The sequence below is a fragment of the Kribbella sp. NPDC050124 genome (genome assembly GCF_044460355.1).
Lineage (GTDB): Bacteria > Actinomycetota > Actinomycetes > Propionibacteriales > Kribbellaceae > Kribbella.
On the sequence record NZ_JBITJU010000007.1, the window covers coordinates 285,766 to 341,690 of the forward strand.

55 protein-coding genes and 1 pseudogene (1 of these 56 running past the window's edge) are annotated in these 55,925 nt (G+C 69.4%); 21 read left to right on the forward strand and 35 right to left on the reverse strand.

What is annotated here, in order from left to right; genetic code table 11:
* Positions 1–491, reverse strand: the beginning of a protein-coding gene (locus ACIBL3_RS19460) for an alpha/beta hydrolase fold domain-containing protein (protein ID WP_396354803.1). The gene continues 724 nt to the left of window position 1, outside the view; the window shows 491 of its 1,215 coding nt (coding positions 1–491); the start codon lies at positions 489–491; its stop codon lies off the left edge, out of view.
* A 110-nt stretch (positions 492–601) separates the two neighbouring features.
* On the opposite strand from ACIBL3_RS19460, the gene ACIBL3_RS19465 reads away from it, so the two are divergent.
* Positions 602–1,033: an alpha/beta hydrolase gene (locus ACIBL3_RS19465; protein WP_396354804.1), complete on the forward strand. Its 432-nt coding sequence runs from the start codon at positions 602–604 to the stop codon at positions 1,031–1,033.
* Positions 1,030–2,508, forward strand: coding sequence for an MFS transporter (locus tag ACIBL3_RS19470; protein WP_396354805.1), 1,479 nt, complete (start codon positions 1,030–1,032; stop codon positions 2,506–2,508). Before ACIBL3_RS19465 ends, ACIBL3_RS19470 begins: the two co-directional genes overlap by 4 nt.
* A 9-nt stretch (positions 2,509–2,517) precedes the next feature.
* Here ACIBL3_RS19470 and ACIBL3_RS19475 read toward each other — a convergent pair whose 3' ends face one another.
* Together ACIBL3_RS19475 and ACIBL3_RS19480 are read right to left on the reverse strand one after the other, a co-directional pair.
* Positions 2,518–3,768: an RNA polymerase sigma factor gene (locus ACIBL3_RS19475; protein WP_396354806.1), complete on the reverse strand. Its 1,251-nt coding sequence runs from the start codon at positions 3,766–3,768 to the stop codon at positions 2,518–2,520.
* A 1-nt stretch (position 3,769) separates the two neighbouring features.
* A complete protein-coding gene (locus tag ACIBL3_RS19480) occupies positions 3,770–4,369 on the reverse strand; it encodes a TetR/AcrR family transcriptional regulator (protein WP_396354807.1) in 600 nt (199 codons plus the stop codon).
* Positions 4,370–4,464: 95 nt separating this feature from the next.
* On the opposite strand from ACIBL3_RS19480, the gene ACIBL3_RS19485 reads away from it, so the two are divergent.
* Positions 4,465–5,223 carry an ABC transporter transmembrane domain-containing protein gene (locus tag ACIBL3_RS19485; protein WP_396354808.1) on the forward strand — a complete coding sequence of 253 codons (759 nt, stop codon included), beginning with the start codon at positions 4,465–4,467 and terminating at the stop codon, positions 5,221–5,223.
* 46 nt (positions 5,224–5,269) lie between these two features.
* Here the strand turns inward: ACIBL3_RS19485 and ACIBL3_RS19490 are convergent, their stop codons facing one another.
* The 7 genes from ACIBL3_RS19490 to ACIBL3_RS19520 are packed head-to-tail and all read right to left on the reverse strand — an operon-like array spanning position 5,270 to position 13,463.
* Complete coding sequence (locus ACIBL3_RS19490; protein WP_396354809.1) at positions 5,270–5,677, reverse strand: TIGR03668 family PPOX class F420-dependent oxidoreductase; 408 nt, start codon at positions 5,675–5,677, stop codon at positions 5,270–5,272.
* A 1-nt stretch (position 5,678) separates the two neighbouring features.
* Positions 5,679–7,271, reverse strand: a complete 1,593-nt coding sequence (locus tag ACIBL3_RS19495; protein ID WP_396354810.1) for a phytoene desaturase family protein — start codon at positions 7,269–7,271, stop codon at positions 5,679–5,681.
* Between the two features lie 10 nt (positions 7,272–7,281).
* Positions 7,282–8,109, reverse strand: a complete 828-nt coding sequence (locus ACIBL3_RS19500; protein WP_396354811.1) for an HpcH/HpaI aldolase/citrate lyase family protein — start codon at positions 8,107–8,109, stop codon at positions 7,282–7,284.
* Positions 8,110–9,297: a CaiB/BaiF CoA transferase family protein gene (locus ACIBL3_RS19505; RefSeq protein WP_396354812.1), complete on the reverse strand. Its 1,188-nt coding sequence runs from the start codon at positions 9,295–9,297 to the stop codon at positions 8,110–8,112.
* The gene (locus ACIBL3_RS19510; protein ID WP_396354813.1) at positions 9,294–11,282 is read right to left on the reverse strand and encodes an SUMF1/EgtB/PvdO family nonheme iron enzyme; all 1,989 of its coding nucleotides are present in this window, start codon (positions 11,280–11,282) and stop codon (positions 9,294–9,296) included. Before ACIBL3_RS19510 ends, ACIBL3_RS19505 begins: the two co-directional genes overlap by 4 nt.
* Positions 11,279–12,181: a ribokinase gene (locus ACIBL3_RS19515; RefSeq protein ID WP_396354814.1), complete on the reverse strand. Its 903-nt coding sequence runs from the start codon at positions 12,179–12,181 to the stop codon at positions 11,279–11,281. The genes ACIBL3_RS19510 and ACIBL3_RS19515 overlap by 4 nt, the downstream gene beginning before the upstream one ends.
* Entirely contained in the window at positions 12,171–13,463 is a 1,293-nt protein-coding gene (locus ACIBL3_RS19520; protein ID WP_396354815.1) for an ADP-ribosylglycohydrolase family protein, read from the reverse strand. Before ACIBL3_RS19520 ends, ACIBL3_RS19515 begins: the two co-directional genes overlap by 11 nt.
* Before the next feature lie 80 nt (positions 13,464–13,543).
* Between ACIBL3_RS19520 and ACIBL3_RS19525 the strand changes: the two genes are divergently transcribed.
* From ACIBL3_RS19525 to ACIBL3_RS19535, 3 genes and pseudogenes are all read left to right on the forward strand, one after another.
* The gene (locus ACIBL3_RS19525; RefSeq protein WP_396354816.1) at positions 13,544–14,035 is read left to right on the forward strand and encodes an alkaline phosphatase D family protein; all 492 of its coding nucleotides are present in this window, start codon (positions 13,544–13,546) and stop codon (positions 14,033–14,035) included.
* A gap of 12 nt (positions 14,036–14,047) precedes the next feature.
* Positions 14,048–15,106: pseudogene (locus ACIBL3_RS19530) on the forward strand (alkaline phosphatase D family protein); the annotation flags it as partial.
* A 12-nt stretch (positions 15,107–15,118) separates the two neighbouring features.
* Entirely contained in the window at positions 15,119–15,931 is an 813-nt protein-coding gene (locus ACIBL3_RS19535) for a discoidin domain-containing protein (RefSeq protein ID WP_396354817.1), read from the forward strand.
* Positions 15,932–15,934: 3 nt separating this feature from the next.
* Here ACIBL3_RS19535 and ACIBL3_RS19540 read toward each other — a convergent pair whose 3' ends face one another.
* The 14 genes from ACIBL3_RS19540 to ACIBL3_RS19605 form a co-directional block, all read right to left on the reverse strand.
* Positions 15,935–17,068, reverse strand: coding sequence for an ADP-ribosylglycohydrolase family protein (locus ACIBL3_RS19540; RefSeq protein ID WP_396354818.1), 1,134 nt, complete (start codon positions 17,066–17,068; stop codon positions 15,935–15,937).
* Positions 17,068–18,354: an ABC transporter substrate-binding protein gene (locus ACIBL3_RS19545; RefSeq protein WP_396354819.1), complete on the reverse strand. Its 1,287-nt coding sequence runs from the start codon at positions 18,352–18,354 to the stop codon at positions 17,068–17,070. Before ACIBL3_RS19545 ends, ACIBL3_RS19540 begins: the two co-directional genes overlap by 1 nt.
* 20 nt (positions 18,355–18,374) lie before the next feature.
* The gene (locus tag ACIBL3_RS19550; RefSeq protein ID WP_396354820.1) at positions 18,375–19,208 is read right to left on the reverse strand and encodes a carbohydrate ABC transporter permease; all 834 of its coding nucleotides are present in this window, start codon (positions 19,206–19,208) and stop codon (positions 18,375–18,377) included.
* Positions 19,205–20,128 carry a carbohydrate ABC transporter permease gene (locus ACIBL3_RS19555; RefSeq protein WP_396354821.1) on the reverse strand — a complete coding sequence of 308 codons (924 nt, stop codon included), beginning with the start codon at positions 20,126–20,128 and terminating at the stop codon, positions 19,205–19,207. Before ACIBL3_RS19555 ends, ACIBL3_RS19550 begins: the two co-directional genes overlap by 4 nt.
* A complete protein-coding gene (locus ACIBL3_RS19560) occupies positions 20,125–21,114 on the reverse strand; it encodes a LacI family DNA-binding transcriptional regulator (protein ID WP_396354822.1) in 990 nt (329 codons plus the stop codon). The genes ACIBL3_RS19555 and ACIBL3_RS19560 overlap by 4 nt, the downstream gene beginning before the upstream one ends.
* A gap of 147 nt (positions 21,115–21,261) precedes the next feature.
* Positions 21,262–22,164, reverse strand: a complete 903-nt coding sequence (locus tag ACIBL3_RS19565; RefSeq protein WP_396354823.1) for a zinc metalloprotease — start codon at positions 22,162–22,164, stop codon at positions 21,262–21,264.
* 77 nt (positions 22,165–22,241) lie between these two features.
* Complete coding sequence (locus tag ACIBL3_RS19570) at positions 22,242–23,192, reverse strand: potassium channel family protein (protein ID WP_396354868.1); 951 nt, start codon at positions 23,190–23,192, stop codon at positions 22,242–22,244.
* Positions 23,164–24,279, reverse strand: a complete 1,116-nt coding sequence (locus tag ACIBL3_RS19575) for a GNAT family N-acetyltransferase (protein WP_396354824.1) — start codon at positions 24,277–24,279, stop codon at positions 23,164–23,166. Before ACIBL3_RS19575 ends, ACIBL3_RS19570 begins: the two co-directional genes overlap by 29 nt.
* Before the next feature lie 89 nt (positions 24,280–24,368).
* The gene (locus ACIBL3_RS19580; protein ID WP_396354825.1) at positions 24,369–24,773 is read right to left on the reverse strand and encodes a hypothetical protein; all 405 of its coding nucleotides are present in this window, start codon (positions 24,771–24,773) and stop codon (positions 24,369–24,371) included.
* A gap of 37 nt (positions 24,774–24,810) precedes the next feature.
* Complete coding sequence (locus ACIBL3_RS19585) at positions 24,811–25,866, reverse strand: LacI family DNA-binding transcriptional regulator (protein ID WP_396354826.1); 1,056 nt, start codon at positions 25,864–25,866, stop codon at positions 24,811–24,813.
* A gap of 9 nt (positions 25,867–25,875) precedes the next feature.
* A complete protein-coding gene (locus ACIBL3_RS19590) occupies positions 25,876–26,997 on the reverse strand; it encodes a glycoside hydrolase family 172 protein (protein WP_396354827.1) in 1,122 nt (373 codons plus the stop codon).
* 33 nt (positions 26,998–27,030) lie between these two features.
* Entirely contained in the window at positions 27,031–27,870 is an 840-nt protein-coding gene (locus ACIBL3_RS19595; RefSeq protein WP_396354828.1) for a carbohydrate ABC transporter permease, read from the reverse strand.
* Positions 27,867–28,757, reverse strand: coding sequence for a carbohydrate ABC transporter permease (locus ACIBL3_RS19600; protein WP_396354829.1), 891 nt, complete (start codon positions 28,755–28,757; stop codon positions 27,867–27,869). The genes ACIBL3_RS19595 and ACIBL3_RS19600 overlap by 4 nt, the downstream gene beginning before the upstream one ends.
* Positions 28,758–28,790: 33 nt before the next feature.
* Positions 28,791–30,101, reverse strand: a complete 1,311-nt coding sequence (locus ACIBL3_RS19605; protein ID WP_396354830.1) for an ABC transporter substrate-binding protein — start codon at positions 30,099–30,101, stop codon at positions 28,791–28,793.
* A gap of 129 nt (positions 30,102–30,230) precedes the next feature.
* Here ACIBL3_RS19605 and ACIBL3_RS19610 point away from each other — a divergent pair, with 129 nt between their 5' ends.
* Positions 30,231–30,599, forward strand: a complete 369-nt coding sequence (locus ACIBL3_RS19610; RefSeq protein WP_396354831.1) for a hypothetical protein — start codon at positions 30,231–30,233, stop codon at positions 30,597–30,599.
* The gene (locus tag ACIBL3_RS19615; RefSeq protein ID WP_396354832.1) at positions 30,587–31,201 is read left to right on the forward strand and encodes a hypothetical protein; all 615 of its coding nucleotides are present in this window, start codon (positions 30,587–30,589) and stop codon (positions 31,199–31,201) included. The genes ACIBL3_RS19610 and ACIBL3_RS19615 overlap by 13 nt, the downstream gene beginning before the upstream one ends.
* 243 nt (positions 31,202–31,444) lie before the next feature.
* Here ACIBL3_RS19615 and ACIBL3_RS19620 read toward each other — a convergent pair whose 3' ends face one another.
* A complete protein-coding gene (locus ACIBL3_RS19620) occupies positions 31,445–34,810 on the reverse strand; it encodes a S8 family peptidase (protein ID WP_396354833.1) in 3,366 nt (1,121 codons plus the stop codon).
* Positions 34,811–34,953: 143 nt separating this feature from the next.
* Here ACIBL3_RS19620 and ACIBL3_RS19625 point away from each other — a divergent pair, with 143 nt between their 5' ends.
* From ACIBL3_RS19625 to ACIBL3_RS19645, 5 genes are all read left to right on the forward strand, one after another.
* Positions 34,954–35,928: a hypothetical protein gene (locus ACIBL3_RS19625; RefSeq protein ID WP_396354834.1), complete on the forward strand. Its 975-nt coding sequence runs from the start codon at positions 34,954–34,956 to the stop codon at positions 35,926–35,928.
* A 75-nt stretch (positions 35,929–36,003) separates the two neighbouring features.
* On the forward strand, positions 36,004–36,768 hold the full coding sequence (locus ACIBL3_RS19630; RefSeq protein ID WP_396354835.1) for an ABC transporter ATP-binding protein: 765 nt from the start codon (positions 36,004–36,006) through the stop codon (positions 36,766–36,768).
* On the forward strand, positions 36,765–39,422 hold the full coding sequence (locus tag ACIBL3_RS19635) for an ABC transporter permease (RefSeq protein ID WP_396354836.1): 2,658 nt from the start codon (positions 36,765–36,767) through the stop codon (positions 39,420–39,422). Before ACIBL3_RS19630 ends, ACIBL3_RS19635 begins: the two co-directional genes overlap by 4 nt.
* A gap of 31 nt (positions 39,423–39,453) precedes the next feature.
* Complete coding sequence (locus tag ACIBL3_RS19640) at positions 39,454–39,594, forward strand: hypothetical protein (RefSeq protein WP_396354837.1); 141 nt, start codon at positions 39,454–39,456, stop codon at positions 39,592–39,594.
* A 207-nt stretch (positions 39,595–39,801) separates the two neighbouring features.
* Positions 39,802–41,580 carry a glycerophosphodiester phosphodiesterase family protein gene (locus ACIBL3_RS19645; protein ID WP_396354838.1) on the forward strand — a complete coding sequence of 593 codons (1,779 nt, stop codon included), beginning with the start codon at positions 39,802–39,804 and terminating at the stop codon, positions 41,578–41,580.
* Here ACIBL3_RS19645 and ACIBL3_RS19650 read toward each other — a convergent pair.
* Positions 41,577–42,632, reverse strand: a complete 1,056-nt coding sequence (locus ACIBL3_RS19650) for a glutamate--cysteine ligase (RefSeq protein ID WP_396354839.1) — start codon at positions 42,630–42,632, stop codon at positions 41,577–41,579. The two genes, ACIBL3_RS19645 and ACIBL3_RS19650, sit on opposite strands and share 4 nt — an antisense overlap.
* Positions 42,633–42,680: 48 nt before the next feature.
* Here ACIBL3_RS19650 and ACIBL3_RS19655 point away from each other — a divergent pair, with 48 nt between their 5' ends.
* Positions 42,681–43,418, forward strand: a complete 738-nt coding sequence (locus ACIBL3_RS19655) for a HipA family kinase (RefSeq protein ID WP_396354840.1) — start codon at positions 42,681–42,683, stop codon at positions 43,416–43,418.
* Positions 43,415–43,801, forward strand: coding sequence for a DUF3037 domain-containing protein (locus ACIBL3_RS19660; protein ID WP_396354841.1), 387 nt, complete (start codon positions 43,415–43,417; stop codon positions 43,799–43,801). Before ACIBL3_RS19655 ends, ACIBL3_RS19660 begins: the two co-directional genes overlap by 4 nt.
* On the opposite strand, the gene pgm is transcribed toward ACIBL3_RS19660, so the two are convergent.
* Together pgm and ACIBL3_RS19670 are read right to left on the reverse strand one after the other, a co-directional pair.
* Positions 43,798–45,420 carry a phosphoglucomutase (alpha-D-glucose-1,6-bisphosphate-dependent) gene (pgm, locus tag ACIBL3_RS19665; RefSeq protein ID WP_396354842.1) on the reverse strand — a complete coding sequence of 541 codons (1,623 nt, stop codon included), beginning with the start codon at positions 45,418–45,420 and terminating at the stop codon, positions 43,798–43,800. The two genes, ACIBL3_RS19660 and pgm, sit on opposite strands and share 4 nt — an antisense overlap.
* 42 nt (positions 45,421–45,462) lie before the next feature.
* Positions 45,463–46,908 (reverse strand): fused MFS/spermidine synthase, encoded by a 1,446-nt coding sequence (locus ACIBL3_RS19670; protein WP_396354843.1) that lies wholly within the window; start codon positions 46,906–46,908, stop codon positions 45,463–45,465.
* A 68-nt stretch (positions 46,909–46,976) separates the two neighbouring features.
* Between ACIBL3_RS19670 and ACIBL3_RS19675 the strand changes: the two genes are divergently transcribed.
* The 3 genes from ACIBL3_RS19675 to ACIBL3_RS19685 are packed head-to-tail and all read left to right on the forward strand — an operon-like array spanning position 46,977 to position 48,992.
* Positions 46,977–47,663 carry a maleylpyruvate isomerase family mycothiol-dependent enzyme gene (locus ACIBL3_RS19675; RefSeq protein WP_396354844.1) on the forward strand — a complete coding sequence of 229 codons (687 nt, stop codon included), beginning with the start codon at positions 46,977–46,979 and terminating at the stop codon, positions 47,661–47,663.
* Between the two features lie 34 nt (positions 47,664–47,697).
* A complete protein-coding gene (locus ACIBL3_RS19680; RefSeq protein ID WP_396354845.1) occupies positions 47,698–48,204 on the forward strand; it encodes a VOC family protein in 507 nt (168 codons plus the stop codon).
* Positions 48,201–48,992: a MerR family transcriptional regulator gene (locus tag ACIBL3_RS19685; protein ID WP_396354846.1), complete on the forward strand. Its 792-nt coding sequence runs from the start codon at positions 48,201–48,203 to the stop codon at positions 48,990–48,992. The genes ACIBL3_RS19680 and ACIBL3_RS19685 overlap by 4 nt, the downstream gene beginning before the upstream one ends.
* Here the strand turns inward: ACIBL3_RS19685 and ACIBL3_RS19690 are convergent.
* From ACIBL3_RS19690 to ACIBL3_RS19705, 4 genes are all read right to left on the reverse strand, one after another.
* Positions 48,989–49,348 (reverse strand): MmcQ/YjbR family DNA-binding protein, encoded by a 360-nt coding sequence (locus ACIBL3_RS19690; protein ID WP_396354847.1) that lies wholly within the window; start codon positions 49,346–49,348, stop codon positions 48,989–48,991. The two genes, ACIBL3_RS19685 and ACIBL3_RS19690, sit on opposite strands and share 4 nt — an antisense overlap.
* 10 nt (positions 49,349–49,358) lie before the next feature.
* Positions 49,359–50,021: a response regulator gene (locus tag ACIBL3_RS19695; RefSeq protein WP_396354848.1), complete on the reverse strand. Its 663-nt coding sequence runs from the start codon at positions 50,019–50,021 to the stop codon at positions 49,359–49,361.
* Complete coding sequence (locus ACIBL3_RS19700; protein ID WP_396354849.1) at positions 49,996–51,138, reverse strand: histidine kinase; 1,143 nt, start codon at positions 51,136–51,138, stop codon at positions 49,996–49,998. Before ACIBL3_RS19700 ends, ACIBL3_RS19695 begins: the two co-directional genes overlap by 26 nt.
* A gap of 85 nt (positions 51,139–51,223) precedes the next feature.
* Entirely contained in the window at positions 51,224–51,793 is a 570-nt protein-coding gene (locus tag ACIBL3_RS19705; protein ID WP_396354850.1) for a hypothetical protein, read from the reverse strand.
* A 251-nt stretch (positions 51,794–52,044) separates the two neighbouring features.
* Here ACIBL3_RS19705 and ACIBL3_RS19710 point away from each other — a divergent pair, with 251 nt between their 5' ends.
* Positions 52,045–52,590: a hypothetical protein gene (locus tag ACIBL3_RS19710; RefSeq protein WP_396354851.1), complete on the forward strand. Its 546-nt coding sequence runs from the start codon at positions 52,045–52,047 to the stop codon at positions 52,588–52,590.
* On the opposite strand, the gene ACIBL3_RS19715 is transcribed toward ACIBL3_RS19710, so the two are convergent.
* Both ACIBL3_RS19715 and ACIBL3_RS19720 read right to left on the reverse strand, forming a co-directional pair.
* Complete coding sequence (locus ACIBL3_RS19715) at positions 52,591–53,094, reverse strand: hypothetical protein (protein WP_396354852.1); 504 nt, start codon at positions 53,092–53,094, stop codon at positions 52,591–52,593.
* 161 nt (positions 53,095–53,255) lie between these two features.
* Positions 53,256–53,807 carry a YceI family protein gene (locus ACIBL3_RS19720; RefSeq protein ID WP_396354853.1) on the reverse strand — a complete coding sequence of 184 codons (552 nt, stop codon included), beginning with the start codon at positions 53,805–53,807 and terminating at the stop codon, positions 53,256–53,258.
* Between the two features lie 192 nt (positions 53,808–53,999).
* On the opposite strand from ACIBL3_RS19720, the gene ACIBL3_RS19725 reads away from it, so the two are divergent.
* Both ACIBL3_RS19725 and ACIBL3_RS19730 read left to right on the forward strand, forming a co-directional pair.
* Positions 54,000–54,488: an FBP domain-containing protein gene (locus tag ACIBL3_RS19725; RefSeq protein WP_396354854.1), complete on the forward strand. Its 489-nt coding sequence runs from the start codon at positions 54,000–54,002 to the stop codon at positions 54,486–54,488.
* 77 nt (positions 54,489–54,565) lie between these two features.
* A complete protein-coding gene (locus tag ACIBL3_RS19730; protein WP_396354855.1) occupies positions 54,566–54,826 on the forward strand; it encodes a hypothetical protein in 261 nt (86 codons plus the stop codon).
* Positions 54,827–55,189: 363 nt separating this feature from the next.
* On the opposite strand, the gene pyrE is transcribed toward ACIBL3_RS19730, so the two are convergent.
* Entirely contained in the window at positions 55,190–55,732 is a 543-nt protein-coding gene (gene pyrE / locus ACIBL3_RS19735; protein ID WP_396354856.1) for an orotate phosphoribosyltransferase, read from the reverse strand.
* Between the last annotated feature and the right edge of the window lie 193 nt (positions 55,733–55,925).

Consider the following 55,925-nt stretch of genomic DNA (forward strand, 5'->3'; position numbering starts at 1 on the left):
AAGGACGGAACGCCTCCGGCGGTCACCGGCACGACCGGAACGTCGTCCGGCGGCAGCACCTGCGCCAGCATCCCCTCGTACGCCGCCCGCATCCGGCCGAGCTCCCCTTCGAACCCCTCGTCGGCCAGCGGCGCCCACATCCGGTTCACCCGGTTGGTCAGTTCGCCGCCCACCGAGCGGGTGGTCGCGATCGCACTGTCCAGGTCACCGAGCAGGGTGCGGGCCCGGTCGAGGAACGCCTCGCCGGCGAGGGTGAGCTCCACCCGGTGGGTCGAGCGCCGGAGCAGCTCGCACCCAAGGAGCCGCTCGAGCGAGCGGATCTGCCGGCTCAACGCGGGCTGTGACAGGTACAGCCGGGTGGCCGCCCGGCCGAAGTTGAGCTCCTCGGCGACCGCGACGAACGCCCGCAGGTGCCGGAGCTCGATCGCATCCGGGGTCTGCGGCATCGCCAGTACGTCGGCTGTGCCCTCACCACGCCCGTTGTCACTCATGCCGTTCATTCTGGCCCCGATCGGCGGCAGATGGTGATGCCGATGGCGCACCACCGTCATGCACGATCGGCCTTTCCCTCCGAGGCGCCGCCGGTGCCAGCGTGTCAGCCATGACGACCGTACGAAGTGCCGCGGTTCAGCTCCGCGGAAGCAGCGGGCCGATCTGGGCCCGGGTCTACTGGCCACCGGCGAGCGGCACGAGCCCGCCGCTGCTGGTGTTCTTCCCCGGCGCCGACGAACCTGGCGCCGGCGATCCCGACACCGAGTGCCGGCAGCTGTGCCGGCGCGGCGGACTGGTGATCCTCGCCGGCCCGACCAGCCCGCAGTACGACGAGGCCGTCGCCGACGCCAGGGCGATCGTCGGCTGGTCCGCGGACCACGCCGTCGAACTGCAAGCCGACCCCGCCCGCCTGCTGGTCACCGGCACCGGCGACGGCGCCCGGGTCGCGGCGGCGGTCACCCAGCTCGCAGCCGGCGAGGGCTGGCCCGACCTGGTGCTGATGCCCGACCTGATCACGACTCTTGAAGGGACGAACCGATGAAGGCGACCAAACGAGAGTGGACGGGCCTGGCGGTCCTCGCCCTCCCGACGCTGTTGCTGTCGCTCGACGTGAGCGTGCTCTACCTGGCCCTGCCCAGTCTGAGCGCGGATCTCGGTGCGGACAGCACCGAGCAGCTGTGGATCCTGGACATCTACTCATTCCTGCTGGCCGGCTTCCTGGTCACGATGGGAACCCTCGGCGACCGGATCGGACGGCGGAAGCTGCTGCTGATCGGCGGCGCCGCGTTCACGGTCGCGTCCGTCCTCGCGGCGTACTCGACCAGTCCCGAGATGCTGATCGCGTCCCGGGCCCTGCTCGGCGTCGCCGGCGCGACCTTGATGCCGTCGACGATGGCGTTGATCCGCAACATGTTCCACGATCCGGCGCAACTCGCGCAGGCGATCGGCCTGTGGTTCAGCTGTTTCATGGTCGGCATGCTGATCGGCCCGGTGGTCGGCGGGTTGCTGCTGGAGCGGTTCTGGTGGGGTTCGGCGTTCTTGCTCGGCGTACCGGTGATGCTGCTGCTTCTGATCGCGGGTCCGCTGCTGCTTCCGGAGTACCGGGACACGGCGGCCGGCAAGCTCGATCTGCTCAGTGTGGGGTTGTCGCTGGCAACGACCCTGCCGGTGGTCTGGGGACTCAAGGAACTGGCTCGCCAGGGCTGGGCAACCGCCCCGGTCGCCGCCATCCTGGCCGGTCTGCTGATCGGCATCGGCTTCATCCGGCGCCAGCAGCAGCTGGAGCATCCGCTGCTCGACCTACAGCTGTTCCGGAAGGGGAAGTTCAGCGCCGCCCTCGGTATCTCCGTCGCCGCCGGTGTGGTGATGGCCGGGATCTCGCTCCAGGCTGCGCTCTTCCTTCAGGTCGTCGAGGAACTTACTCCATTCCAGGCCGGGCTCTGGTTGCTGCCGCAGAGCGTGGCGATGATCCTCGGCCTGTCGCTGGCGCCGCGGATCGCGCAACGGCTGCCGACGTCGGTGACCGCCGCGATCGGCCTGACGATCTCCGCGGCCGGCCTCGTGGTGGTCACCGGCGGTGGACTGGCCTTCCTGGTCACCGGCTTGACCCTGACCTCGTTCGGCATCGGGATGCCGATGGCTCTCATGATGAACCTCATGCTGGCCGCGGCTCCGCCGGAGCGCGCCGGATCGGTCGCCGCACTCGCCGAGACCAGCGGCGAAGGCGGCGTCGCCCTGGGGGTCGCGCTGCTCGGCAGCCTCGGGACGGTCGTCTACCGCAACCAACTCGACCTCCCTGCCGCGCTGCCCGACGACATCGCCCGTCAGGCAACGGAGAGCGCCGTCGCCGCCCATCAGCTCGGTTCCGACCTGGCGGTCGCCGCGAACACGGCCTTCGTCAGTGGCCTGAACGTCGTCGCTGTCGTCGGCGCGGTCGCCTTCCTCGCCTGCGCGCTGCTGGCCGCGGTCGCACTGAAGGAGGCTCCCGCCGAAGACAAGGTCACCGAGTCGGTGTGACCTCTCGCGTCAGCCGCCGGTCGTCTCGGACGGGATGCCGGCGGCTTTCGCGTTCAGGTAGCGCTGTTCGGGAAGGCTGGTGGTACGGCGGGCCGCGGCCAGGTAATGCTCTCGCGCCAACGCCCGCGACCCCGCCCGTTCGTAGAGATGCGCCCGGACGGCGTCCAGCCGGTGGGTCTCGGTCACGTTCTTGTCGTCGTCGAGAGTGGCCAGCAGGTCGAGACCGGCCTGCGGACCTTCGACCTGAGCCAGCGCGATCGCGCGGTTCAGCGTGACCATCGGGTTCGGCGCGAGCTTCTCCAGCAGCACGTAGAGGCCGAGGATCTCGCGCCAGTCGGTCTCCTCGGTACTCGGCGCCTCGGCATGAACCGCCGCGATCGCCGCCTGCACCTGGTACGGTCCGACCTCGCCCCGGGCCAGCGTCTCCAGGATCAGCGCGACGCCTTCCTCGATCTGCTTGCGGTCCCACCGGCTGCGGTCCTGCTCGTCGATCGGAACCAGGCCGCCGTCGGGCGTCGTCCGCGCCGTACGACGAGAATCCGTCAGCAGCATCAATGCGAGCAGGCCCGCCACCTCGCCGTCGCCGGGGAGCAGGTCATGCAGCATCCGGGTCAGCCGGATCGCCTCGGCGGTCAGCTCGACCCGCTGCAGCTCCTCCCCCGAACTGGCCGTGTAACCCTCGTTGAAGATCAGGTACAGCACCTGCAGGACGACGCGCAGCCGGTCGGCGCGCTCCTCCTCCGGCGGCATCACGAAGCGGCTGCCGGCCGCCTTGATGCTCTTCTTCGCCCGGCTGATCCGCGGCGCCATCGTTGCCTCCGGCACCATGAACGCGCGGGCGATCTCGGCCGTGGTCAGACCGCCGACCGCGCGCAGCGTCAGCGCCACCTGGGACGCCGGCGTGACGGCCGGATGGCAGCACAGGAAGAGCAGCGTGAGGGTGTCGTCGGCGTCCGGCGGCGCGTCCACATCGGCGCCCGGGGCAACGAGTTCCTCCGGACCGGACATCGCAGCGACCGTGTCCTCCCGGCGCCGCCGCGCGTGCTCGCTGCGGAACTGGTCAGTCAGCCGTCGCGTCGCGACCGTGATCAACCAACCCCGCGGGTTCGCCGGCACGCCGTCCACCGGCCACTGCGTCGCAGCCGCCAGCAAAGCCTCCTGTACGGCGTCCTCACACAGATCGAACTGCCCGTGCCGCCGGGCCAGGAACCCCAGCACCTGCGGCGCCAGCTCCCGCAGCAGCGTCTCCACCTCGGGCATCTCAGTCACCCTCCGGACGGGCCAGAATGCCAGTCTCCAAAGTCTGGATGATGATGCCCGGGGCGGCGTACCGGGTCATCTCGCCTTCGGTGACCGCCTCGGAGCCGATGTAGACCATCCACCAGAGCAGCCGGTTGATCCAGGTCCCAGGTAGCGAGCCGGTGAAGACCCCGTCGGTCTGACCGCGGGTGACCAGCGCCTCGATCGGCTTGCCGGCCACGTCCAGCCGCTCCCAGAAGTCCTTCACCCACGGCACCGGATCGGGGGTGTTGAAACTCGGCTCGTTGAACAGGAAGAACAGCCGCGGCGCCAGGTCGAACCAGCCGGTGATCAGGCGCCGCAGCGCCTCCCGCGCCGACCCCTCGTCCAGCTGGGCTTCTGAGATGGTGCGGTCGATCAGGTCCAGGAGGTCGTCGGCGAGCGCCCGGATCAGCGCGTCGCGGTCCGGGAAGTACCGGTGCAGGGTGCTGCGCGCGACCTGCGCCTCGGTCGCGATGTCGCCCAGCGAGGCAGTCCACCGCTTGGCGAACACCACCACCGCGGCTTCCAGGATCGCCCGCCGCGTCCGGCTCCGGCTGCCCGACTCCGCCCTGTCCGTCATGGGCTGCACTGTAGTCCTCTCGGGCCGTCAAGGTTAATAATAGGACACTTATGTCCGATTCTGCTACGCTGGCGTTTCAGATCGAAGGGGGCGGTATGAAGCGCTGGGAGAACGTGCGGACCCTGTGGTCGTTCGTCCGGCCGCACCGGCGGACGCTGGCGGTCGGCATGGTGCTGGGGCTCGGCACGACGGCCGCCTCGCTGGCGACGCCGATGGTGTCGAAGTCGGTCCTGGACGACCTGGCCGCGTCGACGCCGATCACATCGGCCGTGACGCTGCTCGTCGTACTGCTGGTGATCAGCTCGGGGCTCGGCCTGGTGCAGTGGATCCTGCTCGGCAAAATGGGCGAGCGGGTCGTGCTCGACGCGCGGAGCTCGATGGTACGGCGCCTGTTCCGGGTGCGCGTCGGTGAGCTGGCGGGCCGCTCCCCTGGTGAGCTCGTCACCCGGGTCACCTCGGACACCGTGCTGCTCCGCGAGGCCGCCGCATCGAGTCTGGTGCAACTGGTCAACGGCGTGATCTCGCTGGTCGGCGCCCTCGTGCTGATGGCGATGCTCGATGGCGTGCCGCTGCTCACGACGCTGGCCGCGTTGGCCGCGGTCGGCATCATCGTGGCGTTGCTGATGCCGCCGATGGCGAAGGCTCAGGAGCAGGCGCAGGGTGCGGTCGGCAGGTTGGGCGGCGTGCTCGAAGGGGCGCTGCGGGCGATCCGGACGGTCAAGGCCAGCCGGGCCGAGGCGCGAGAGAGCGAGCGGGCGCCCACCGGCTGTCCACGGTCATCGACGCCGACCAGATCGTGGTCCTGGAGTCCGGTCGGGTCCGCGCCCGCGGCACTCACGGGGAGTTGCTGGTGACCGACGATCTCTACCGCGACCTGGTCGCCGCCCTCCGGATCGCCACTCAGGTGTAGGACCAGCCCGACCAGTTCTCCACCTGTACGGCGATCACCGGGCCGCGCGGCGGATCGGCGTCGTACTGCGGGTACTTCGCCCGCAGCAGCTCGACCGCAGCGGGCAACGAATGCAGGACCCGCGCGACGCCGTCGAGGCGCACCCACCACAGATGCGTCCAGTCCTCGTCGTACTCGTCGACAAGGACGGCGACCCGGTCGTTCTCCGCGATGTTCCGCAACCGCCGCAACGCGGTCGTCGTCTTCGGCTTCTGGTCGATCGCGACGTACAGCTCGTCCCCATGCACGGCATAGGTCACCGGTACGACGTGTGGCCGCAAGTCAGCGCCCACAGTCGCCAACCGCCCGACCCGCGCCGCCGCGACCCGGGCCCTGCAGTCCGCTTCGTCGAGTTGCACGTCACTGTTGGAGTCGTCGGAGGGCGGCGGTCGGGAACGTGCGGGTGAGGGGGCCGAGGATGGAGGCGTCGCGGAGCGCGGTGCGGGCGGCGAGGTGGCCGCAGGCGCCGTGGACGCCGCCGCCGGGGTGGATCGCGGAGCTGCCCAGGTAGAGCCCGGAGACGAACGTCCGCGGACTTCCCAGCCCGATGGTGGGGCGGAAGATCAACTGCTGCTGGAGTTGCATGGTGCCGCCGCCGACCGCGCCGAGCCCGAGCGCGGCGTTGCCGGCTTCGAGGCCGCTCGGGATCTGCACGTCCCGGTCGGTGACCAGGTCGCCGAACCCAGGTGCGAACCGCTCGATCGCCCGCTCCATCCGGTTCGCCAGCTTCCCCGCCGACTCATCGTCCGCGACCCCACGCGGCAGGTGCGCGTACGCCCAGACCGCTTCGGTGCCCTCCGGCGACCGGGACGGATCCGCCTTGGTGGTCTGCCCGATCAGCAGGAACGGCGTCGACGGCAGCCGGCCGGTGTCGAGGTCGGCGGACAGGTGGACGAGGTCGTCGGCGGTGCCGCCGAGGTGCACAACGCCCGCGGACCGCGCCTCGGGCGAGCGCCACGGGATCGGCCCGCTCAGCCGGAAGTTCAGCTTGACCGTGGGGTAGTCCCACTCGAACCGCTCGTCCAGGTCCCGCCGCAACCCGGCCGGGATCGTTGCGCTCGGCAACAACGAGTCGTAGAGCGTCGGCGCGGAGGTGTCCGCGATCACCGCCCGGTTGACGACCACGGTCTCCCCGGCGGCCGTCCGTACGCCGGTCACCCGTCCGGAGGACACCTCGATCGCGGAAACCGGCGTACCGGAGACGAGCAACGCACCGGCGCGTTCGGCTCGACGGACCAGTGCGCCCGACAGCGAGCTCGATCCACCGGCCGCGACCGGGTAGCCGACGTCCTGCGCGAGCATGACGAGCAGCCACCCCATCGTGCCGCTGACGGCGCCGGACAGCGGCGCGTCGGCGTGCAGCGAGTTGCCCGCGATCAACGCGGGGCCACGCGGTCCCTCGAACAGCTCCTTGCCCATCCGGTGCATCGGCATCGCCATGAACCGGGCGAAGCGCAGCAACTCCCCCACCGACCCGAGCTTGCGGGCCAGCTTGATCCCCGGCACGACCGGCGGCCAGGTCGTGAGCAGCGACTTCAGGAGCGGTTCGCGGATGGCGACGTACTGCTGGTAGAGCCGGAGCCATGCGTCGCCGTCACCCGGATGGTCGACGCCGATCGACTTGGCGGTGTCCTCCGGGTCCGGGTGGATCGCGACCGAGGTGCCTTCCTCGTCGAGCAGGTGCACGAGCGGCAGCGGCGCGTGCGCCCACCGCAAGCCGTGCTTCTCGAGCTCCAGCGCGCGCAGCACCGGTGAGGCAACGCCCAGTGGGTAGTTCGAGCTGAAACGATCACTGATCCAGCCGTCGCTCTCGGTCGACCGGACCGCGCCGCCGAAGGTCTCCTCGGCCTCCAGCACCAGCACGTCCCAGCCCGCGTCGGCGAGGGCGATCGCGCTCACCAGCCCGTTCGGCCCCGACCCGATCACCACGGCATCAACACTGCGCGGCAGCATGCCTACGACCTTAGCTCTGCCTCGACTCGATCTCTTGCATGAGGGTGCTCACCTCGCGGGCGCGCCCCACCATGGCGGGGTCGACCATCCGGCCGTCGGGCAGGACGATCACGCCGCCGGTCGACACCCCGGCCTTCTCGACGGCGGTGAGCAGGGCCTCGGCCTCGGTCACCTGTACGGCGGTGGGCGTGAAGCACTCGACGATCGGGGCGAGCTGCCGCGGATGGATCGCCGTACGCCCGACGAAGCCGAGCGCGCGGCCTTCCAGCGACGTCTGCCGCAGGCCGTCGAGATCGTTCACGTGCGGGTAGACCGACATCATCGGCGCCCCCAGCCCGGCGGCTCGGGAGGCGGCGACCAGCCGGCCGCGAGCCCACGCGAGACCGGCGGGACCGTCCACGCCGAGCGAGCTCTGCAGGTCTGCCTCGCCCAGCGCGATGGAGGTCACCCGCGGATCGGCCGTCGCGATCTCGAACGCCTTCTCCAGCCCGAGCGGCGACTCGATCAGCGGGGTGATCCTTGCCGACGGCACCTGTTCCAGCACGGCGTGCACGTCGGCCGCGCTCTCCACCTTCGGCAGCCGGATCCGGATCCGCGGTACGGCGGCCACCGCGGCCAGGTCGTCCTCGATCCACGGCGTCCCCGGCGCGTTCACCCGGACCTCCACAGGCCCCGAGGCGTGCGCGGCGATCCAGGCCACCGCCCAACCGCGTGCGTCCACCTTGTCGTCGACCGGTACGGCGTCCTCCAGGTCGAACACCACCACATCGGGTCCCGCGGCAACCGCCTTCGCGAACCGGTCGGGGCGGTTCGCCGGGACGTAGAGCGCAGTGAGCACCTAGACCACGCCGGCTTCACGCAGGGCCGCGAGCTGTTCGGGCGTCACGCCGATCTCGGCGAGCACCTCGTCGGTGTTCGCGCCGTGCGGCCGCCCGGCCCAGCGGATCGACCCCGGCGACTCCGACAGCCGGAACAACACGTTCTGCATCTGCACCGGTCCCCCCAGTTCCTCGTCGTCCACGGCAACGATCGTCTGCAGCGCGGCGTACTGCGGATCGGCCATGATGCCGCGGATGTCGTGCACCGGCCCGACCGCGGCCTCGGCCTTCTCGAACTCCGCCATCACCTCGTCCAGCGGCCGCTGGGCGATCCACGACCCGACCGCGTCGTCGAGCTCGTCGGCGTGCTGCGCGCGCTCCCGTCCGGTGGCGAACCACGGCTGCGCGACCAGATCCGGCCGTCCCACCAGCGTCACCACCCGCTCGGCGATGCTCTGCGAACTGGTCGACACCGCGACCCACCGGCCGTCCGCCGTCCGGTAGACGTTGCGCGGCGCGTTGTTCGACGACCGGTTCCCCAGCCGCGGCTGCACGTACCCGGTCTGCTGGTACGCCGTGATCCCGCCGCCGAGCATCATCAGGATCGGCTCGATGATCGCCATGTCGATCACCTGCCCCTGACCCGACCGGTCCCGCTCCCGCAGCGCGACCATCACGGCGTACGCCGTCGCCAGCGCCGTGATCCCGTCCGCGAGCCCGAACGGCGGCAGCGTCGGCGGACCGTCCGGCTCCCCCGTCACCGCCGCGAACCCGCTCATCGCCTCGGCCAGCGACCCGAACCCGGGCCGGCCCGACCACGGCCCGACCTGCCCGAACGCCGTCACCCGCGCGATCACGAGCCGCGGGTTCGCCTCGAGCAGCACGTCCGGACCCAGCCCCCAGCGTTCCAGCGTCCCGGGCCGGAAGTTCTCGATCAGTACGTCGTTCCGCCGCACCAGGTCGAGGAACACCTCCTGACCACGGGACAGGTCGAGCGTCGCCAGCCGCTTGTTCCGGCCGAGCGTCTTGAACCACAACCCGACGCCGTCCTTCGACGCGCCGTGCGTCCGCGCCGCATCCGGCCGCGCCGGGTGCTCGATCTTCGTGACCTCAGCCCCGAAGTCCCCCAAGAACGTCGCCGCCAGCGGCCCCGCGAACAACGTCGCCGCCTCCAGCACCTTCACACCATCAAGCGGAACAGTCCTCATCCTGAAATCCTGAAACCGATGGTCTCGGAGCGGTCGAGACCACCACCGGTCAGCACCAGCTTGAAGCTCACCTCGGGGCCCTTCGGACCGCCGTCGGCGTACCAGTCGGAGCCCTCGGCAACATAGTGCGACCCGCCCTTGAGAATGCAGAACCGGCTGCGACCGTCCCGGTGCTCGCTCTCGGTCAGGTTCCACACCAGTGGCTCGGCCCGCGTGAACCCGTCCAGCCCGGCGGCGACCTGCCACTCGTCCTCGGTCGGCAACCGCCCGCCGCGCCAGTCCGCGTAGGCGCGCGCGTCGGGCAGGTCGACGTACGTGACCGGCTGGGCCTCGGTCCCAGGCACCGGAGCGCCGTCCACCCAGTGCTTGAGGAAACGGTTCGGGATCCGCGGCCGGTAGCCGGTCGCGGCCAGGAACTCGGCGAAGTCGCGGTTGGTCACCTCGGACACCGCGACCGAAATACCGCTGAGCGTCACCGAGCGGCTGACGGTCTGGATGTCATGCAGTCGTGGCGGAAGCGGCTTCCACTCCTCCACGTACGGCGCTTGGTCGTACAACCCGGTCTCCCGGCGCCGATGCCGGACGATGAGCTCCAACTCCCCCGCCGGTACGACGACCGCCGGCCCGATCTCCGCGTCGCCGGAAACCTCCGGGACCGGCTGACGCTCGGCCGGCGCCATCGGGAACGCGGAGTCCTTGAGGTGTGGCCGCGGCAGCGTGCCGAGCCGTCGTGCGGTGGCCCGGCAGCTCGGTCCCGCGGTCGCGCCGACCCGGACGATCCCGGTGACGCCGCGCCCCGGCACGATCAGGTGGACGCCGTCGTCGTCGGCGGTGATCGGCACCCCGGACGTCACGTCGTACCAGTCGCCGACCTGGTCCTCCGAGCGCAGCACGATGCCCTCGAAGTCCTCCTCGTCGCGGTTGATCAGCGTCCAGAAGGTGATGTCGGCCAGGTCCCAGCGGGAGCCGTAGATGCCGTGGTCCCGCGCCTTGTCCGGCACCTCCGGCGTGAGCTGGATCCAGTCGCCGTTCAGCAGCACCGGCGCGAACGCCCGCTGCGCGGCGACCATCCGGCGCAGCGTGGCCCGGTCGCGCGCGTTCCAGCCGACCCAGGCCGAGAACACCGACTCCCAGACCAGCATGCCGACACCGTTCACCCAGGCGGACTGCAGCTCGTCGCTGTGGTCGCGGTTCCAGCGCCGGGTGTGGTGCATCATGTGCCGGCGCTCGAACAGGTGCGCCCGCAGCACGCCGGGCGCCCGGGTGTCGGCGAACCACTGCGCCCAGGACAGCGCGTGGTCCCCGATCCTTGCCATCGGCAACCGGGATTCGCCTTCCAGGGCGATCGACGGGTTCGCCCTGCGCAGCGCGCGGGTGAGCTTCGGGTCGCCCTCCTTCAGGGTGTCCAGGAAGACGCCGTCGACGGCGTACTCGCTGACCAGCGCGGCGAACTCGTCGGCGTCCGGGCGCGCGGCCCGGCGGGTGCCGACGTCCCACGGGTTGTAGTCGAAGAACACCTTCAGCCCGAGCCGGTGCAGGTCGTCGACCAGCTCGCGCAGCTTCGGCACGTCGCGGTAGAAGTCGAACTGGTTGCGCGAGTCGATCCCGATCACCGGGTAGGCGTGCCACAGCACGATCGCGTCGTACCCGCCGAAGTCGTCGACGCCGTGCTGGACGAACTTGTCCGGCGTGAACTTCCCGGTCCGGACGTCGTACAGCTGGTCGTCCCAGAGCCAGACGAGCGCCACCGAGTACGCCGTCTGGGTCCACTCCCGACCTGGTTCCTCGTAGTGGGTGCCGTCGTACGGCGTCCGGTCGTACGCCCCGATCAACCACTCGGCGAGCTTGCCGCGCCACCGCGGCAGGTCGGCCGGGTCCTCCGGCGCGCCGAGGATCTTGGCGTCGTCGAGGTAGGCCAGGTCGGCCCGGAGCCCCAGATCGACCCTGGCGGGCAGATCGATGGGCCGCGGCTCGAGCGGATTCACAGGTACACCTCCGCATAACGCGCGTCGATTGCATCCCCGTGAGGCACCGAGGGAATCGCCCCCGCAGCCTGAACACTCAGTGAAGCAGCAACGTTAGCGCGTCGGACAGCATTCGTCAGGTCGCTTGCCGTGATCGCATCGGTGGTTGACACGGCAGCCAATGTTGCCGCGAGCACACCGCAGAACGTGTCCCCCGCGGCCGTGGTGTCGACCACGTCGACCGGGACCCCGGGGACGGCGATCTCGTCCCCGCCGCGGGTCAGGATCACCGCGCCGGCGCCGCCCAGCGTGACCACCGCAGCCGGCACCCGCTTCAGCAGCGCGGACCGGTCGGAGCCGGCGATCAGCTCGGCCTCGGTCTCGTTCACCACCAGCAGGTCGACGCCGGCGAGCAGCTCGTCGGACAGCTCGGCCGCCGGGGCGGCGTTGAGGATGAAGTACGAGCTCGTCGCGGCCGCCGCCTGCACGGTCGGGAACGGGATCTCCAGTTGGGAAAGAACGATTTTCGCTCTGCCGACGGCCGCGCTCGCGACGTCCGTCAGGGTCAGCTCGCCGTTCGCGCCCGGCGCGACCACGATCGAGTTCTCCCCGGAGTCGTCGACCGTGATGATCGCCGTCCCGGTCGGGGCGGTGCTCGACGGCGTGATCAGCGACAGGTCGACACCGGAGCCGGACAGCGCGTCCCGCAGAAGCTCACCGGCATCATCGACGCCGAGTGAGGCAACGATTGCAGTTCGTGCACCCGCCCGCGCCGCCGCGACCGCCTGGTTCGCCCCCTTGCCGCCGGGGCCACGGGTCATCGCCCCCGCGAGCACGGTTTCGCCGGGGCGTGGGATCCGCTGGACCGGAAGCACCAAGTCCACGTTCGCGCTGCCGACGACAACCACGTCAGACTCCACCCCGCGACACCTCCACAGTCCTCGCAGCCAGCTCGTCGATCGCGACCTGGTTCATTCCCGGCAGGCTTGTGGCCACCCGGTTGTCCAGTGGTGCAGACCACTCTGCCGGAACCCCGCGTACGGCGCCAAACACCGCACCGACCGTGGCGCCGACCGAGTCGGTGTCCCACCCACCCATGACCGCACGACCCACCGCATCACCGAAGTCGGCGGCGGTCAGCGCGTACGCCGTCAGCGCCGTGTTGTTCACCGCGTGCACCCAGTGCAGGTCGCCGTACTCGGCGTGCAGCGCGTCGAGCGCCTCGTCCAGACCGGCGTCCGCGAGGCCCAGCCCGAAGCGGACAGCTTGTGCGATTGCGCCGTCGGCGGCGATCACGTCGAGCCCGGCGACAGCTACCTCACGCGGGTCGTCCAGGACCATCGCGGCTGCTGACATTGCAGCGACCCACAGGGCGCCGTCGACGCCTGCGCCGGTGTGGCTCAACCGGGCGTCCACGAGCGCCAGCCGGGCGGCCGCCGTACGGTCGCCGGGATGCGCCCAGCCGTAGGCGTCGGTCCGGATCTGGGCGCCGATCCACTCCCGGAACGGGTTGCCGACCACCGCAGCCCGCGCGGGCTCGACGCCCTCGAGAAGGTTGCGGTAGGCAACGCGCTCGGCGGTGAACACCCGGCCCGCGGGCAGATCGTTCAGCCAGGCCAGCGCCACGTCCTCGGTGGTCAGCGCGGAGCCGTGCCGCTCGAGCAGCTGCAGCGCGAGGATGGCGAAGTTCAGGTCGTCGTCCTCGGGCATCCCATCGATGTTCTCGCGCAGGCTGGTCGGCTTCGAGCGCTTGTTCCACGGCCAGCGCTGCTGCACCTCGTCCGGTACGCCGATCGCGGTGATGTACTGCGTCAGCGGCCACTGACCTGAGCTCTCGAGGATCTCCCGGATCCCCTCCCGCGGGATCTTCTCGACCACCTTGCCGAGCAGGTTCCCGGCGGCTCGGCCGAGCCACGCATTCAGGACCCGGGACTCGTCCGGCTTGCCGAGCACGGGCAGGTCGGGGACCTCCGGTTCCGGCCAGCCGGTCCATCGGCGGTCGAGCTCGTCCATCAGCTCGCGCGCCAGCGACCGGAGCTCCGGCGACGCAGGTTCGTCCGAGGCGCCCGAGGGCGGGGCGTGCGTCGTCCCGCCGGCCGCGAGCCAGCGCTCCTCGACGTCGGTGACGTCAACCCCCTCGGCTCGCGATTGGACCAGTTGATGCGGCAGCAGGTCTTCGGGCTGCACCCAGGTCACTCTCATCGGGCTCCTTCCTTCCCCTGTTGCAGCAGGCGAAACGCACCGCTGGTTCGCCGTCTCACGACTGCCTGATACTCCGTCACATGCCCGCCCGCCGTAGCTTTCTGACCGCGACCGGCGCCGCCGCCGCACTCGCCCTCACCGGCGACCTTCCCGGTCTTGGACCAGTAGGAATACCGCATCGCACCGACAACCGGCCGCTCTTCACCCTGGGCGTCGCGTCGGGCGACCCGCTGCCGGACGCCGTGGTGATCTGGACGCGCCTCGCACCAGGTCCGCTGGAGCCGTTCGGCGGGATGGACGACCGCCCGGTGAACGTCGACTGGGAGGTCGCCGAGGACGAGACGTTCCGCAGAGTGGTACGACGTGGCACCGCGCACGCCCGGCCTGAGTACGCCCACACAGTGCACGTCGACGTACGTGGTCTGCGTCCGTGGCGGCACTACTTCTACCGCTTCCGCGCCAAGGGTCAGCTCAGTCCGGTCGGCCGTACGCGGACCGCGCCCGCGCCGCAGGACCAGCCCGCGGTGACGCTGGCAGTCGCGTCGTGCCAGGCGATCTACGACGGCTACTAAACGGCGTACCAGGACGTCGTACGGCGGGACCACGACGTGGTGCTGTTCCTCGGCGACTACATCTACGAGGTCGGCGTCGGTCCGACCGCCGGTGTCCGCAACCAGGCGGTGCCGGTCGACTTCGCCGGCGAGATCTTCACGCTGGACGAGTACCGGGCGCGCTATGCGCTGCACCGGACCGACCCCGACCTGCAGGCAGCGCATGCCGCGGCGCCGTGGGTGGTGACACTCGACGACCACGAGGTCGAGGGCAACTGGGCCGACTACGTCTCCGAGGACGGCCTGCCGCACGACGAGTTCCTGGTACGGCGTGCCAACGGCTTCCGCGCGTACTGGGAACACATGCCGCTGCGCCTCGACCAGTCCGCCGACGGACCGTCCATCCGTCTCCATCGCCATCTCCGCTACGGCCGCACCGCGGACCTGGGTGTCCTGGACACGCGGCAGTTCCGCGACGACCAGACCGGAACCGGCGGCTGGCTGCCACCGGACGTCGTGTCCACGGACCCGTCCCGGACGATCACCGGCGACGCGCAGGAACGCTGGCTGCTCGACACGCTCGGTCGCTCCAGCAGCCGGTGGAACGTGGTCGCCCAGCAGGTCGCGATGGCTCAGCTCGACCGCAAGACCGGGCCGGACCTCGAGCTGCCGATGGACACCTGGAGCGGGTACGCCGCCTCGCGCGACCGGGTGCTGTCCGGAGTCCGCGACCGGCGCGTGCGCAACTTCGTCGTACTGACCGGCGACCTGCATCGCAGCGTCGCGTCCGACCTCCGGGTGAACTTCGCCGACCCGGCGACTCCCGCGGTCGGCAGCGAGTTCGTCACCACGTCGATCTCGTCCGGCAAGGACGGTGTCGACGCAGATGCCACCGGCCGTGCGCTGCTCGCGGAGAACCCGCACGTCAAGTTCCAGAACGTCCAGCGCGGCTACCTCAGCTGCCGGCTGGACCGCAACCAGTGGACGTCGGAATTCCGCATCGTCGACCGGGTCACCACTCCCGGCGGCACCGCGTCCACCCGAGCCACCCTGGTCGTCGAGGACGGCCGTCCCGGAACCCACCTGGCCTGAACGGACCCCGTCATGAACCGCGCCGCCCTGCTCCTTCTCCTGGTCCCGGCAGCCGCAGTTGCCGTGAGCAACAACAACAACAACGTCGAGATCAGCGCCACCCCACCACCGGTCGAGGTGGTCCCGCTGCCGTGCTTCCCGTCCGGCAAGCTCACCCTCGGCATGACCAACACCGGCAGCAAGCCGACCATCGCCGACATGCGGATCAGCAGCGACCCGGAGCTGACGCTGTCCCGCCACCAGTTCTCCAGCTACCTGCCTGTCGACCAACTGGTCAAGGCGCCGCTCGAGATCACCATCCCGCGTGACACCGCGCCCGCGATGTACGACGTGAACCTCAGCGTCGGCCGGAAACACCTGCGCGTCCCCGTGACCGTCCAGCCCGTGCCTCAGCGCGACAACCTGCTCCTCGGCGAGCAGGCCGTCGCATCGTCCACGCACGGCAACATGAGGCTGTGCGGCGGCGTCGACGGCAACGCCGACTCGGAGCAGTGGGGTGCCAGCGGCTGGCACGACGCCAACAAGGGTGCCTTCCCCGACACGTACGGCGTCGACTTCATCCAGCCCACAACCGTCGGCCGAGTCGTCCTGCAGACGCTGGACTCGGCCCGCTACCCCGCGGCCGTGATGGGCATCCGCGACTTCGACATCCAGGTCCGCACCGCAGGCACCTGGACGATGGTCGGCGAGGTGCGCGGCAACGTGCAGGGTCGCGTGACCGTGACGTTCCCGCCGCAGACCGTCGATGCGGTCCAGCTCGTCAGCCACGACTCCAACGACCACGGATACTCGCGGATCGTGGAGCTGGAGGCGTTTGCCAACTGACATTCAAACCAGCGCGTCCAACGCGGCCGTCCGCCGGGCCCAGCGCTCGGCGTCGGCCGCGCGGATGTCCTCCGCCACCGACGCCATCACCCGTCCGGGGCGCTCCAGATCCGTCTTGCTCGCCTCGGCGACGTCGGTCGCCCAGTCCGCCGGCACACCGGCCAGTCCGTTCAGCGCACCCGTGATCGCACCGGCCATGGACGCGATCGAGTCCGCGTCCCGGCCGTAGTTCGTGCCGCCGAGGACAGCCCGCCGTACGTCGCCACCGGAGACCAGCACGAATCCGAGCGCGACCGGAAGCTCCTCGATCGCCTTCGTCCGGCTCGGCCGGCGGGCGTCCAGGGACTGGTCCCGGTAGTCCGGCCCGACCGTGTCGAACGGCTCGATCGCCTTGCGCAGCAGCGGAATCGCCTGCTCCCAGTCGATGATCCCGTCCGCTGCGTCGGCCACCGCCTCGACGGCCCTCCGAGTGCCGTCCTTGGCCAGGCTCAGCGCGGCGTCCACGGCCGACGCCGCAGTGGCGTCCGTGGCCATCGCGGCGGCGACGGCGGCCGCGAACACGCCGGCCGCCTCCCGCCCGTAACTCGACTGGTGGGCGCCGGCCAGGTCGATCGCCTCGGCGTAGGCGCCCTCGGGGTCGCCCGCGTTCGCGATCCCGACCGGCGCCATGTACATCGCCGCACCACAGTTCACGATGTTGCCGACCCCGGCCTCCCGCGGGTCGACGTGCCCGTAGTGCAACCGGGTGACCAGCCACTTCTCGGCCAGGAACACCCGGTGCAGCAGCAGCGCGTCGGCCTCCAGCTCGGGCACCCAGCGGCGCCCGTTCAGCATCTTCGGCACCAGCAGGTCCGCGATCGCGTACGCGTCCAGGTGCGTCCGGCGCTCGTCGTACACCTCGACCAGCGCGTGCGTCATCAAGGTGTCGTCGGTGATGTGCCCGTCGCCCTTGTGGTACGGCGCGATCGGGCGGGCTGTCCGCCAGTCGTCGTACCAGGGTCCGACGATGCCGGTCACCCAGCCGCCGTGCCGCTCCCGGATCGCGTCGGGGGTCCAGCCCTCGACGGCGCCACCGATCGCGTCACCGACCGCGGCGCCGACGAGGACCCCAGTTGCTTTCTCTTCCAGCAAGGACATCAGCTGTTGACCTGACCCCATCCGTCACTCAGTTTCTTGCCCAGCGTCTGCAGATCGGTCTTGTTCGCCAGGTACTCCTGCAGCGCCGGCGTCGCGATCTGGTCCTTCCACTTCGGGTAGTTCTCCACGCTCTGGAACGGCGCCTTGGTCAGCTCGTTGCCACTGGCCAGCGTCTGCTCCCAGCCGTTCTGGCCGCCGGTCGCCGTCAGGATCGCGTCCCGGGCCGCCTGCGTAGTCGGGATCAGCCAATCGCCCTGGCCGACCGCGGCCAGGTTCTCGGCCTTCATGAAGTAGTCGATGAACTTCGCGGACTGCTCGATGTGCTTGCCCTCGGCCGGCACCGACAGCGTCTGCGGGTTCGCCGCCTGCTTGGTGCCGGTGCCCTTCAGCGGCGGCAGCACCTCCCACTGGAAGCCCTTCGGCGCCTGCTCGAGCAGCTGCTGGGCCGCGTAGTTGCCGCCGACAACCATCGCGTACTTGCCGGCGAAGAAGCCCGGCAGTACGTCGGAACCGCTCTGGGTCAGCGAGGTCGGCTCGATCGACTTGTCGGTGTAGGCCATCGCGTGGATCCGCTTCGGCACCTCGAGCTCGGCGTCGCCGATCTTCGCCTTCGCGTCCCGGCCCGAGCCCTCGAAGAACTGCGCGTCGAAGTTCATGCCCAGGTTCAGCACGGTCGCGGTCGGGCTCTTCAGGCCCCAGCCGAGGCCGTACTTGCCGCCGGCGGTCAGCTTCTTGGCGTCCGCCTGCAGCTGGTCCCAGCTCAGCGAGTCACCGGTCGTCGCGATCCCGGCCTGCTTCAGCAACGCGGAGTTGCCGAACACGACGTACGACTGCAGCAGCGTCGGCGCCGCGACGATCTTGCCGTCGCCGGTCTTCACCGAATCCCAGACACCCTGCGGCACGGCGTCCTTCGTCTCCTGACTCAGGTACGGCGTCAGGTCGGCCAGGTACCCCTGGTTCGCGAAGCCGGTGATGTCGGCGGACTCGTCGTGGATGATGTCCGGCGCCGTACCGCCCTGGAACTGGGTGACCAGCTGGTCGTGTACCGAGTCCCAGCTGCCCTGGACGTACTCGACCTGGATGTTCGGGTTGGCGGCGTTCCAGTCCGCGACGATCTTCTTGGTCGCGGTGACGGTGGTCTTCTGGAAGGCCAGGCTCTGGAACTTCAGCGTCACCTTCTCGTTCGACGCCCCGGAGTCCCCGGAGCTGTCGTCGCTGTTGCCACCACAGGCCGCGAGCGTCACCAGCGCGCCGGCCGCCAGGAGGGCGGTTACTGCTTTTCTCATTGCATCTCCTCAGGGGATTTCTAACCCTTGACAGCGCCGCTCAGCAGGCCGGAAGTCAACCGGCGCTGCAAGAAGGCGAAGAACACCAAGCTGGGCACAGTGGCCAGGACGGACGCGGCCGCAAGTGGTCCGAACTGGACCTGACCCTCGGCGCCCACGAAGCGGGCGAGGACCAGCGGCAGCGTCTTGAGCTCCGGGTCCTGCAGCAGGACCAGAGCGAAGAAGAACTCGTTCCACGCCGAGATGAAGGTGAACATCGCGGTCGCGATCAGGCCGGGCCGCAGCAGCGGCATCACGATCGACACGATCGTGCGCAGCCGACTGGCCCCGTCGACCGAGGCCGCCTCCTCCAGCTCCCGCGGCACGGCGGCGACGTACCCCTGCAACATCCACAACGCGAACGGCAGCGACCAGACCATGTAGACGATCACCACGCCGGGGATCGTGTTGGTCAGGTGCAGCGGCCGCAGGATCATGAACAGCGGGATCACGATCAGGATCACCGGGAACACCTGGCTGACCAGGATCCAGCCGTTGGTGAGCGGCCGCAGCCGGCTGCGGAACCGGGCCAGCGCGTACGCGACCGGCAACGACACGATCAGCACCAGGATCGTGCTCAGCACCGAGATCTGCAGGCTGTTGCCCATCGACCGGACCAGGCCCTGCTCCTCGAGCGCGCCGGTGTAGTTGGAGAAGTCGACGTTCTTCGGGAGCAGCGACGGCGTGATGCTCGCGAACTCCTGCGGCGACTTCAGCGAGCTGGAGATCAGCCAGAGCAGCGGGAAGCCGAGGAAGACCAGGTAGCAGGCGACGGCGACGTACTGCAGGAACCGGGCGGCTGGACGTGTTCTCATGCCTGGCTCCGCAGCCGGTTCCGCAGGTAGAAGGCGAGGAACACGATGATGATCACGACCATCACGTCGCCCATTGCCGCGGCCATCCCGAAGTTCCCGTACCGGAACGCCTCGTTGTAGGCGAACAGCATCGGCAGCATCGTCTTGCCGCCCGGACCGCCGGCGGTCAGCACGTAGACCAGGCCGAACGAGTTGAAGTTCCAGATCATGTCCAGGCTGGTGATGGCCACGATCACCGTCTTCAGCTGCGGCAGCGTGATGTTCCAGAACTGGCTCCACGCGCTCGCGCCGTCCACCGCGGCCGCCTCGTACAGCGAGCGGTCGATGCCTTGCAGGCCGGCCAGCAGGGTCACCGTGGTCATCGGCATGCCGACCCAGATCCCGACCACGATCACGGCCGGCAGCGCCGTACTGAAGTCGCCGAGGAAGTTGATCGGCTGGTCGGTGAGGTGCAGGGTCTGCAGCACCTCGTTGACCGGGCCGTTGGTCGGGTGCAGCAGCAACCGCCACATGATCGCCACGACCACCGGCGGCATCGCCCACGGGATCAGCGCGAGCGTTCTTGCGACGCCGCGGAATTTGATGTTCGTGTTGAGCAGCAGCGCGAGGCCGAGCGCGGCGACGAACTGCAGGATCGTGACCGACAGGGTCCAGATGATGCCGATCCGGAACGACGACCAGAACAGGTCGTTCTGCAGCAGCTTGCCGAAGTTCTCGAAGCCGATGAAGTTCGTCTCGACGTTCAGTCCGGCCCGGGCGTCGGTGAAACCGAGCGCGATCCCGCGAACCAGCGGATACACGCTGAGCAGCAGCACCGGCAGCAACGCCGGCAAAAGCAGGAAGATCGCCTCGTGGTTCTGCTTGGGCCGGCTCGTCTTCTGGACCGGAGTAGGCGGCGGCGCCGTCACTGTCGCGGTCATGGCGTCGACCTCCGCACATTCAAGGTCGGCTGTACGACGATCCGTCGGGGCGTCCGGCTACTGTCCTCGATCCGCGCCAGCAGCAACTCCGCCGCCCGCCGCCCCCGCTCCGCCGACCCCAGATTCACACTCGTCAACGGCGGAAAACTCTGCTCAGCCAACTCACTGTCATCCATCCCCACCACAGCCACGTCCCCGGGCACGCTCAGCCCCACAGCCGCAAGCTCATGCATGAGCCCAACGGCCAGCAGGTCATTCGCACAGATCACCGCGTCCTGCCCGCCGGCGGCCAGCAGTTCGGGTGCTGCGGCACGGCCGGCGGCGAAGGTGAAGTCGGCCGCCTCGGCGACTGCGGCTGGTTGCAGACCGTGCGCCCGAAGGGCATCGGCGAAGCCCTTGGCTCGGGCTTCACCGGGGACTGTGTCGGCAGGGCCGTTCAGGAAAGCGATGCGGGTGCGACCCCGCGCGACGAGGTGCTCGACGGCCAGGGCGATGCCTTTGGGTGAGTTGGCTCGGACTGTGTCGACGCCGGCTTTGGCGGGGACGTTTCCGGCGACCACCACCGGGACCTCGCACTCGCGGATCGACTTGATCAGGTCTTCGTCGACGCGGAGCGGGCTGATGACCAGGCCGTCGGCGTACCCGCGTGCCATCCCGCGGACCAGCGCGACCTCGTCCACCACGTCCGGGCCGGTCGTGGTCACCACCAGGCGGTAGCCGGCCGCCGAGACGACCTCCTCGACCGCCCGCATCATCGTCACGTACACCGGGTTGCCGACGTCCGCGACGGCCAGCGTGAGCTGGAACGTCCGGCCGACCTTGAGCGACCGGGCCCGCGCGTCCGGCACGTACCCGAGCTCCTCGACCACCCGCTGCACCCGCTCGACCATCTCCTCGGTGGCCGGCAGCCCGTTCAGCACGCGCGACACCGACGCCACCGAGACCCCGGCTGCCCGGGCCACCCCAGCGATCGTCGGACGGCTCACGCCCGCCTCCTGTAATCGTTCTTGTAATCGTTTACAGATCAGACCCTAGGACGCCCCACCCAGAACCGTCAACACCGGGGAACGTCCGGCCACAAGCGAAACCGGACCGTGACCGTTCAGGTCACGATCCGGTTCGCCGGTGTGTGCCTAGGCCCGGTAGAGGAGCCAGGCGTCGGCCATTCGCTGGGACTGGCCGGGGGTGAATTCGGTGTAGCAGGAGTCGTAGGAGTAGTCCATGTAGTTGTGGATCGGGTCGAGTCCGGGGGCCTTGCAGGTGTCCTTGCCTGCGGGGCAACCGGAGGTCGGGGTCTTCTGCGCCGGGGTGTCGTCCACGTAGTCGCCGTGGGCGCTGCAGCCGCCGTAGAAGGTGTGCTCGAGGTTCAGCCAGTGGCCGACCTCGTGCGTCCCGGTCTCACCCTGGTCGTAGCGGCCCTCGTACGTCGTCGACGTACCCAGCATGGACTCCCAGTCGACTACGACACCGTCGAGGTAGGCCTGCCCGGGCTTCGTCACGATGTCCGGCAGGTACGCCCAGCCGAGATAGGCACCCGCTGTCGTCGAGTAGAAGTTCAGGTCGCCCGGTCCGCCGGTGTGCAGGGCCCGCTTCATGCTGTGCTCGTTCGTGCCGCCCGGGTTCGCGTAGAACCAGGCCGCGTTGTCGGTCCGCGTCACGCCGGCCAACCGGAAGCTGAAGCCGCTGTTGTCGCCGCCTTCGCCACCCGCGAAAGTGTTGTTCAGCACGTTGATCTGCGCGTTGATCTGCGCCATGGTCAAGGCGCCGATCGACCCGTCGGTGACCACGTGGAAGTACACCGGCACGGTGGCCCGGAATCCCGGCCCGGCCTGCCCCTTCGCCGACGCCGGCAGGTCCTTGGCCACCTGGCCGAGGTCCGGCTCGCGGGCTGGACCGCCACGCGCCTGGACGTCGCCCTGGTCACAACCGATGACCCACTCGTTACCTTCGGCAACCACCTGACTCTGCGCCGCGGTCGTTCCCGACCCCACCATCAGCGCCGCGGCGACCACGCTGAGCGTCTTTCTCCACCGCACAATGCCTCACCACCTCTGTACTGGAGCCACCCCCGCCAGTACAGAGGTAAGCACTCGGCGGTCGAGAGCGGAAGGGCTCACTCGTCCTCTTCGTCGGCGCCGGGCCGCTCGGCCCACGGGGTCTCCTTGGCCGGGCGGACCACGATGAGTTTGTCGCCGGCGGCAAGGACCGAGACGCTGGAGTCGTAGTACCGGTGCACTCGGCCGTCCCGGACCACCGAGACCACCCGGTCCGGTACTGCGGACGGGGGCTTGCCGACCTCGCGGCCGAGCACCGGCCGTTCGGCGACCTCGAGACCCTCGCCGTACGTGAGCAGGTCCTCCATCACCTCGCCCAGGTTCGGGCTGACCGCGGACAGGCCGAGCAGCCGCCCGACCGCCTCGGACGAGGTGACGACCGCGTCGGCGCCGGACTGCCGCAGCAGCGGGACGTTGTCCTCCTCGCGCACCGCGACCACGATGTGCGCCTCCGGGTTGAGTTGCCGAACCGCCAGCGTGACCAGGACTGCCGCGTCGTCGCGGTCGGTGGTGACGATCACCTCGCGGGCCCTCATCACCTCGGCCCGGCGCAGCACCGTCCGGTTCGTGGCGTCCCCGTGGAACGCGGCCATCTGGTCGTTGCCCGCGTCACCGATCGCCTGCGCGCGCGGGTCGATCACCACGATGTTCTCGCGCTTCACCCCGTTGCTGATCAGCGTCTGAACGGCAGACCGGCCCTTGGTGCCGTAGCCGACGACGACGGTGTGGTCCTTCATGCGCTTCCTCCAGCGGGTGTCGCGCATGATGCGGCGACCCTCGGTTGCCAGGACTTCCAGTGTCGTGCCGACCAGGACCACCAGGAAGGCGATCCGCAGCGGGGTGACGATGAAGGCGTTGATCAACCGCGCCGTCGGGGTCACCGGCGTGATGTCGCCGTACCCGGTGGTGGTGAGGGTTACGGTCGCGTAGTAGATCGCGTCGATGACTCCGACGCTGCCGTCGTAGCTGTCCTTGTACCCGTCACGGTCGACCACCACGATCAGCACCATCACGGCCAGCAGCCCCAGCGCCACCAGAAAGCGGAGGAACAGCTGAAAGAGCGGCGAGCGCGTGCTCGCGGGCAGATTGACCAGCAGACCGTGTTGGGAGCGACCTAGGGGAAGGGGTGGCACGAGTCCGACGATATTGCACCGGCGGCCGATCCACCGCATTGGACAGGCTCTGGTCGGACAGTGCGACAGTCACCATCAAACTGTCGCCGTCCTGTACGACGCGGGATCGCATCCGCAGCCGCTCGAGGGTGCGCAGCATCGCGTGGTTCTCCGGCTGCACCATGCAGACGACCCGGTCGGCTCCCAGCCCCCGCGCCTCGACGACGAGCCGGCGCAGCAACTGCTGACCCAGGCCCTGTCCTTGCCAGCCGTCCTCGACGAGTACGGCGACCTCCATCGTCGTACTGCCTAGCTCCTCCCACGGCGCGGCCGTCGCCATCCCGACGACCGCGTCACCGATGGCCGCCACGATCGAGATCCCGCCGGCGGGGGCGGACAGGTGCCGCGCGGTCCGGTTGGTCAGCTTCGGCATCGGCACGTGGTAGCGCCGGGTGCGGCTCTCGTACGAGCACCGCTCGTGCATGGCCACGACGGCCTCGGCGTCCTCGACGGACGCCCTCCGCAACTCCGGGACCCCACTCCCCGGCCGCGGTCCCTCGACCACGGTCCCCTCGAACCGCTCGGCCAGCCGGCCGGCGATCTCCACGAGGACGTCGGCCCGCGCCCACTCGGCCGGGGTGTACTCGTCGAACCCCTGCAGGTTGCCCAGCTCCTCGTCGACCGACACCGGGTCGTCGATCAGCCGCAGTACGGCGCGCAGGTAGCGGGTCGGCCCATCACTCAGTACGTCGGCCTGGCACGGACGGACCGTCGTCCGCGAGCAGCCGGCCTCGGCGACCAGTGCGGTCAGGTCGTCCGCGGTCCAGCCGACGCTGGTCGAGACCACCAGCTCGTCGACGGCGCCGGACTCGGCGGTGAACACTTCCAGGCTCAGGATGTTGATGTCGTCCGCACCACACCGTGCAGCGAGTTCGGCCAGCGCACCGGGCCGGTCGGCGAGTTCGGTCCTGATCTTCCAGAGCATGCGGACGCCCTCCCTCGTGGAAACGTCCTTCCACTGTCCGTCACGCCTGTTGCCCGGCCGGGTCCGGAATGTTACGCCCGCGTCAACCTTCAGCGCCGCCGCATCTTGGGCAGCCGCGGTCCGATCCTGGGCTGGCGCGCCGCCGCCAGCACCACCGCAGGCTCCCGCTTGTCCAGGTCGGCGTGCCGGAGCAGCTCCGGGTAGGTGTTCGCCGGCACCGCCGGGTACGTCGTGACGATCGCGTCCCCACTGAACACGAAGAAGATCGCCTGCCCGTCCCGGATGACCTTCAGCAAGGACCCGTCGCGCACGGTGAGCGCGTGCTCGACCGCCTTCTTCCGCGCAGCCCGTTTCGCCAGCGCCGCCTGCAGCGCCTGCTGAGCGGGCTCACGTCCGTGCCTGAACGCCTCGACCGCGAGCGGCCCGTACCGCACGCTGTACTTGACCAGGTTCTTGGCCAACCGCCCGCGCTTGTCCCCAGGAACACCTGCCATGTCTCCGAGCGTACTGACCGCGACGGCCACCCAAGTCCTACTGACGCGGCCGGGCCACCGAGTCACGCAGTACGACGGGACACGGCAGCCAGGTCGGATGTGTCGAGCGGTACCAGGACGTGCTGCTGCTCTGGACCTGCCGCGTCAACGTGGCGACCGCCCAGGCTCCCATCTCGTAGTGCGGTAAAGCGACCGTCGTCAGCGCCGGGTAGACGCTGGCCGCGATCGGCGCCTGGTCGTCGAACCCGACGATCGACACGTCGTCGGGCACGCGCAGCCCGAGCTCCTGCGCGGCCCGGTACGCGCCCATCGCCATCCGGTCGTTGTAGCAGAAGATCGCGGTCGGCCGGTCGGCGCGATCGAGCAGCTCCCGGCAGGCCGTGTAGCCGCCAGCCGCCTCCGACTCGCCCGCCGCGATCAGCCGGTCGTCCCGCAGGATGCCGGCCGCCTCGAGGCCCCGCAAGTACCCGACCAGTCGGCCCTGGGTCGCCGGCACCTCGATGCTCGAGTTCGCGAAAGCGATCCGCCGATGCCCCGACGAGACCAGCAGCGCCACCAGGTCGGCAGCTCCGCTCGCCTCGTCGGGCAGCACAGCCGGTACGACGCCTTGCCGGTCCAGAGCACCTATCAACACCGCGGGCACGGCCCGCAACTCGTGCGGCACGGACACCTCGTGGTGGAACACGGTGGCGTAGATGATCCCGTCGACCTGCCGCTCGATCAGCGCCCGGGCGTCGGCGCGACGGGCGGCCGCGCCGGCGTCCAGGTGCGAGTTGATGATCGCGAGCGTGAGGTTGTGGCGGCTCGCCTCCTCCTGCGCGCCGAGGATGATCCGGCCGGCGTGCGGGGTGGTGGCGATCTCCTCGGTCAGCAGGCCGATCATGTCCGAGGCCCGGGTCCGCAGGCCGCGGGCGAGCCGGTTCGGGGTGTACCCGAGGTCACGCGCGACCGATCGCACCCGCTCCCGGGTCGCCTCGCTGGTCCGCGTGTTCGGCGTCTCGTTCAGCACGTGCGACACGGTCGTCACGGAGACGCCGGCGACGCGCGCGACGTCCCGGATCCCGACCTTGCGGACCTCGTCCGGATCAGCCATGGACCGGCCTCACTCGTCCCAGAGTCCGTGCTCCGGCCAGCGTCGCGGCAGCCGCTCCTCGACCGGTGGGAGCTCGGCGTGCGGCGCGTGCTCGCCCACCTGGTACCAGTAGGCGACGCTCGAGTAGTCGTTGCCCTGGTCGTTCGCGTGCCCGTGCTCGATCGACACCCGCAGGCTCTTCTCGAACCGCACCGGGTCCTCGATGTGCCAGCGGAACATGCTCCACAACCCGAAGTGCTCCTGCGGGCTGGCCCCGAGCGTGATGCCGTGGTACGGACCGGCGTACTCGCCGCTCGGGAACCCCCAGGCCGCGCCGAAGTAGTCCTCGGTCCCGGTCCCGTGCAGGGATGGCGGCCAGACCTCTCCGTCGATGAAGAACATGTCGTCGCCCTCCCCCGGCCAGGTGAACACCTGGTTGGAGGCGTCGAAGTTGTCGATGCTCAGCACGCAGCCAACGTAGTGCCCCTTGCCGGTCGCATCGAGGACCACATAGTTGTCGTCGCCGGTCACATTCGTCCCCGGCAGGTCCCACGGAGCCGGGTTCTCCAGGTCGGTGGCGTGGCGTACGGCGGTCGTCGGCTTCTCCTGCCGGTAGTAGGCGTGGAACCGGCCGACGTCGTCCGGAATCGGTTCGTCGGTCAGCTCGTAGTCGACGTAGTAGAAGAGGTTCTCGATCGGCTGGTCGCTCTCGTTGCGGAGCTGGATCCGCGCACGGCTGCCGAACGGCATCGGGAAGTAGCTGTTCATCGCGGCCGCGAACGGTCCCTTCGGACCACGCCGTGGACCGAAGACGGCGTTCAGCGGCAGCGAGATGTAGTGCTTGGCGACCGCGTGCCCGACGCCGAAGAAGTCACCGAGCGGCGCCCGCACGCTGGGGTTGTCCTCGCCGTCCCAGAACATCTCGATCACCAGCTTGCGCAGGTACTTCTCCGAGTAGCAGCGGGTGGTCAGCCAGATGTGCTCGATCCGTCCGGAACCCTCGATGTCGGCGATCACGAACGCCTCGCCGGCCGGCACGACCTGGAAGTCGCGGTTGCCGCCGCTGCGGTCCCAGCTCGACTCGCGCCGCGACCGGCCGGACTTGACGTGGGCCAGGCCGCCGAGCGGGCTGTTGGGTTGCCAGAACTCCATAGTGTGTGTCCATTCGCTTTCTGTGGAAGGGTTTCAGCCCTTGACCGCGCCGAGGGTCAGCCCGGCGACGATGTGCCGCTGGAGGGCGAGGGTGAGCAGGATGACGGGGACCGAGTAGACCGCGGCCAGCGCGGTCATCCCGCCCCAGTCGAGGCCGAACTGGGTCTGGAAGTTCGCGATCACGATCGGTGTGGTCTGGGCCCGGATCGAGGTCAGCAGCAGCGCGTACAGAAACTCGTTCCAGGACGCCAGGAACGCGAAGATGGCGGTCACCGCGAGCCCGCCGGACACCACCGGCAGGACGACGTGCCACAGCGCCTGGAGCCGGCCGCTGCCGTCGACCTTCGCGGCCTCCTCGAGCTCGCCGGGCACTGCCTCGAAGAAGCTCGACATCAGCCAGATCGACAACGGCAGCGAGATCGTGGTGTGCGCGATCGCGAGCCCGATCGAGGTGTCCGAGATCCTCAGCGTGCGCATCGTCTCGACCAACGGCGCGCCCACCGCGATCGTCGGCACCATCCGGGTGACCAGCGCCGCGATCACGAACACCCGTCCGCTCGGCGTCCGGTACCGCGTGATCGCGTACGCCGCGGGCACACCGAGCACCAGTGAAAGGACGGTGCTGAGAACGGCCGTCACGAGGCTGTTGATCAGCGCCGGTACGACGCCCTCCCTGCCGAGCGCGGCGACGTAGTTGTCCAGCGTCCACTGCGACGGCAACACCTTCGGCGGTACGGCGATCGCGTCGAGCGGCGCCTTGAACGACGTCAGCAGGAGGTAGACGAAAGGGAATCCGTAGAGCACGAGGGCAGCGGCCAGCGCACCCCAGAGCAGGACACGGGTGGAGCGTCGGCGCGACTCGAGACCGTTCATGACTGCTCGCCTCCCGGCCGCCAGATGGCCAGGATCGCCACTGCTGCGACCACAAGCATCGCGATCAGGTACACCGTCCCCATCGCGCTGGCCAGGCCCGGATCGCCGTTCCGTGTCATGGTGCGATAGATGAGCAGGCTGAGTGTCGTCGTACTCTCCTGCGGCCCGCCGTTGGTCTGGATCAAGATGATGTCGAACGCCCGCGCGGCGTCGATCCCGCGGACCACGAGCGCGACCGCGATCACCGGCCGGAGCAGCGGCAGGATGATCCGGAACAGCAGCGTCGGGAACCGCACCCCGTCGATCCGGGCGGCCTCGATCACGTCGCCCGGGATGTTCTGCAGGCCGGCGAACAGCACCAGCGTGACGAACGAGGTGGTCAGCCAGATGTCCGGCAGCGCGACCGAGAACAGCGCGATGTCCGGGTCGCTCAGCCAGCCGATCCGGTCGGTGCTGGGCAGCACGCCGGCCCGGCGCAGCAGTTCGTTCAGGATGCCGAAGTTGTCGATCAGCAAGAAGCGCCACAACAGGCCGGCGACCACCGGCGCAACCATCAGCGGGTAGAGGAAGACGGTACGGAACACCGTCGACCGGCTGCCCAGCGCCGAGAAGGTCAGCGCCACCGCGACTCCGAAGACGAACTCGAGCGCGACCACGACGACCGTGTAGACGACCGTGCGCAGCGAAGCGCCCTGGAACGCCGGCGAGCTCAGCGCCGTGGCGAAGTTGTCGAAGCCGACGAACCTGCGCGGTCCGCCGGCGATCGGCGAGATTTCGTAGAACGCGTTCGTGACGAACCTGACCAAGGGCCACGCCACGAAGGCGAGCAGGAACAACGCGGCCGGCGCGGTGAGAACGAGCGCGAACCGGCGGTCGGTGCGACGCACAAGCGGACCCTTCGGAGTCGGCGGCGGACCGGGCTACTTGGCGATGGCTTCGATCTGGGTCTTCGCCTTTTTCAGCAGGGCGGCGTTGTCGGCGCCCTTGGCGACCGCCTTCTGCAGCATCGGCGTGAGCACGGTGTTGACGATCTCCTGCCACTTCGGAGTGGCCGGCCGGGCCACCGTGGCCGGCGACTTGAGCGTCGTGAGGATCGCGGGGTAGTTCTCGTGTCCGGCGACACCGGCCTGCGACTCGAACGCCGAGATGCGGGCGACCAGGCCGAGCGACGTCGTGATCGACAGCTCGTTGTGCTGGTAGGCGAACGCGACGAACTTCTTCGCTTCCTCCTGCCTGGTCGTTGCCTTGGGCACTGACAGGTACCAGGCGCCGGGCACGCCGGCGATACCGCCGGGTCCCGCGATCATCGGGGCGACGCCGATCTTGCCCTTGACCGCAGCGTCGGCCGGGGTCTGCGTGTAGGCGTGGCCCCAGAAGCGCATCATCGCGAGCTTGCCCTGGTAGAAGAGGTTCTGCGCGCCGGCCCAGTCGAGCTGCGCCGCGCCGGACGGCGCGTACGGCAACAGGCTGGTGTAGAAGTTCAGCGCCTCGAGGTGCTCGGCGTCGTCGATGGTGACCTGCCCACTCTTCGGGTCGAGCACCATCGTCGTCTCGCCGGTCTGCGACACCGTGGCCAGCCACTCCGTCTCGACGGCGCCCTTCACGTCCGTGCCGTACAGGTCGGTCTGCCCGTCGCCGTTGGTGTCGCGGGTGAAGAACTCGGCCACGTCGCGGTACTGCTTCCAGGTCGTCGGCGGGACGAGTGCATAGCCGTACTTCGCTTGGAAGGCAGCCCGCTCCTTGGCGTCGCCGAACAGATCCGTGCGGTAGTAGAGGATCTCGGAGTTGGTCCAGACCGGCATGCCGACGTACGCGCCGTTGACCTGTGCCTCGCTCACCAGGCCCGGAAACAGGTCGCGTTTCACGTCGTCGGTGAACAGGTCGTCGAGCGGCGAGACGCCGGCGGCGAAGGCGCTCAGCCAGATCGCGTCGAGTGCGGCCACGTCGAAGGACGCCTGGCCGGAGCCGAGCTCGGTCTGGACCCGGTCGTACAGGCCGTCGTAGGGCAGTTCGACCAGGTCGACCGTCGTACCGGTCTCCTGCTTGTAGCGCTCGGCGACCGGCTGGAGCTCGGCGCGGCCGCCACCCTCCACCAGGACCGTGAGGGTGTTGCTCCCGCCGCCGGAGCTTCCGCCCGCGCCGCAGCCGGCGGCGACCAGGCTCAGGCTCGCGACGACGGCGATGCCACTGACGACGGTCCGGAGACGACCGCTCGTGCTGCGAAGCTTCATCACTTCGACTCCGTTCCTTGCACACCAGGATTGTGGTCAAACGTTTTGGCAAAACGTCTTGGCAGCAGTGTTCCCAGGCCGGCGCCGGCCGGTCAACGCCAAAGATCTGCCAAACCGACGCCAAACTTTTTGGCACTCACTGCAGCCCCGGTTGGGCTCGATCGAGCTGCTGGACTGCTGGTCGGCGCCGGACCGGCGGGCATGGTCGACGACAACCTGCTCGGCGCCGGCTACGTCGGGTTCACGGTGCTCGCCGGGAACCACTTCGGCCTGCTTGTCTCCGGCAACAACATCTTCCCGCGCCGCGAGAGCTCGGTGCACCTGAAGAACTGCACGAACAACCCGATCACCGCGAACCGCCTATCCTCGACTGCGGGTCTACTGGCGAGTTCCGGGCGTTCCAGGGTGCGACGTACGGGTTCCGGACTACGCCATGACCCGCCATCGGCGGGCTCAGCGTGCGAGGGGCGGCGGTGTCGGGCACCATGGAGCGTGTGACCAGCCCCAATCCGCGTCGTCCGATCATGCCCGGCAACAAGTTGTTCGAGTCGTTGCCTGGGGCTGCCGACCCGGCTGCCGTCACCGAGGTGGCGCACCGGACCGCCGAGCTGCTGGTTCGCGGCGTCCGGTCCTCGGAGGACACCGAGGTGCACGCACGGGTGGTGAAGCTGGCCGACGACTACGGTCTCGACGAGCTGGCCGAGCTGTGGTCGGACGCACCGTCCGACTCACTGCCGGGTGCGCTCTGGCGGCTGTACCTGTTGCGGTCGTGGGTGCACTCGAACGCGGAGGAGGTGTCCCGCGAGTTCACCGCCGGCCGCAAGTACGCCGAGGTGCACGCAGTGGTCGCGGGGGTCGCCGAACCTCCCGGTCCGACCGAGGTCCGCGACATGGTCGACGCCGTACTGCGCGGTGTCGCGACCGGGGATTTCGCCACCACTCTGGACCGTGCGGCGGCGTTCGCGCGGATCGTCGCGACCGGACGAGCGCACCTCGCGGACGACGGACACGACCAGGTGCTGTCGGCGTCGAAGCTGGTCGAGATGGCCGATCAGTTGCAGACGGCGGCGCGCACCGAACGCGCCGGACAACTCTGGTAGTTGCAGAGATCAGCTTCGGGTGCTATGGCGTCTTGAGGCCCGAGATCCCAACAGGACAAGGGGTTTTGGCACCCGTTACACTGTTCGAGGTGTCGGGCCGGTGCAAGCCCCGGGTCCCAAAATAAGCCGCTACGAGCGGCCACGCGCCGTGAGGCGCTTCCCGGTCCGGCGCCAACAATCTTCCTACTGTTCCGTACTGCAGAATGCCCCGGCAGCGCGTGCTACCGGGGCGTTCTGGCGTTGTCAGCGGACTTGGTAGAAGCGGGTGAGGGTCTGGGTCACAGAATTGTTGTTCGAGTCGGTGAGCGCGACCTTCAGGGTGACGAAGTCGGTGGCCAAGGTGTTGTCGGCCAGGGCGACGGCCTTGGTGCCCACGTTGACGACGGGGATCTGGGTCCAGGTGGTCCCGTCATCGGTGGACATCCAGGCCTGGGCCTTGGTGATGCGGCCCGGCTTGTACCAGTGACCGGACTCCGCGCTGATCGTGATCGGGAACACCTTGAGCCGGGCTGCGCGGTCGTTCAGGTCGACCGGAAGGTCGTAGTCCGGGAAGAGCAGCGGAAGCGGCTTTCCGGCGTCGGCGGCGGAGCTCTTGAACTTCCATCGGGTCTCGGCCAGCGTCGGCGACTCCCACTTGTAGTTCCCGCGCTGCCACCGGATCAGGTCGTAGACCAGCTCGAGGTTCGACGCCGCGGCCGGCACGTCCCAGTACCCCTGTCCGTAGAACCCGTACTCCCCCAGCGACACGCCGTCCGCGAGCAGCTCGGTGCCGCCGAGGTCCAGGAACCCGCCGCGGGAGAAGTGCCCCGGCTCGGTGTCCGACCAGGTCGGGAAGTTGCTCCAGATCGAGTTGCCCTCACGCGCGGCAGGCGCGTACTTCTGCCCAGTCGTCTGATCGGTGACCATGCCTGGCCGGAGCCCGGCCTTCCACCAGCTCTCGGTGTGCCGGCTCCCAGCCTGGTACGACGTCGCCGTGGACGTCATCAGGGTCGCGAACGGCCAGCTCATCGAGTCCGAGTGCCCGACCATCTGTGACACCTTCGTGTCCCGGTCGGCCGTGACCAGGTGCTGCACCCGGGCCGGCGCCGCGACCGATCCACGGGTCCCGGTCGGGATCAGCTGGATGCTCCACGGTCGCCACACGTCGACGTACTCGGAGTAGGTGTAGTCCTTCCCAGGTGTGTGGTACGTCGCGTCGATCGTGGCCAGCTCGCGATCGCGCACCCGGTGCTCCGGCTTGCCCTTCACCTGCTGCTCGTGCGCGAACGCCAGGCTGTAGAGGTACGGCGACTTGGCGTCGGCAGGCGATCCGAGCTGCCAGCCCTCGACCACCTCGAACGTGCCCCGGCTCGCCTTCGGCGTGGTCCCGAGGTAGACCGACTTGATCTGCGTGCCGTAACTGCGGCTCGAGGCAAGGATCCAGTTGTCGACGATCCGGCCGTAGGTCAGGCTGCCGCCCTTGCGCTCGGCCGGCCGCTGGGTGGTCACCTTGGCCTCGGCTGCCGTCCGGGCGTCGTATGTGATGGTGGTGTTCGCCGTCAGCGTGGCCTCGGGGTTGCCGAGGAACGAGTACGACTCGACCATGCCGTCGGCGTTCTCGGTCGCGATGATCGCGGCCAGCGAGTACGTGCCGGCCCGCAGGTGCAGGGTCCGGTCCGCGCCGTCGAACCCGATCCGCTGCGCGGCGATGCTGTCGAGGTCGAACACGTCCAGCGCGGTGATCGACGAGGCCGGCTGCCCGTTGCGGTCGATCAGCTTGAACGTGACGTCAACGAACTGCGGCTCGAGGTAGAAGCCGAGCGGCGTGACGACCGTCCGGCCGTCGGTGCCGGTGGCAACCACCCGGGCACTGATCGCGCCGTATACCCCGTAGTCCAGTGTGGCCGACGGGTCGATCGTCACCGGAAGCTCGGCAGTGCCGCCGGCCGGGACGGTCAGCGATCCGGCGCCGAAGCTGATCAGGGAAGCGGGCAGCGCCTTCCCGTTGTTGCCGCGGGCATCAACGGCGAAGGTGAGCGTCACCGGGGAGTCGGAAGCGTTCACGTAGGTCAGCGGCTTGGTGATCTTGTCCGCCGGAGTGTGCGGCCAGGCGAAGGTCCCCAGATCCACCGTGCCCGGACCGGTCACCTTCTGCGCCACGGCCTGCGCGACGTCGAGTTCGCCCGCGCCCTGCTCGTAGATCCCGACCTTGCTGGCCGAGCGCACCGAGTTCTGCAGGGCCGCCTTCAGTTGCTGACCGCTCCAGTCCGGGTGCTGCTGTTTCAGAATCGCCGCCGCGCCGGCCACGTGCGGCGTCGCCATCGAGGTGCCGCTCAGGTCGGTGTACGCCGAGTCGCCGCGACCACCCGCTCGCGCCGCGGTAATATCCACGCCGGGAGCCGCGATGTCCGGCTTGACCGCGTGGTTGCTCATCACCGGGCCGCGGCTGGAGAAGTCGGCGGTGGTCTGGGTGAGGTCGGTGGCCGCGACCGTCAAGGCCGATGCCGCACAACCCGGGCTGCTGATCGTCTCGGCCGGGCCGTAGAGGTTGCCCGCCGCAACGACGAACAGGACGCCGGACTCCGCGCTGATCCGGTCGAGGGCCGCTGCCATCGGGTCGGTGCAGTCGACGGGTTCCGGCGTACCGATGCTCATGCTGATCACGTCGGCGCCTTCGGCGACGGCCCATTCCATGCCGGCGATGATCCAGGAGAGCTCACCGCTGCCGTAGTCGTTCAGGACCTTGCCGGACAACAGTTGCGCGCCCGGAGCGACGCCCTTGTTCTTGCCGTTCGAGGCGACGCCGCGACCGGCGACCGTGGAGGACGTGTGCGTGCCGTGGCCGTCGCGGTCGCCGACCTCGGGGCTGTCGGTGAAGTTCTGCTGGGCCTTGACCGCGCCGGCCAGGTCCGGGTGCTCCGCGTCGACGCCGGAGTCGAGTACGGCGACCGTCGTACCGCTACCGTCGTACCCGGCCTGCCAGGCCTGCGGGGCGCCGACGTACGGGACGCTCTGGTCGAGGGTCTTGCGCACCTTCGCGTCGAGCCACAGCTTCTGCACGTCGCGCCCGGTGGACAGGGCCTGCCACGTGTCGCGGGCCTGCGCCTTGTCGGTCCGCAGGGCGGCTGCACCGACGGACGTCAGCGTCCGAGTCCGGGTGGACCCGGCGGGGACGGCCTGCTGGGCGGCGCGGGCTGTCGGCTTGTAGGTGGCGATGACGGGGATCTGGCTGGTCGACGCATCGTCGTACCCCTGCCGGATCAGGCCGCTCACGTTGAACAGCGCCTGATCCACCTTGCCGTTGTTGACGAGTTTGGCCGCGCTGTCGGGGACGACGTACAGGTCCTTGCCGATCGTGCGGGTCTCGTAGCCGGCCTGGGCGGGGTCGGCGGGTACGAAGCGGACGCTGCTGCGGCCGGTGCCTGCTGGGGTGACCTGGACCTTGTCGCCGGTCAGCAGGGTGACGACCTTCTCGGTGTCGGCCTGGACCGGCAGCGTCGGCCGGGGTTCGGCGGCCGGCGCGGGCAGGCCGGCAGCGGCGGGAAGCGAGCTGGGTACAGCGGCGACGGCGAGCAGGGCCGTAATCCCTGCGCCGGCGAAGGTTTTGCGCACCAGTGAGCGGAAAAACATGCGGATGACCACCTTCGTGACGTTGTCGCGGGTCAGTCCATCGCAAAACCGCCAGCGAAAGAGGGGCCTGGACTGGCAGGATTGCGACAATTCACGAACCTGCCAGAGTCCGCCCGCCACACAACCGTCTGCTGGGAGGCATCGTGCTCGACGTGCTCGGACTGGATGACTCCGAAGAACTCGCCTACCGCGCCCTCGTCGAGGTGCCGTCGTACGACGCCGCCGGACTGGCCGGCCGCCTCGGCTGCCACCCGGTCGAGGCCGCCCGCGCGCTGGTCGCGCTCGAGACACTCGGCCTGGCCGCTCGCTCCAGTAGCGGCACGGACCGGTACGTCGCCTCACCGCCGTCGGTCGCCCTCGCTGCCTTGGCCGTGCAACGTGAGGAGGAGCTGCGACGGGCACAGCGCGAGATCGAGTCGCTGGCCGAGGTCTACCGCGGCACCGACACCGAGCGGTCGGTCGGCGACGTGGTGGACGTCGTCCGGGGCGCCAAGGCGGTCGGGCAGCGGTTCGCGCAGCTGCAGATGTCCGCGCGGGAGGAGGTCCTCGGCTTCGTGAAGGCGGAGATCGCTGTCGTCCCGCCCGAGGAGAACACCGAAGAGGACGCGGCGGTCAACCGTGGTGTGCGCTACCGGGTCCTGATCGAGCGGAGGTCCTTCGACCGACCCGGGTTCTTCGCGGCCGCGTCCGACTCACTGCAGGCGGGTGAAGAGGTCCGCGTCGTACAGGAGCTGCCGATGCGGTTGCTGATTGTCGACCGGCGGATCGCGCTGGTGCCGTTGCTGTCCGGCTCCGGTGGCAGCATCGGTGCGCTGATCGTGCACAGCAGCGGCATGCTCGACGCACTGCTCGCGCTGTTCGACCGGGTGTGGCGTGACGGCCTGCCTCTCGTGCTCGGCACTGACGGCATGGTGGAGGGATCGTCCGACGGTCTGCCCGAGCTGGACGCCCGCATCCTCGGTCTGCTGCTGGCAGGGCTCACCGACCAGGCCGTGGCGAACCAACTGAACCTCTCGATGCGCACAGTTCAGCGCCGGGTCCGGGCCCTGATGGACCTGGTTTCCGCAGACACCCGGCTCCAACTGGGCTTCCACGCTGCCCGCCGGGGGTGGATCTGATCGTCGGGGGCGCGCACACTCGAAGGTGGGTGACCGCTAAGGCTGGGGGCCGCTGATCCGCCGGGGAGGGGCGCGATGGTCGGCTTGGAGGGGACCACGGACGTCGTGGAGACGCAGGGGGTCGTGGAGGCGCAGGGCATCGTCCGCGTGTACGGCGAGGGGGAAACCGCCGTCCACGCGCTGCACGGCGTGGATGTCTCGATCGAGCCGGGACAGCTGACCGCCGTGATGGGCCCGTCGGGGTCGGGCAAGTCGACGCTGATGCACATCCTGGCCGGGCTGGACCGGCCGACGTCGGGCTCGGTCCGGATCGACGGCACCGAGATCACCACGCTCGGCGACGACGCGCTGACCAAGCTGCGCCGCAAGCACATCGGATTCATCTTCCAGTTCTTCAACCTGCTGCCGATGCTGTCCGCGCGCGACAACGTGCTGCTGCCGCTGACGATCGCAGGCGAGAAGCCCGACCCGCAGTACTTCGCCGACCTGATCCAGCGGGTCGGGCTGTCCGACCGGCTGCACCACCGCCCGGCCGAGCTGTCCGGCGGCCAGCAGCAGCGGGTCGCGATCGCGCGGGCGCTGGTGTCGCGGCCGACGGTCGTGTTCGCCGACGAGCCGACCGGCAACCTGGACTCGCGGACCAGCGGTGAGATCCTCACGCTGATGCGCAGCTCGGTCGAGGACTACGGCCAGACCACGGTGATGGTGACGCACGACGCCCGCGCGGCCGCGATGGCCGACCGGGTGCTGTACCTGGACGACGGCGAGATCGTGAAGGAAACCGGCCCGTCCAGCCAGCACGAGATCCTGCAGATGATCGACACGCTGGACGTCCAGTGATCCGGTTCGCGTTCCAGGGTCTGCTGGCCCGCAAGCTGCGGACGGCGCTGACCGCGATCGGCGTCGTCCTCGGGGTGTCGCTGATCTCCGGCACCTACGTGCTGACCGACTCGATCACCGGCGCGTTCGACTCGATCATCACCGAGAACTACAAGAACACCGACGCCGCGATCACCGGCAAGACCTCGTTCGACGCGGCCGACGACGGGACCGTGTCGGCGCCGCCGTTCGACGCCGGGCTGCTGGACGAGGTCCGCGAGCTGCCTGAGGTCGGAATTGCCGGGGGCAACGTGTTCGGCGAGGCGCAGCTGATCGGCAAGGACGGCAAGGCGGTCGTCTTCGGCGGCGCCCCGAACCTGGGCTTCAGCGTGGACCCGGCGCTGCCGCAGTTCAACTCGCTCACCCTGGTGTCCGGCGACTGGCCGAAGCCGGGCGAGGTGGTCGTCGACACGCACAGCGCCGAGGAGAAGGGGTTCGCCCCCGGGGACACGATCCGGGTCCAGGCGCGCGGCCCGGCCGAGGAGATGCGGATCGCCGGGCTGGTCGAGTTCGGCGCGGTCTCGTCGATCGGCGGCGCGACCCTGGCCGGCTTCGAGGTCGGGACCGCGCAGCGGCTGTTCGACAAGTCCGGCAAGCTGGACCAGATCCTGATCGCGGCCAAGGCCGGCACCAGCGTGCAGCAGCTCATCGATGCGGTGCAGCCGATCCTACCCCCGCAGACCCAGATCAGGTCCGCCGAGGACCAGGCGGCCGAGGAAACGGCCGAGATCACCGGGTTCCTGTCCTTCCTGGAGACGTTCCTGCTGGTGTTCGGCGGGATCGCGCTGTTCGTCGGCTCGTTCGTGATCGCCAACTCGCTGTCCATCACGATCGCCCAGCGGACCCGCGAGTTCGCCACCCTGCGCACTCTCGGCGCGGCCCGCCGCCAGATCCTCGGCACGGTCGTGCTCGAGGCTTTGCTGACCGGGTTCGTCTCCGCGGTGATCGGGCTGTTCCTCGGGCTCGCGATCGCCGCCGGGTTGTTCAAGCTGTTCGACTCGGTCGGCTTCACGATGCCGAACAACGGGTTGGTGTTCCAGACCCGCACGATCGTGGTCGCGCTGCTGGTCGGCGTCCTGGTGACCGTGCTGGCGAGTCTGCGGCCGGCCTGGCGGGCGACCCGCGTGCCGCCGATCGCCGCGGTCCGCGAAGGCGCGACGCTCGCGCCCGGTCCGCTGCACCGGTTCCGCCCGGTGGGCGCCGCGCTGCTCGCCGCGGCGGGCATCGGCCTGGTGGTCGTCGGATTGTTCGCAGACGGATTGTCGACAACCGCCCTGCTGTCGTGTCTCGGCGCGGGAGTCCTGCTGTTGTTCATCGGCATCGCGCTGTTCTCTGCGCGCCTCGTCCGCCCGCTCGCGGCGGTGTCGGACCCGATCGCACGCTGGGCGGTCGTCGTACTGACGGCTCTCATCTGGCCGTTCATTTTGGTGCCGTTGTGGGCGGTACGGCGACTGTTCGGCCGGCACCCCGAGTTCCCGCGGGTTCTCCCCGACCGGCCTGCGGTCGCCATCGGCGGCCAGAACAGCCGGCGCGACCCACACCGGACGGCGTCGACCGCGGCAGCGTTGATGATCGGGCTGGCTCTGGTCACGCTGGTCGCCACCCTCGGCGCGGGCATCATCAAGCCGTTCGAGCAGGCCGTCGACGGGATCTTCAGCGCCGACTACGCAATCACGGCGCAGAACAACTTCAGCCCGTTGCCGCCGACGGTCGCCGCCGCGGTGGCCGAGGTCCCGGCCGTCGAGGAGGTGACCAGCGTGCGCGGTGGGCAGGCGCAGGCGTTCGGCAAGACAATCACGATCACTGCCGTCGATGCAGAGGCGCCGCAACTGCTCACGTTCGACTGGCGCGACGGCTCGCAGGCGGCACTCGGTGAGCTCGGGACCGACGGCGCGATCGTCGACGCCGAGTACGCCGACGACCACGGGCTCACGCTGGGATCCCGGTTCCCGATGGTGATGGCGACCGGGGCGACCCTGCAGCTGCAGGTGCGCGGGATCTTCCGGCCGCCGGCCGGCGGGTCGCCGTTCGGGAACGTGACCATCTCGACCACGACGTTCGACTCGGCCAGCACCCAGCCGATGAACGTCTTCACGTTCGTCAACGTGCGCGGTGGCGTCAGCGCGGAGAACACGGCCGCCCTGGAGAACGCGCTGCAGCCGTTCCCGAATGCGAAGGCGATGACGCGGGAGGAGTTCAAGAAGGCGCAGACCGACAGCGTGAAGAGCCTGCTCAACGTGCTGTACGTGCTGCTCGCGCTGTCGGTGCTGGTCAGCCTCTTCGGCATCGTCAACACGCTCGTGCTGACCGTGTTCGAGCGGACCCGGGAACTCGGCATGCTGCGCGCGATCGGCCTGACCCGAGGTCAGGTGAAGCGGATGATCCGCCAGGAGAGTGTGATCACCGCGCTGATCGGCGCGGTGATCGGGATCGTCCTCGGCCTGGTGCTCGCGTCGCTGCTGGCCGCCCGGCTGGAGGAGGTCACCTTCACCGTCCCGACCGGGCAGCTGGTGATCTTCGCGGTCGTCGCCGTGGTGGTCGGCATCTTCGCCGCGATCTGGCCGGCTCGCCGGGCGGCCCGGCTGAACCCGCTGGAGGCGCTGCAGTACGAGTAGCTGATCCCCCGCGGTGTTGGCTTCCCGAATCGTGAAGCGCATCGCCGCCCTGGCCGTCGTCCTCGCTCTGACCGGTTGCTCGACCGTGGAGTCGAAGGACATCCGGACCAGCGGCATGACCGCCAACCTGCTCGTCACGCTGCCCGAGAACGCCGACGAGGGCTCACGGTGACCTCGGTGCCGGCCTTCGTCACCACCGGGCCGCTGGGGTGACGAACTACAGCAACCGGCTGCGACGACTCGTATCCGCTCCGTAGTCATCCGCGACACGCGGAGGTCACCAGTCGGCCGCTTCTGGGCTACCTTCACGAAGGCACAGGTCCTCCTGTGGCAGCCAGCCTCAGGGGCGTCCGCCCACACCCCTCTGGAAGGAACCCCCATGCGCCGCCTTACCCGCGCGCTGCTTCCGCTTGCCCTTGTTGTTGCGGGACTGCTGCCGGCCGCTCCGGCTGCCGCGTCTCGTGGCGACTTCGACATCCAGGCCCATCGCGGCGGCCTCGGGCTCACGGTGGAAAGCACGATCGCGTCCTTCTCGCACGGCCTCGAGCTGGGCGTCAGCACCCTCGAGCTGGACGTCCAGATCACCGAGGACGGCCACGCCGTCGTCACCCACGACCGCAGGATCTCCGGCACGAAGTGCAAGGACACCGCGCCCTACACCCCGGGCGACCCGGAGTACCCGTACGTCGGGAAGTTCATCAAGACCCTCACCCTGAAGCAGGTCAAGCAGCTCGACTGCGGTACGCAGACGCTGCCGAACTTCCCCGGCCAGCAGCCCGACCCGGGCGCCCAGATGCCGGAGCTGCGCGACGTCTTCGCACTGGTGCACCGGTTCCACGCGTACGGCGTCAAGCTCAACATCGAGACCAAGGTCGAAGCCGGCGCGCCGTCGGAGACCGCGCCGCGCGAGCAGTTCGTGCAGGTCGTCGCGCAGGAGGTCCGGACCGCCCGGATCGCCCGCCAGGTGACGATCCAGAGCTTCGACTGGGGCGCGCTGATGCGGATGCGCGAGGTCGCCCCCGAGCTGCCGCTGGTCGCGCTGACGAACTACGACTTCCTGCAGGTCGGCCAGCCCGGCAAGTCGCCGTGGCTGGGCGGCATCGACATCGACGACTTCGGCGGTGACCTGGTCAAGGCGACCAAGTCTTTCGGCGCGTCCGCGATCTCGCCGGTGCACGGCTTCCCGCAGGACGGCAAGATCACCGATCCGACGTACCGGCCGTACGTGACCGAGGAGATGGTGAAGTCCGCGCACGATGCCGGGATGAAGGTCGTGCCGTGGACGGTCGACGACCCGGCGACGATGCAGTCGCTGATCGACAAGGGTGTCGACGGCATCATCACCGACTACCCCGACCGGCTGCGCGACGTCGTACGGTCCGAGGGCTTCCGGCTTCCCCGGTCGTACGACGCCCCCGCCGTACGGTCGTTGCCGTCGGCGCACGCGCACAACGACTACGAGCACCGGCGGCCGCTGCAGGACGCGCTGGACCGTGGGTTCAACAGCGTCGAGGCGGACGTGTGGCTGATCGACGGTGAGCTGCGGGTTGCGCACGACCTGGAGGACGCCGTACCTGGTCGGAACCTGGAGAGCCTGTACCTGAAGCCGCTGGCCGACCGGGTCCGGGAGAACCACGGGCAGGTTTACAAGCACGGGCGCGACTTCCAGTTGCTGATCGACATCAAGAGCGACGGGCCGTCGACGTACGCCGCCATCGACAAGGAGCTGACCAAGTACCGGGGCATCAGCACGGTGTTCATCAACGGTCGCGTGGTCAAGGGCGCAGTGACCCCGGTGATCAGCGGCAACCGCCCGCTCGACGTGCTGAAGGCGCAGAAGGTCCGGTACGCCGGGTACGACGGCCGGCTCGCCGACCTGCGGTCCGGCATGCCGGCGTCACTGATGCCGCTGGTGAGCGACAACTGGACCAACCACTTCACCTGGACCGGCATCGGCCCGATGCCGGCCGCGGAGAAGACCAAGCTGCACGACATCGTCGTACAGGCTCACCACGCCGGCTACCGGGTGCGCTTCTGGGCGACGCCCGACATCCGCGGCGCGGCCCGCGAGGCGTTGTGGAGCGAGCTGGCAGCGGCAGGCGTCGACCACATCAACACCGACGACCTGCACGGCCTGGAAGGCTTCCTGCGCAACTAGGGTTTGACTTCCGTGAGGGCGATGAGGTTGGCGCCCTCACGGAAGGCCCTGCGTTGGCGGACGGCTCCGTTGCCGGTGCTTAGTACCCGCTGGATGCCGTCCTCAACCATGTCCGCCGCGTCGAGTTCCTGCAGTGCCGGTTCGACGTGCTGCAGCAGCCGCTTCAGGACCTGGACCATCGGCAGCGACTCCGCCGTACGCACATCGAGGCCGTTGCCCGTCAAGCCATCCCGCGCGGCCAGCCAGTAGGCGGCGCGCAGTACCTCCGGCTCCAGCGACGGACCCTGTGAGCCGTCCTCGACCGCCGTCATCACCAGAGCGCGGACCACAGTCGCGAGGACCACGGTCTCGTCCACCGTGAGTGGGATGTCGCTGACCCGCACCTCGATCGTCGGCAAGTGTGACGACGGCCGGATGTCCCAATAGACCATCTGCTCGTCGATCAGCGTGCCCGACGCCAAGTGCATCGCGACCAGTGCATCGTAGTGCTCGACCGACTCGAAGTACGGCGGCGGTCCGGCACACGGCCACCGGGTCGTCATCAGCCATCGCCAGCTCGCGAAGCCAGTGTCCTGGTCGAGGTAGATCGGCGAGTTCGCGGTGAGCGCCAACAGCACCGGCAGCCACGGCCGGAGGTGGTTGCTCGCCCGGATCGCCGCCTCCTTGTCCGGTACGTCGACATGCACGTGACAACCGCAGACACCCTGCTCGCGCGCCAGCAACCCCCACTTGTCGGCCAGCTCCTGGTAGCGCGGCTTCCGCGTGATCGACTGCGCGGCCCGCCCGTGCGGCGGTACGGCGATGGCGAGCAGCCGCCCGCCTTCGTCCGCTGCCGCCTTGGCGAGCCTGGCACGCATCTCGGTGAGGTGGCCGCGCAGCTCGTCGGCGGTCTCACAGACCGGGGAGTTGATCTCCACCATGGCTCTGGTCAGCTCGAGGGCGACGTCGAGCTCCTGGACGTCCGCCACGACCGCCTTGCTGCGTGGGAGGGGGTCACCGGTGGCGGAAACCAGCAGGAGCTCTTCCTCGACCCCCATCGAAGGGCTCTTCACCCGCATCCGGTACCCATTCACAAACGGCCGGCGGCTAGGCTCTGCGGCGTGAGTCTGCCGACGGTCACCGCGACCCGCTACGTGCTGCCGCTGCGCGAGGGCGGCTCGCTTCCTGGTGTTGTCGAGGGCAACGATCTCGGCACCTACGTGCTCAAGTTCCACGGCGCCGGCCAGGGCCCGAAGGCGCTGGTCGCCGAGGTGATCGTCGGCGAACTGTTCCGCCGGCTCGGGCTGCGGGTGCCGGACCTCAAGCTGATGCAGCTCGACCCCGCGATCGGCAAGTCCGAGCCCGACTTCGAGATCCAGGAGCTGCTGCTGCGCAGCGCCGGGCTGAACCTGGCCGTCGACTTCCTGCCCGGCTCCTTCGGGTACGACGGTTCGGCCGGCAACCCAGGTGACGAGGGCATGGCCCGAATCCTCTGGCTGGACGCGTTCGTCGCCAACGTCGACCGGTCCTGGCGCAACCCGAACCTGCTGGTCTGGCACAAGAATCTCTGGCTGATCGATCACGGCGCCGCGTTGTACTTCCACCACGCCTGGATGCCCGCGGAGAAGTTCGCCGCGCTCCCGTACGACGCCTCGGACCACGTGTTCTCGGTCGCGGCTCCCGACGTACCGGCGCTCGACGCCGAGCTCGCGGCGGCGATCACGCCCGGGCTGCTGACCGAGGTGATCGCGCTGGTGCCGGATGAGTGGATCGAGAACGGGGACCGGGAGCGCTACCTCGGCCACCTGCTCGCCCGGCTGGACAATCGCGCCGCCTGGCTGCCGGGAGGTGACCGGTGAGCGCCGACATGGTGCCCTTCGACTACGTGATCCTGCGGGCTGCGCCGCGGATCCACCGCGGTGAGTTCATCAACGTCGGCGCCGTGCTGTACTGCCGCGCCCTGGACTTCCTGGGCGCGGCCTGGGACGTCGATCCGGCACGTCTGCAGGCCCTCGATCCCGCGGTCGACGTCGACGTGGTCTGCGCGTCGCTGGACCACATCCGGGCGATCTGCGCGGGCGATCCGGCCGGCGGACCGGCCGCGGCAACCAAGATCGGCGAGCGATTCCGGTGGCTGGCTGCGCCGCGCAGTACCGTCGTCCACCCCGGACCGACCCACAGCGGGCTCACCAACGATCCCGCCGCGGATCTGGACCGGTTGCTCGACTCCTTCGTGCGTTAGCCCAGCGCCTTCGAGACGACCTCGCGTGCCTGGACGAAGACCTGCTCCAGGTGCTCCGCGCCCTTGAAGGACTCGCCGTAGATCTTGTAGAGGTCCTCCGTGCCGGAAGGGCGCGCGGCGAACCACGCCGACTCGGTGGTGACCTTCAGCCCGCCGATCGCAGCGCCGTTGCCCGGCGCGCTGGTCAGTCGGTCCACGATCGGCTCGCCGGCCAACTCGGTCGCCGTGACCGCGTCGGCCGACAGCTTGGACAGCTTGGCCTTCTGCTCCCGCGTGGCCGGTGCGTCCACCCTTGAGTACGCCGACGCACCGAAGCGCTCGACCAGCTTCGCGTGGGCCTGTGACGGCGTCTCACCGGTGACCGCAGTGATCTCGCTGGCCAGCAGCGCCAGCAGAATGCCGTCCTTGTCCGTGGTCCACACCGTCCCGTCGAAGCGCAGGAAGCTGGCGCCGGCCGACTCCTCACCGCCGAAGCCGACCGAGCCGTCGACCAGCCCCGGAACGAACCACTTGAAGCCGACCGGCACCTCCCACAGCCGCCGGCCCAGGTCCGCGACCACGCGGTCGATCAGCGACGACGACACCAGGGTCTTGCCGACCGCGACGTCCGGGCCCCACTGCCGGTTCGTGAACAGGTACGAGATCGCGACCGCGAGGTAGTGGTTCGGGTTCATCAGCCCGGCGTCCGGGGTGACGATGCCGTGCCGGTCCGCGTCCGCGTCGTTGCCGGTGGCCACGTCGTACCGGTCCCGCTGCGCGACCAGCGAGGCCATCGCGTACGGCGAGGAGCAGTCCATCCGGATCTTGCCGTCGTGGTCCAGCGTCATGAACGGCCAGGCCGGGTCGATCCGGGGGTTCACCACGGTCAGGTCGAGGCCGTGCCGCTCGGCGATCGCGGCCCAGTAGTCGACGCTGGCGCCGCCAAGCGGATCCGCGCCGATCTTGACGCCGGCGCTCCGGATCGCGTCGAGGTTGAGCACCGACGGCAGGTCGTCGACGTAGTGACCGACGAAGTCGTACTCCCCCGCCGCCGACCGGGCCTGCTCGAACGACTTGCGCCGTACCTCCCGGTTGCCGCCGGCGATCAGCTCGTTCGCCCGGGCCGCGATCCAGCCGGTCGCGTCGGAGTCGGCCGGACCGCCGTGCGGCGGGTTGTACTTGATGCCGCCGTCGCGCGGAGGGTTGTGCGACGGCGTGATCACGATGCCGTCCGCGCCGGCGCCTGCCCCGCGGTTGAGCCGCAGGATCGCGTGCGACACCCCAGGCGTCGGCGTGAGCCGGTCCGCGCTGTCCACCAGGGTCTGTACGTCGTTGCCGGCCAGCACCTCGAGCACGGTCCGCCAGGCCGGCTCGGACAGGCCGTGGCTGTCCCGGCCGACCAGGAGCGGGCCGGACGTGCCCTCACCGGCGCGGTACTCGCAGATCGCCTGGGTGATAGCCAGGATGTGTGCCTCGTTGAAGGCGGCGTCCAGGCTCGAGCCGCGGTGTCCCGACGTACCGAAGACGACCTTCTGGGCGGGGTTGTCCACGTCCGGAGTGAGGTCGTCGTACGCCTTCAGCAGCGCGTCGACGTCGACGAGGTCCTCGGGCTGAGCGGGCTGGCCTGCGCGTGGGTGCATGGTGCCATGCAACAAGCCCCGGCCCGCGAGCACAACTCCGGCTCAGCTTGTGAACGGCGTCAGCAGCTGGTCGACCGGTGCGTAGTCATCGGTGAGGACAGGCGCGTCGCCGACGAAACCGTCCAGGGCCGGCTTGAGCTCCATCGTCGGCGGGATCCGGGCCGCGATCGCCTGCTCGTCGATCGGCCGGTCGGAGGCGACCAGCACGAAGTTGCCGCCCTCGTCGTTCTTCCGGGCGATCACGCTGACGTGCGCGAACTCGTCCTGCAGGGTCCGGATCTCGGCCTTGGCGAACGCGGCGTCGCGGAAGTCGATGGCGTTCACCAGGTACAGGCCGTCCGGGCGCAGCACCCGGCGGATGTCCGCGACCACCTCGCGCGTGGTCAGGTGCCACGGCACGGACACCCCGCTGAACGCATCCATGATGATCAGGTCGTCGCTGTCCGTCGGCTCGGCGCGGATACCGAGCCGGCCGTCGCGGACGGTGACATCCAGCTCCGGTCCGGTCCGGACGCCGAGCTCCTTCTCGTCCAGCTCGACCACGGCACCGTCGATCTCGTACACCTTGTTGTGGCTGCCCGGGCGGGTGGCGGTCAGGTACCGAGGCATCGTCAGTCCGCCGCCGCCGATGTGGAGGGCGTCCACTCGCTGGTTCTCGGGCCAGGTGGCGTTGATCGCGGCGGCGAAGTTCTTGATGTAGTCGAACTCCAGGTACGTCGGGTCGTTCAGGTCGACGTACGAGTGCCGGAGCTGGTCCAGGTACAGCGTCCGCCCGCCATCACGGTTGGGGTCTGCCACCACTCTGGCGCAGTGGTACGCCGTCTCCACCTCACAAGGCCGTGGTGCGACCAGAGTGAGCGTGGCACCGATCAGCGCGAGGGCTACCGGCTTCACAGCTGTCCGGGCGCCTCGCAGTACGACGGTCAGCACAGCACCGGACACCACGAGCAGGCCGCCGAGGGTGAGCACGATCGTGCTGACCGGGACCTTCGACACGAACACGAACCCGGTCAGCACAGTGCCCGCGATGCCACCGACAGTCGCGTACGCCGACAGCCGGCCGACGACCGTACCCGTCTCGGCCAGCGTCGCCAGCCGCAGCTTGGTCACCATCGGCGTCACGGCAGACAGCAGCGCGGCCGGCGCGAACAGGGCCACTGCGAGTACCAGGAACACCAGATCGGTGCCGGCGCTCAGCGACTCACCGGTCCAGCGCACGACCGGCAGGATCAGCATCACCAGAGCGCCGCCGATCAGCACCAGCGGCCCCAGCGTCTTCCGCGGTGACACTGAGTCGGCGTATCGCCCACCCAGCGCGGCGCCGGTCGCGATCGCAGCCAGTGCGACCCCGATGACCGCGGTGTTCGTCTCCAGCGTCAGCCCGATGTACGGCGCGACCAGCCGCAACGAGACCAGTTCCAGCACCATCACGGCCGCCGAACTGCCGAACGCCAACGCGATCGCCAGCCGCGGGCCTACGTCACCCATGCTCACCGCGTCACCCTATCTGTCGATCCTGAGAGGGCCCGTTCGTCAGTCCTGTGAAGGAGGCAGACATGGATCCTGCGACCAGCGCCGCCCTGTACGCCGCAACCCGGGAACGGGTCACTCACGCGGTGCGTTCCCTGAGCCCGGCCGACCTGGACCGCTACGTCCCGGCCTGCCCGGAGTGGACTGTGCGTGACCTCGTCTCACACCTGGCCGGGGTCGCGACGGACTTCGCCGCGGGCAACCTCGACGGGGCGCCGCAACCACCTTGGACGGCCGTCCAGGTCGAAGCCCGCCGCCGGTTGGCGATCGACGCCGTACTCGAGGAATGGGCGGTCAGTGGGCCGGCGCTCGAGGACGTGATCCTGGCCGGTACGAGCGACCACCCGCTGGTCTGCAACCCGTGGGCGGACGCGGGTACGCACGAGGCGGATCTGCACGGTGTCCTGGGGTTCGGGCGGCCGCCGCGTGACCTCTGGCTGGCGACGCTGGACTGGGCGCTGTCCGAATCGGATCCGTCGGACTATGCCTTCGGGACCCTGTCGATGGAGACACCCGACGCCAGGTACGAACTCGGCCGCGGTACGCCTGTCGCGGTGGTGCGTACGTCGACGTACGAGCTCTTCCGGGCTGTTTTCGGGCGCCGCAGCGTCGAGCAGATCCGGTCGTGGGCGTGGTCCACGCCTGAGCACGCCGACGCGTGGAGCCGGCAGTTGCCTCGGCTGCCGCAGGCCGCTCGGCCGTTATCGGATTGACCCTGACGTAACGTGAGGCTCGACGATCGCAGGCATGAATTCGTACACCAGTCCTGTTCCGATCCCGGCTCTCGACGCGACCGCTCCCGAGGTCTACCGGGAGATTTACGGCATGCCGATGTTCGTCACCATCCCGACCAACGATCTTGCGGTGTCGAAGGACTTCTGGATCCGGGGACTGGGTTTCATCGACCTCTTCTCGGCGCCTGGTGGGCAGGTGACCCACCTGCGGCGGTGGGCGTTCCAGGACGTGCTCCTGGTCCCCGGAGCCGCGGCGGCCGAGGCCTCGGCGCTGAGCATCAGTTTCGCTTGTGTCCTGGGCCAGCTCGACGAGGTCGCCGCGCGGTGCCTGGAATTGGTCCCCGGATGCACTGAAGGTCCTGAGGTGAAGCCGTGGAACTCGGTCGAGCTGACCGTGACCACGCCGGAGAACGCCCGCGTCACGATGACCGCTGCCCGCCCGCTCGACCCGGCCGGCCCTGAGGCGGCCAACCTGCGCGAGATCGGGATCCGGCATCCCGCTGACAAGATGAGGTCGTGACTTCGGACGAACTGACGGTCGGCCAGGCGGCCGCCCTGGTCGGTGTCAGCGTGCGGACGCTGCACCACTGGGACACGGTCGGCCTGATCCGGCCGAGCGGACGCACCCTGGCCGGCTACCGGGTCTACTCCGGCGACGACGTCGCCCGGATCCACCAGGTGCTCGTGTACCGGGAGCTCGGTCTGCCGCTCGCCGAGATCGGTCGGGTGCTGGACGACCCGTCCGCCGACGCCCGCGAGCACCTGCGCCGCCAGCGTGCTCAGCTCACGTCGCAGATCTCGCATCTCCAGACGATGGTGGACGCGGTGGACCGGATGCTGGCGGCGAGGTCGTCGGGGATCAGGCTGTCGCCGCAAGAGCAGGTCGAGATCTTCGGCACCGACTGGCGGCCCGAGTGGGTGCAGGAGGCCGAGGACCGCTGGGGCGACACCAAGCAATGGGCGCAGTACGTCGAGCGGAGCAGCACGCTCTCGCCGGACGACTGGCGTGCGGTCGCGGCCGCTACGGAGGCATTGCATCTGGACCTGGCTGAGGCTCAGCGGGCGGGCGTCGTACCTGGATCAGCCGAGGCCAACGCGCTGGCCGAGCGCCACCGGGAGTCCTTCGCGCGCTACTTCGACTGCACGCACTCGATGCATGCTTGCCTGGCGCGGATGTTCGTCTCGGAGCCGGGCTACAGCGACTACTTCGAGTCCCTCTCCCCCGGTCTGACCGACTGGCTGCACGCGACGATCTTCGCGAACACCGCGTCCCACGGCGTGGATCCAGCGTCGGCGACCTGGACCTAGAGGGCGTCCAGCTTGGCGATCAGGGTTTTCGGCGCGATCTGCCGGTAGGCGCTCTCGACCAGGTCTTCGAGGTGGTCCCAGTCCACCCGGTCGACATCGAGGTAGACGCCGAGCCAGCCGCGATGACCGACGTACGGCGGCCTGAAGAAGTGCTCGGGGTCCTCCTCGACCAGCGACTCCTGCACCCCGGGCGGCGCTGCGCACCAGAACCCGATGCGGTCGTCGTGGTGCTGGTTCGCGAACATCACGAACACCTTCTTGTCCCGCACGAACCACGTCGGCTCCCCGTGGCTCGGCCGCTCCGTCGTCTCCGGCAGCGCGAGGCAGAGTCCCCGCAGCCGCTCGAGCACCTCCATGCATCCTCCTTCAGTGGCGTGGGCCCGGTGACACCACACCGGCCTCGTACGCGTAGACCACGGCCTGGGCGCGGTCCCGCAGGTCCAGCTTGGTCAGGATGTTGCTCACGTGCGTCTTCACGGTCTGCTCGGCCAGCACGAGCTCTGCGGCAATCTGGCGGTTGGACAGCCCGCGCGCGACCTGCCGCAGTACGTCGGTCTCGCGGGGCGTCAGGTGGACCGGAGTGATCGGTACGACGGGTTGGACGCGGGCGAAGTCCTCCACCAGGCGGCGTGTCACCGACGGAGCGAGCAACGCATCACCTGCGGCCACGACTCGGACCGCATTGGCCAGCTCGTCCGGGGTGGAGTGCTTGAGCAGAAACCCACTCGCGCCTGCTCGGAGCGCCGCATACACATAGTCATCCAGGTCAAACGTGGTCAGCATGATGACGCGTGGGTGCTGGTCGGCATCGGCGGTCAGGATGCGGCGGGTTGCGGCCAGTCCGTCCATGCCGGGCATGCGGACGTCCATCAGGATCACGTCGGGCTGCAGCTCAGCCGCGAGCCCTACTGCCTCGGCCCCGTCACCGGCCTGGCCGACGACCTCGAGATCGGGCTGCGCGTTCAGCAACGCGGTAAAGCCGGCCCGCACCATCTCCTGGTCGTCAACCACCAGCACTCTGATCGCCACTCGCCACCACCTCCCCGACCGGAATCGACACCTCCACCAGGTAACCGCCCTCAGGGGTCGGTCCGGTGCTCACACTCCCATCCAGCAGTGCCACTCGCTCCCGCATCCCGACCAGGCCCTGGCCGCTGCCCGGCTGTCCTGCGCCTCGCCCTGGACCGTTTCGGACTGTCAGCGTCAGCGCATGGCCCTCCCGCCGTACGGTCACTTGCACTGTGGACTTCGGTGCGTGCCGGACCGCATTGCTGAGCGCCTCCTGCACGATCCGGTACGCCGCCAACTCCACAGCCGGATCCAGTCCGCTCGGCACGCCGTCATCGAGGCGCACATCTGCCCCCGCCCGCCTCGTGGTCGCGACGAGTTCGGAGAGCTGCTCCAGTCCCGGCTGCGGCCCCAGCTCATGCGTTGGCGGCTCGTCGTCGCGCAGCAACTGCAGCACGCGCCGCATCTCGGTCAGCGACGCCCGCGCCGCGTCGGCGATCTCGACGAACTCCGCCCTTGCGTCGTCCGGTAGCGACGGAAGGCGGTGTGGTGCGCTGTCCGCGCGGACGACTACGACCGACAGGTGGTGTGCGACGACGTCGTGGAGCTCCCGCGCGATCCGCGCCCGCTCCTGCAGCCGGGCGCGCTCGGCCCGCTCCTCCTTGCTGATGACCTCCTGCTCGGCCAGCCGGCGACGTGTCTCCGTCCTGGACCGCAGCAGGTCGGCGACTACGACTGCGACCGCTGACAGTCCCGCCATGACGAGCAGGGAGCCCCAGCTGCCTCGGTCCGGTGCGAGCGCGAGGGCAACTACGCCGATGGCCTGAGTGGCTGCCCACCACGCGGCCAGTTCGCGGCGGCTCAGGCCACGGGCGCCGGCGATTGCGAGGACGAACGACGTACCGAACGCTGTTGTTGTCCCCCATGGCCACGGCTCGGTCGGGGGGTCGGGCACGGTGACCGCGGCTGTGATCGCGCTGACGGTCAGCGAGACGACGATCGCTGCCCGGGGACGCGACCAGGCCAGCGCGAGCCCCAGACCCCGGGCCAGTGCCAGTCCTGCTACGGCACCCATCGGGACGCGATAGTGCTGGTACAGGTCGAGGCCAGTCAGGAGCACCAACGCGACGACCCCCACGCCGGCACCCCAGCTTGCCAGGCGCGAGCGAGTCGTAGGTCCCCTCGATGGTCGGTTCACTCTTCGGACCCTAGTGCGCTCGGTGTCACAGCTGCTGAATCCACGACCAGATCAGCCACATCCCCGCAGCACCGGTCGCGATAGTTGCCGGGAGCACCCATCGCCCGGCCAGTCCGTACAGCCGCCGGACCAGGGCTCGGTGCAGCGCTTGGATGCCCCGGGACACCAGCAGCAACCCCACGACGATCGGCACCGAGATCACCGCATGTGCCGCCCACGCCCCCGTCTTCGTCGGCCCACCCCACGTGCCCGGACCGTACGGCCCGTCGGTCACCAGCCCGTAGAACGGACCGCGGAGGATCGCCATCCCCAGCAACAACACCAGGAAGCAGCTCACCACCCCCAGCACTGAGGTCATCAGCCCATGCGCGAACACTGCGGCCGGCCTGACGCCGGCTACTTCTTCCTTCAGGTGTTCCCGTCGACCGGGCTCCGTGCGCTCCTCCCCCAGTGCCGCGTCGGCCATCGTCTGTGCGCCGACGACGGCGAGGCGAACGTCGTACCCGATCGACTGCAACCAGCGGATGGGGAACGTGCTGCGCCCGGATACCGGGCTGTCCGCGTCGGTCCGCCGCGGGGTGATGATGTCCGTCATGCCTGCTCCTCAGGTCTCGATTCCTGAGATCGAGGCTAGGAACCAGCAGTCCGCCGGACATCCGGCCAGGGAGCGAATTGACGCACAGTACCCGGGTAGGGGGGCGAACTGTGATCTACGTCACAGTGACCACCGTCCGTGTCGCAGCGTTACACGGTCAGTGCCGGACGGCGTGCACTGGCTCAGTGCACTCCTGGGTGCCCGACGGCGCAAGCGGCCACGCCGCGCCCGACAGGAGGTTCGGACTCACGATGCGCATTCGGAACCTGGCGCTGACCGCCACGCTGATCCCGGTTCTGCTGCTGGCCGGCTGCGGCAACGACGGGTCGTCCGACGTCGCCGCCTCCACGCCGGGCGCCAAGAAGGCCTCGAAGAACGGGCTGACCGAGCAGGTGGGCAGCGTCGGTGAGGCCGATCCGGTCGTGAGCGCCTACTACGAGTACCGCGTCGCCCTCGACGTGATGATGCGCAGCGGCGGCAGCAAGACCAAGCAGCTCGCGCAGGTGATGACGCCGAACCTGTTCCAGGCGATGAGCGCCCAGGCGAAGTACTACCGCACGAAGAAGCTCCACAACACCGGCGCCACCAGGGTCCTGTGGGCCAAGCGCACCCTCGCCTCCAGCGGCGTCATCGTCAGCGCCTGCTACGACACCACCCAGGCCCGCACCGTCGACTCGAAGGGCCGCGCCGTCCTGCCCGCCAGCACGCCCACCCGCTGGCTCGACGAGGTGCGAATCCAGCAGCACCGGTCCCGCTGGCTGGTCGACGGCGGCCGCACCACACCCAACGGCTGCTGACTACGCGTGGCGAACCATCTGGTGGAGTAGGGCCTCGACGGCATCCCGCAGGTCGGCGTCGTGCTCCGGACCCGACCAGACAACGACACACCCCTTGTCGCCCAGCTTGTCGGCGACCAGCTCGCGCGCCGGCGTCGGATCTCCCTGATTGAGTACGACGACCAGCCGCCGGCCGTCCCGCCGCAGCCGATCCAGCAGCGGCGGCAGCGTCGAGCCGCGGAACACCCCGGGGTCGCTCTTCACCTTCGTCTCGACCATCACGCCGCGCCCGCGCACCACCAGCAGGAAGTCGGCCCGGTCCCGGGTGAACTCACGGTCGTGGTAGATCCGCGCCTTCGGCCAGAGCCGCTGCAACGCGGTGTCGACGTCGGCGTCGTACCGCGCCGCGAGTCGGCTCACGCGCGAACTCGTCCCGCGCGGGCGGAACGCCTCAGGCGTACGGCGGCCGGCGCGGCGCCGTCCGAACAGCGGCGCGAACCAACGCGCGAACCTCGTGTCGATCATCGGCGGACCCCTCGACCTAGCCGGCACTCAACCCCAGTCTCCCCACCCGGCCGTACCGCCCAACCACACCCACCCCGATCGTGATCCCACCGCCACAAACCCACAACGCAAGAGCCCCGCGGACGACCTTCCGGTCAGCCGCGGGGCCCCGCGTCAAAGGCTCAGCTGTTCTTGATCGCGGAGACCTCGATCTCGAGGGTGACCTTCTCGCTGACCAGCACGCCGCCGGTCTCCAGCGCCGCGTTCCAGTTGACGCCGAAGTCCTTGCGGTTGATCACGACCGAGCCCTCGAGCCCGACCCGCTGGTTGCCGAACGGGTCCGTGGCCGAGCCGGTGTACTCGAACGGGATGTCCACCGACTTGGTCACGCCGCGCACGGTCAGGTCCCCGGTGACCGTGAAGTTGGCGTCGTCGTCCTGCTTGATCCCGGTCGACACGAACGAGATCTCGGCGTGGTTGTCCATGTCCAGGAAGTCGTTGCTGCGCAGGTGGTCGTCCCGCTGGCTGTTGCGCGTGTCGATGCTCTTGGCCTGGATCGTCACCCGCCCGGACGAGTTGGCCGGGTTCTCCCCGTCGAGGTGGAGCGCGCCCTCGAACTCGTTGAACGACCCCCGTACCTTGGTCACCATCGCGTGCCGCGCGACGAACCCGACCCGGCTGTGCGCGGTGTCGATCGTGTAGTCACCGGACAGAGCGGCGTACTCACTGGCCATCTACGGTTCCTCCAGAGGACTAGTTGAAGTTTGCATAGTCCAGTGTTCACCCATCCGGTCCGGATGTCCACTCCGGGGTGCCGCGCGTCCGGCCTGTGGTCAACTGTTGCCGGGAGCAACCAGCTGGATATTCGGTTGCGGGTGCGGCGGCGCGGCAGGTGTGATGGGTGGCCGAAGGATCGGAGGACCGTCGTGCAACCGCTCAGCGCCGAGGAGATCAGGCGCTCGTTCGTCAACTCGTCCAAGAGTCTGGTCAAGGCGATGACCCTGCCCCGCGGGTTCACCGACCTGCCCTGGGACTCCCTCGACTACCTCGGCTGGCGGGACCCGAAGGCGCCCAACCGCGCCTACCTCGTCGTACGGCGCGACAGCGGAGTCACCGGGGTCGCGCTGAACACCCAGGCGACCGGCAAGCCGCGCCGCGGGACCGGGCTGTGCGACCTCTGCAACACCGCGCACCAGGTCACCGACGTGGCGCTGTTCGCGGCCCGGCGCGCCGGCTCGGCCGGCCGGGACGGCAACACCGTCGGCCTGTACATCTGCGCCGACCTGGCCTGCTCGCTGTACCTGCGCGGCCTGCGTGAGCTCGAGGTGCCGCAGGGGGAAACCGCATCCCCGGAGCTCCGGGCCGAGCGGCTCACCGCGCGAGTTGAAGGATTCGTAAATCGCGTCCTGTCCTGAGCGCCCGGAATGGGTACCTGGAACTACGCTGGAGTCAGCGGCAAGTCCACACGGGCGAAGAAGGAGAGCGAGTCGCGATGACCGAGTTCAGAATCACGCACGAGATCCACGAGGTTCACCCGGACATCCGAGAGCGGCTCACCGCCACGACGATCGAGGCCATCAACGAGTCCAGCGCCCGGTCCCCCGAAGACGCCGCCCTGGTCCTGCGCCACAAACTCGGCGAGATCGGCGTCCACATGAGCGAAGCCGCCTGCCTGGCCGCCATCGAACGCATCCGCTCCGGCAAACAACTCCGCTTCGAAATAGAACAAGAAACCGCCGCCGAAGCGGAATAGCCCCCACCACCTCACCAACTGGCGGGCTTGAACACCACCCGGCGGGCTAGGACAGGATCCGGTGGGCTTGACCCCACGCCGGTGGGCTTGACCATGCGGTGGTGGGCTCGACCCCACGCCGGTGGGCATGCGGCGGCGGGCTTGAACATGCGGTGGTGGGCTTGAACAGGTCATGCCTTGTCCCAACACCCCACAGCGTGTTCAAGCCCGCCACGGGGTGCACGCGGCGCGGGCGTTGGGTAGGTGGGCGGCGGGGTGCCGGCAGCGCGGGGCCTGGGGTAGGTGGGTCCGCGGGGTGCCGGCAAGCGCGAGGCGTGGGGTAGGCGGGTCGGCAGGGTGCAGGCAGCGCGGGATGGGGGTGGGTCAGCGGGGTTGGGGTTGGTTGGCGTGGGCGGCTAGGTCGGCTGCGGTGAGGAGGGGGTGCAGGGTGAGGCCGGCGTCGGTGAGAGGTGCCGGGGTGGTGTCGTTGCGGTTGATGACGCAGACGGCATGCGCGATCTCGGCTCCCTGGGCCCGGAGTTCCTCAGTGGAGAGCACAATCTGACCGCCGGTGGTTACGACATCCTCGACGATGGTCACCCGACGCCCCGACGTCTCAGCCCCTTCAGCAAGCCGTCGCGTCCCGTACGCCTTCGCTTCCTTCCGCACGAACGCACAAGGCAACCCAGTACGGCGACCAAGCGCCGTCACCACCGGGATCCCGCCCATCTCCAGCCCAGCCAGCACCTCGGTATCCCCCGGCACAAGCGGCACCATCGCCTCCGCAATGGCATCCAACAACACCGGATCCCCCTCAAACCGGTATTTGTCAAAGTACTCCGTAGCAACCTGCCCCGACCGCAAAACAAACTCCCCGGTCAAATGAGCACTACCCCAAACCCGCCGCGCCAACTCCCCAATCTCCACACCCGGACCCTACCCACACCCCCATCCCCGCCCTGCCCCCACCACCCGCCCTGCCCCCACCACCCGCCCGGCCACCTCCCGCATCAACTCCCGGCAAACACCCCGCGGACACTGCCCGGCCGCTCGCGCAGGCACCGACCACCTCGCACGAGGAGCCCCGCACCCCCATCTCCTGCGAACACTCTCGACAGAC

Bases quoted from the DNA above. Each gene is read 5' to 3' on its own strand.
- ACIBL3_RS19465 (WP_396354804.1), top strand. From the start codon at position 602: ATGACGACCGTACGAAGTGCCGCGGTTCAGCTCCGCGGAAGCAGCGGG.
- ACIBL3_RS19470 (WP_396354805.1), top strand. From the start codon at position 1,030: ATGAAGGCGACCAAACGAGAGTGGACGGGCCTGGCGGTCCTCGCCCTC.
- ACIBL3_RS19475 (WP_396354806.1), bottom strand. From the start codon at position 3,768: ATGCCCGAGGTGGAGACGCTGCTGCGGGAGCTGGCGCCGCAGGTGCTG.
- ACIBL3_RS19480 (WP_396354807.1), bottom strand. From the start codon at position 4,369: ATGACGGACAGGGCGGAGTCGGGCAGCCGGAGCCGGACGCGGCGGGCG.
- ACIBL3_RS19485 (WP_396354808.1), top strand. From the start codon at position 4,465: ATGAAGCGCTGGGAGAACGTGCGGACCCTGTGGTCGTTCGTCCGGCCG.
- ACIBL3_RS19495 (WP_396354810.1), bottom strand. From the start codon at position 7,271: ATGCTGCCGCGCAGTGTTGATGCCGTGGTGATCGGGTCGGGGCCGAAC.
- ACIBL3_RS19505 (WP_396354812.1), bottom strand. From the start codon at position 9,297: ATGAGGACTGTTCCGCTTGATGGTGTGAAGGTGCTGGAGGCGGCGACG.
- ACIBL3_RS19520 (WP_396354815.1), bottom strand. From the start codon at position 13,463: ATGAGAGTGACCTGGGTGCAGCCCGAAGACCTGCTGCCGCATCAACTG.
- ACIBL3_RS19525 (WP_396354816.1), top strand. From the start codon at position 13,544: ATGCCCGCCCGCCGTAGCTTTCTGACCGCGACCGGCGCCGCCGCCGCA.
- ACIBL3_RS19535 (WP_396354817.1), top strand. From the start codon at position 15,119: ATGAACCGCGCCGCCCTGCTCCTTCTCCTGGTCCCGGCAGCCGCAGTT.
- ACIBL3_RS19540 (WP_396354818.1), bottom strand. From the start codon at position 17,068: ATGTCCTTGCTGGAAGAGAAAGCAACTGGGGTCCTCGTCGGCGCCGCG.
- ACIBL3_RS19545 (WP_396354819.1), bottom strand. From the start codon at position 18,354: ATGAGAAAAGCAGTAACCGCCCTCCTGGCGGCCGGCGCGCTGGTGACG.
- ACIBL3_RS19550 (WP_396354820.1), bottom strand. From the start codon at position 19,208: ATGAGAACACGTCCAGCCGCCCGGTTCCTGCAGTACGTCGCCGTCGCC.
- ACIBL3_RS19555 (WP_396354821.1), bottom strand. From the start codon at position 20,128: ATGACCGCGACAGTGACGGCGCCGCCGCCTACTCCGGTCCAGAAGACG.
- ACIBL3_RS19570 (WP_396354868.1), bottom strand. From the start codon at position 23,192: ATGGTGCTGATCGTGGTGGTCGACCGTGACGGGTACAAGGACAGCTAC.
- ACIBL3_RS19575 (WP_396354824.1), bottom strand. From the start codon at position 24,279: ATGCTCTGGAAGATCAGGACCGAACTCGCCGACCGGCCCGGTGCGCTG.
- ACIBL3_RS19580 (WP_396354825.1), bottom strand. From the start codon at position 24,773: ATGGCAGGTGTTCCTGGGGACAAGCGCGGGCGGTTGGCCAAGAACCTG.
- ACIBL3_RS19585 (WP_396354826.1), bottom strand. From the start codon at position 25,866: ATGGCTGATCCGGACGAGGTCCGCAAGGTCGGGATCCGGGACGTCGCG.
- ACIBL3_RS19590 (WP_396354827.1), bottom strand. From the start codon at position 26,997: ATGGAGTTCTGGCAACCCAACAGCCCGCTCGGCGGCCTGGCCCACGTC.
- ACIBL3_RS19595 (WP_396354828.1), bottom strand. From the start codon at position 27,870: ATGAACGGTCTCGAGTCGCGCCGACGCTCCACCCGTGTCCTGCTCTGG.
- ACIBL3_RS19605 (WP_396354830.1), bottom strand. From the start codon at position 30,101: ATGAAGCTTCGCAGCACGAGCGGTCGTCTCCGGACCGTCGTCAGTGGC.
- ACIBL3_RS19615 (WP_396354832.1), top strand. From the start codon at position 30,587: ATGGAGCGTGTGACCAGCCCCAATCCGCGTCGTCCGATCATGCCCGGC.
- ACIBL3_RS19620 (WP_396354833.1), bottom strand. From the start codon at position 34,810: ATGTTTTTCCGCTCACTGGTGCGCAAAACCTTCGCCGGCGCAGGGATT.
- ACIBL3_RS19630 (WP_396354835.1), top strand. From the start codon at position 36,004: ATGGTCGGCTTGGAGGGGACCACGGACGTCGTGGAGACGCAGGGGGTC.
- ACIBL3_RS19645 (WP_396354838.1), top strand. From the start codon at position 39,802: ATGCGCCGCCTTACCCGCGCGCTGCTTCCGCTTGCCCTTGTTGTTGCG.
- pgm (WP_396354842.1), bottom strand. From the start codon at position 45,420: ATGCACCCACGCGCAGGCCAGCCCGCTCAGCCCGAGGACCTCGTCGAC.
- ACIBL3_RS19670 (WP_396354843.1), bottom strand. From the start codon at position 46,908: ATGGGTGACGTAGGCCCGCGGCTGGCGATCGCGTTGGCGTTCGGCAGT.
- ACIBL3_RS19675 (WP_396354844.1), top strand. From the start codon at position 46,977: ATGGATCCTGCGACCAGCGCCGCCCTGTACGCCGCAACCCGGGAACGG.
- ACIBL3_RS19680 (WP_396354845.1), top strand. From the start codon at position 47,698: ATGAATTCGTACACCAGTCCTGTTCCGATCCCGGCTCTCGACGCGACC.
- ACIBL3_RS19690 (WP_396354847.1), bottom strand. From the start codon at position 49,348: ATGGAGGTGCTCGAGCGGCTGCGGGGACTCTGCCTCGCGCTGCCGGAG.
- ACIBL3_RS19705 (WP_396354850.1), bottom strand. From the start codon at position 51,793: ATGACGGACATCATCACCCCGCGGCGGACCGACGCGGACAGCCCGGTA.
- ACIBL3_RS19710 (WP_396354851.1), top strand. From the start codon at position 52,045: ATGCGCATTCGGAACCTGGCGCTGACCGCCACGCTGATCCCGGTTCTG.
- ACIBL3_RS19715 (WP_396354852.1), bottom strand. From the start codon at position 53,094: ATGATCGACACGAGGTTCGCGCGTTGGTTCGCGCCGCTGTTCGGACGG.
- ACIBL3_RS19720 (WP_396354853.1), bottom strand. From the start codon at position 53,807: ATGGCCAGTGAGTACGCCGCTCTGTCCGGTGACTACACGATCGACACC.
- ACIBL3_RS19730 (WP_396354855.1), top strand. From the start codon at position 54,566: ATGACCGAGTTCAGAATCACGCACGAGATCCACGAGGTTCACCCGGAC.